Origin of the sequence: Corynebacterium sp. HMSC11E11 (genome assembly GCF_001807025.1) — a bacterium.
Classification (GTDB): domain Bacteria; phylum Actinomycetota; class Actinomycetes; order Mycobacteriales; family Mycobacteriaceae; genus Corynebacterium; species Corynebacterium freneyi.
The window spans coordinates 1-44,405 of the sequence record NZ_KV787128.1 but is presented as its reverse complement, the minus strand read 5'-3'; the positions used below and the strand labels follow the sequence as shown (position 1 = coordinate 44,405).

The window sequence follows — 44,405 nt, the reverse complement described above, 5'->3', positions numbered from 1 at the left end:
TGGCGGGGTGTGGGGTGCGGCGTCGGAGGAGCCGGTTGCCGCGCTCGGCGGCTAAACCACGGGGCCCAAACCACGGGTTCGGTGGCGACCCCGTGGTTTAGGGCCAGATTTGGGGCGACCCCGTGTTTTGGACCCCGTGATTTGGGTGTGGGGTGGATGTGGGGTGGACGACCCCGTGTTTTGGCCCCCGTGGTTTGGCAACCGATGCCGCCGTCGCGGGTTCGGGGCGAGGCGGGGCGGGCTCACCCCCGCCGCAGGGCCGTGGGCAGCTCCGACCTGGTGCGGATGCCCAGCTTCCGGTACACGCGGGTGAGGTGGTACTCGACGGTCTTCGGCGACAGGAAGAGCTCGGCGGCGGCCTCGCGGTTGGAGGCCCCGTCGGCGATGAGCGCGGCGATCTCCGCCTCCTGCGGCGTGAGCCCGGCGGCGTCGGTGGTGCGGGCGCCCAGGCCACCGGCGCGTCGCTCCCGGTTGCAGCGTTCGACGAATTCGGTGGCGCCCATCGCGGCGAAAATTTCCCCGGCGCGGGCGAACATCTCGTCGGCCCGGCGTCGCCGCCCGAGTCTGCGCAGTATCTGCCCATACTCGTAGGAGATGCGGCTCTGGTAGGCGGGCATGGGCAGGGATTCGATGGCTTCGACGCCGTCGTCAAGCAAACGCAGGCCCTCGTCGACGTCGCCGCGTGCGATGGCCAATCCGCCGGCGGGGACGGACATCTTGGCCTGCAGGGACAGGATGCCGGCGTGGTCGTGTCGGTCGAGGGCGGCTTCGGTGACGGCCTCGGCTTCGTCGATTCGGTCGACGCGCAGCAGCGCCTGGGCGTAGATGTCTTCCCAGGGCCAGAATCCCGGCTGGAGAATGTCGCGGCGGGAGTTGATGTCGGCGAGGAGGTCACCGGCGCGGGCGGCGGCGAAGGAATCGGTGGCGACGGTTGCCGCCTGCATGCGGCACATCGCCGAGGGAATGGATTGGATGAGGAAGGCGTCGGGGCTGATGCTGAGACGGTTGACGTAGGATCGGGCGAGCCCGGTGTCGCCGCGGAACGCTGCGATTTGTGCGCCGGTCCACAGCAGCAGCGGTTCGAGCAGCCGGATTTCGTAGCGTTCGGCTCGAGCGAGGCCGCGTTCGACGACGGTCATGGCGTCGCCCCATTCTCCGAGGATGTAGTGGGATCGTGCGAGCCAGCCGTCCATCCACAGGCTGATGCGTTCGGAGCCTTCGGCCTGGGTGCGGTTTTGCAGGAGTTGGCAGGCGACGACGGGGTCGTCGTGGACTAGTGACAGCCAGCCGAGCGCCATGTCGCGTCGTTGCGCGTGGAGGGGCGAGTCTGCTTGACGACGGTCGATCCCCGGCCGCGTGCCGTCGATCGCGGATTGGCCGATGAGGGCGATCGCCGAGGATTCCGCCGATGCGCCGTCGCCGTGGCCGGACCAGTTGGCGGCGGTTTTGTTCCAGTCGACGACTTCGTGGGGGAGCCATTCGACGAGGCCGAGCAGGGCTTTGCGGGCGGCGACCCGGGCGCGGAGGTCCGCGGGGAGTTCGTCGGCGCCGGGTTCGGCGGCGGCGATGGCGTCGACGGCGCGGTCGATGCGGTAGCGGGCTTCGCCGCGGCGGCCCTCGTGGAGGGCGAGGTAGCCGAGCAGTGAGTCCTGGTGTGGTCCGGCGGCGCCGGCGCCGAGGGAGCGGGCGTGGAGGCGGGCTTCGGGAATGTCGGAGGAGGAAATAATCGCTTCGATGGCGTCGAGGCGCAGGATCTCACGGGTTTCGTCGTCGTCGGCCAGTTCCGAGGCCAGGCGCAGGTTGCGTGCGGCGTCGCGCCAATGGCCCCGGCCTCCGGTCGCGCGGCCGTATGCGGCGAGCTCTTCGGAAAGCGCGGCGTCGGGGCCGTCGGCGGCGTGGGCGCGTTGATGGAGGGCGCCGACCGGGTCGCCGGCCTGCGCCAACCGGTCGGCGGCGCGGCCGTGCAGATCGGCGCGGCGGGCCGGAGGAAGCTCGGCGAGCAGCACCGCGCGGTCCATGGGCACGGTGAAGTCCACGGTGGAATCACCCGGTCGCGACGTCACCCGCAGCAGACCGGCGGCCACGGCGTCGTCGAGGGCCGAGCCGTCCGGATCGTCGGCCAGATCCCGCACCAGCGGAACCGGGGCGTCGTGATCGAAAATGGCGACGGCTTCGACGATGCGGCGGACGCCGTCGGAAAGCGGGGAAAGCCTGCCCCGCAGAGACGTCGCCCACGTCGTCGGCAGCGGGATGGAGGGGTTGGGGTCATGCCAATGATCGGCGGGAGCGGCCTGCAGCACCTCGTGGATGCGGGCGGGCCAACCGCCGGTGATGCGGCGCAGGGCGACGGCCGCCGCGGCGTCGACGGGGACGCCGACTGCCGCGTAGACGAGCTCGCGGACCTCGGACACCTGCAGCGGCGGCACCGACGCGACGACGTCGGCGATGTCCGACAATGACCGGATCTCCGCATCGGCGGCGCCGCCCGCGTCATCGCACGCGAGGATCACCGCGATGCGGCTGTGGAGAAAACGCCGAGTCATGCCGGCCAACTGGCGCAGGGAAGCGGAGTCGGCGTGGTGGGCGTCGTCGACGACGATGGCCGTCGCCGCCGACGGGACGTCCACGTGGCGGGCCAGACGCGTGGCCAGGCCCGCGATCACGGAAGGGGAGGGGACGCCGCCGGGGCCGGATTCCAGGAGCGAAGCCTCGGACAGCGCATCGGCGGGGGCCGCACCGGCGCGGGCGGCGACGTGCTCCAGGACGCTGCCCGGGCGGTCGGCCTCCCACGGGAGGGCGGACACGTTAATCCCCTGGAAGCCGGGCAGGTTCGTCAGAACATCGCGCGCCAGCGACGACTTCCCCGACCCCGTCGGTCCGGTGAGGACGGCCAAGACGCCCTCGCCCGGGCCCACGGCCTGGACCCGGTCGATCAACGCGCGCGCGGGGGCGCGGCTGATCGGGTTTTGCATCGGGGCACGGGGTGACGACATCGTGCCCCGATGGTACGTCAGGCCGATCAGCCCTGGTCGCCGCCCGCGACGGGGAGGACGGACCCGGTGATGTACGACGCCTCCTCGGAGGCGAGGAAACAAATCGGCCCGGCCTGCTCCTCCAGCGTGCCGTAGCGGCCCATCACGGTGGAGTCGACGGTCTGGTCGACGATGCGCCGGTACCAGGCCTCCTCGCGCTCACCGTCCGGGGAGGGACCGCGGGCGATGCGGCGCTGCGGCGCCAGGGTGCCGCCCGGGGCCGTGGCCACGACGCGAATGTTGTGTTCGGCGGCCTCGAGCGCCAACGCCGAGGTCAGGGCGTTCACCCCGCCCTTCGACGCGGCGTAGGGGGCGCGGTTGACGCCGCGGGTGGCCACGGACGACACGTTGACGATGGTCCCGCCGCCGCCCGCGATGAGAACGGGCATCGCGGCCCGGCACATCCACAGGGTGGGGAAGAGGCTGCGGCGGATCTCCTTTTCGATCTCGTCCGGGGCGTAGTGCTCGTACGGCTTGGCCCAGATCGTCCCGCCGACGTTGTTGATGACGATGTCGACGCTCTTGAGCTGCTCGTCCGCCGCGGCCATCGCGGCTTCCGCGCCCTCGAACGTCTCCAGGTCGGCGGTGACGGAGAAGACGGACCCCGCGCCGACGTCGGCAAGCGACTCGGCGACCTCGTGGACCAGCTCGGACCGGTCGACCAGCATCACGGAGCCGTCCTCGTGGGCGATGCGGTGGGCGACGGCCCGGCCGATGCCCTGGGCGGCGCCGGTGACGACGACGCCCTGGCCGAAGAACCGCTCCGGGCAGATCAGGCGGGGGCGCTCGCCGATGTCGGCGCCGACGGGCGCGCCCGCTCCCGTCCCGTCGCCGGATCGGCCGTCGCCGACGGACTTCGTGGCCTTCGTCAGACCGATGACGGGGCCGCTCATGCCGGGACCTCCTCGTCCTCGATGGCGCGGTGCATGGTCGTGATGGCATGGGAGTTGTGCGAACGGATCAGCTCGGCGGCGCGCTCCTTGTCGCCTGCGGCGACGGCGTCGACGATGGCCAGGTGCTCGGCTGCGATGTCGCCCTGGATCCACGTGGCGTCGGCCAGCGCCCGGTTCATGACCTCGACGATCGCCAGGTTGCGGTACGCGGCCAGCAGCGCCGGGTTGCCGGTGCGGGTGAACAGGAACTCGTGGAACTCGTTGTTCGCCGCAGTGAACGCCTCCGAGTCGATGATCTTCTCCCCATCGATGTGCTCGTTGACGGCGACGGCGAGGCGGCGGTACTCCTCGAGGTCGATCTTCTTCAGACGATGAAGGCTCAGTTCCAGTGCACCGAGCTCGAGGGCCATCCGGGCCTCGAACTGCGAGGTGGAGTCGGCCTTGGCGGAGTGGACCTCACCGGTGACGACGCCGGGGCTGGCCACGGAGATCTCGTCGCGGGCGGAGTCGCCCTCGCCGGAGGACGACGACGTGACCTCGACCTCGGCGGAACCGGCGCCGGCCGGACCGGCGGCGGACGAGAACTTCTCGTAGTAGAAGTTGGCCGGCGGGTTCGGCCGCTCGGACAGGAAGACGCGGACGGCCTCGACCATCGGTGGCGGGCCGCACAGGTAGACGTCGGCCTCGCCGTCGTGGAGATGCTCGTCGGTCATGTGATCGGTGACGTAGCCCTTGCGCTCGTGGTCCGTCTCCGGATCCGAGACGACGGTGAAGTAGTCGAAGTCCGGCAGACGGTCCCGGAACGAGTCCAGGACGTCGAGCTTGACCAGGTCCATGTCGAAGGTGGCGCCGTAGACCAGGCGCACCGGGACGTCGAGAAGCTCGTCTTCGGTGAGCTTTTCCAGGATGGACAGCACCGGCGCCAGGCCCGTGCCGCCGGCCAGCAGCAGGATGGGGGCGAGCGGCTCGCGCAGGAAGAACGACCCCATCGGGCCGGTCATGGCGAGCTTGTCGCCGACCTTGGCGCGCTCCTCGAGGTAGCCGGTCATCAGTCCGCCGCGGGTGAGCTTGACCAGGAAGGACACGGTGTCCTCGGACGGGCCGGAGGAGAAGGAGTACGAGCGGGTCTGGTCGGTGCCCGGCACGGTGATGTTCATGTACTGGCCGGGCAGGTACGCCAGCTGGGAGCGGTCCTCGAGCTCCACGGAGAAGCCCACGGTCGAGTCCGAATGACGGGTGATTTCGGTGATCGTGCCTGTGACTGTCGACGCACCGGTTTTCGCCTGCTCGGAGGTGGTGGCGACCTGCAGCACGAGATCGGTCAGCGGGGTCATCTGGCAGGGCAGACAGTACCCCTCGGCGGCCTCGGCGTCGGACAGTGCGTCTTCGATGTACTCGCCGTCCTCGTAGTCGCCGGCTTCACAGAACGCCTTGCACGTTCCGCAGGCGCCGTCGCGGCAGTCGAACGGGATGTTGATCCGGGCCTTGTAGGCGGCGTCGGCCACCGTCTGGTCTTCGTCGCATTCGATGAATCGGGTGATGCCGTCTTCGAAGGCGAGGGCGATCTGGTGCGTCATGGGTTTCTCCTCGTTGTCCGTGTGGGCCGTGGTGCCGGGCGCCGGGGCGGGCCGGCCGTGGCGGCGGGCCCGGGGCGCGGCGGGTTACACGTGGTAGATGTCCACCACGTGGTGGATGTAGTCGTTCTTCAGCACCACGCGCTTCTTGGTGATCAGCGGCTGCTCTCCGGACACGTCGAGGGTGACGTTGGTGGTGCCGAAGTAGGTGTCGGTGGTGTTGTAGCGGAAGTAGAAGGTGATCCAGTTGAAGGTCACGTCCACTTCGCCGTCGCGGCGGGCCAGGATTTCGACGTTGGTGATGTTGTGGCCGGTACGCGGCTCCGGCAGCGACGTCGCCGACGAGCGGTCGGTGCGGATTCGGAAGACGCGGTCCTCGAGGCCGCCGCGGTTGGGGTAGTAGATCAGCGAAATCTCGGACTGCGGGTCCTGGGTCAGTTCGCCGTCGTCGTCCCAGGCGGGCATCCAGAACTCGGCGTCGGCGCGGTAGCAGTCGAGCCACTCTTCGAAGCGGCGGTCGTCGAGCAGGCGGGCTTCGCGGTAGAGGAAGTCCTCGACGTCGCAGCGGGCGATGGTGGCGGCGCGGGTGCCTTCGGGGGCCTGGTTGCCGGCGCCGTTGGCGTGGGCGGTGCCGTCGAGGGTGGTGTCGGTGGGGGTGCTCATGGGTTCTCCCTGTCTGTGTCTGGGGGTGGGCCGTCGTCAAGCGACGCGTTTGCTTGACGACGGGTCGGCGTGGGGCGCTACTTGGCGGCGATGCGGGAACGGCGGCGGCGACGACGCTCGGGGGCCGCGGCGTTGGCGGCTTCGCGGGCGCGGGCGCGGGCCAGGGCGGCTTCCCGGGTGGCGGCCATGGAGGCTGCTTCGTCGGCTTCGTCCTTCAGGCGCTCGGCGTCCTTTTCCACGGCGTCGTTCATCAGCTCCATCCAGTAGCCGTGCTGGATGGGGTAGAGGCCCTCGTCTTCGGTGCGGGCGCCGGAGGACAGCACGCCGTCCATGCCCAGGCCGCGGGCAACGTCGTCGGGTCCGTTGAGCTGGTGGCCCAGGCCGCGGGTCATGTCGTTCCAGGGGAAAGCGCTGGCCAGGTAGGTCTTCTGGCAGGAGCGGAACTCCTCCAGGTCGTCGGGGGTGGCCATGCCGGTGGCGTTGAAGAAGTCCTCGTACTGGCGGATGCGGTTGGCGCGGGCCTCGGCGGATTCACCCTTGGGGGCGATGCAGTAGATGGTCACTTCGGTCTTGTCCACGTCGATCGGCCGGATGTGACGGATCTGCGACGAGAACTGGTCCATGAGGTAGACGTTCGGGTACAGGCACAGGTTGCGGGAGGCACCGACCATGAACTCGCCCTTCTCCTCGCCGAACTTGGCCTTGAGCTCGTCCTTGCGGTCGTACAGCGGGCGGTCGGCGGGGTTGCCCCACCACATCCACAGCAGCATGTGGCCGTGGGGGAAGGAGTAGTAGCCGCCGCCCTGCTTGCCCCAGGTGCCGGCGTCCATGGCGCGGGTTTCGTTGGTGGACTCGCCGGAGGTGCGGCGGGAGGTGGTGGCGGCGTAGTTCCAGTGGGTGGAGGAGACGTGGTAGCCGTCGGCGCCGTTTTCGGTCTGCAGTTTCCAGTTGCCGTCGTAGACGTAGGTCGAGGAGCCGCGGAGGACTTCGAGGCCCTCGGGCGACTGGTCGACGAGCATGTCGATGACGGTGGTGGTGTCGCCGAGGTGCTCCTCCAGGGAGGGTACGTCCGGGTTGAGGGAGCCGAAGAGGAAGCCGCGGTAGCTCTCGAACTTCGGCACGCGGCGCAGGTCGTGGGAGCCGTCCTTGTTGAAGTTCTCCGGGTAGGCGCCGTCCTTTTCGTCCTTGACCTTGAGCAGGGTGCCGTCGTTGCTGAACGTCCAGCCGTGGAAGGGGCAGGTCAGGGTGGTGCGGTTGTCGGTCTTGCGGCGGCAGAGCATGGCGCCGCGGTGGGAGCAGGCGTTGATCAGCGCGTTGAGTTCGCCGTCCTTGGAGCGGGTGATCACGATGGGCTGGCGACCCATGTAGGTGGTGAAGTAGTCGCCGGGGTTGGGGATCTGCGATTCGTGGGCCAGGTAGATCCAGTTGCCCTCGAAGATGTGGCGCATTTCCAGGTCGAAAATTCCCGGGTCGGTGAAGATGCGTCGGTTGACGCGGACAACGCCTTCTTCGGGGTGGTCCTCGAGTGCGCGGTCGAGGGTGGTGCGGATGTCATCGAGGGGGGTGCTCATGGGCTGGCCTCCTGGGTGATGGGGGTTGGGGCGCTTTACGACGGTCGGCGCGGGCGCCGGTTCGTCGTGAAGCTTCGGGGTTATGCGCCGCGCCACCCCGCGGGGGCGATCGCGTGTCCGGTTTCAGGGGCCGAGTCGGTGTTCGTCGGCGCGGTTTCCGTGTGGTGCGACCCAACGACGGTGGTGTCGGATCGCTCCCGGGGTGTGGTGCGGCTCACCGTCCATCATCGGCAAGGGGGCAGTGGAAGGCACTAGGGATATGCCTAGGGTTGACCCAGGGGTGAACATTCGTAGTTTGGTCGACAAATTGTTGTTAGGTGCTGTGATCTGCGCGAATGTCGTCGTCAAAGCGAACAGTGGGTGAACAATATCTACAAATAGGATCATTAGATGGGTTGACTGTCGATGTGTGCTGGCGCACAGTTGGGTCATTCCAGCCGGACGGACCATCGCCCCGAGGCCCCGCCGACACGGTGGTTCGCCGGCCGGAGAAGCACCAGCCCCTTCCCGGGCCGCAAGGCCCACGACCCGAGGAGTGCCCCATGACCCAGACGCTCGACAACACCCAGAACGCCGGCCAGGCCGTGGACCCAACCGCCCACGACTCCGGCAACAAGGCGACCGACAAGTTCAAGGCCGAGCGCGTCACCGCCGACACGTCCCAGGAGCGCGCTTCCGCGATCTACAAGGACCTGCTCGCCGCCATCGCGAAGGTCGCCCACGATCACCAGGTCACCTACGACGAGTACCGCGTGCTCAAGCAGTGGATGATCGACGTCGGCGAGTACGGCGAGTGGCCGTTGTGGCTCGACGTCTTCGTCGAGCACGAGATCGAGGAGATCCACTACAACCGCCTCAACTACACCGGCACCAAGGGTTCCATCGAGGGCCCGTACTACGTCGAGAACGCGCCCGAGCTGCCCGCCGTCTGCGAGATGCCGATGCGCGACAAGGACCGCGAGGCTACCTCCCTGATCTTCAAGGGCCAGGTCACCGACATCGACGGCAACGGCCTCGGCGGCGCCAAGGTCGAGCTGTGGCACGCGGACGAGGAGGGTTACTACTCCCAGTTCGCCCCGGGCATCCCGGAGTGGAACCTGCGCGGCACCATCGTCGCCGACGAGGAGGGCCGCTACGAGATCACCACCCTGCAGCCCGCCCCGTACCAGATCCCGGCTGACGGTCCGACCGGCTGGTTCATCGACTCCTACGGTGGCCACCCGTGGCGTCCGGCCCACCTGCACCTGCGCGTCACGCACCCGGGCCACCGCTCCATCACCACCCAGCTGTACTTCCGGGGCGGCGAGTGGGTCGAGACGGATGTCGCCACCGCCGTGAAGCCGGAGCTCATCCTGGATCCGCAGCCCGACGGCAACGGCAACAACGTCGTCGAGTACGGCTTCGCCCTGGACGCCGACAAGGAGAACTAGGTCGACGACCCCGGGTCGGCCGCCCGGCTTGCTCGGCGGGCATGGCCGACCCGAACGGTTGATCCGGCTCGGTTGACCCCGGCCGGCTAGCTCCGGCTGGGTGGTCTCGGCCGGTGGCGACCGTTTTCCCGTACATTGTGCGCAGTTCCGAAAACCGCACCCCCGAACCGCGCCGGCGGCTCGGGGGTCGCGGCGGTTGTGCGCCATCCCCGCGAAAGGAAACCCATGACCGATCTGACCATTGAGCGGGTGACCAGCCGAATCCTGGACATCCCGCTGATCCGACCGCACGGTTTCGCCACCACCACCGCCACCGCTCAGCCGATCCTACTGGTCGAGGTCGCCACCGCCGACGGCGTCCGCGGTTGGGGAGAAGGCGTCGTGCCCGGCGGGCCGTGGTGGGGCGGCGAGTCCGTCGAAACGATGAAGGCCATCGTCGACCGGTATCTCGCGCCTGTCATGGTCGGTCGCCGCCTCGACGAGCTGGCCGGCATCATGCGCGACCTGGAGAAAGTCGTGGCCAATGCGCGGTTCGCCAAGGCGGCCGTCGACGTCGCCATGCACGACGCATGGGCGCGTGCACTGGGCATCCCGGTGCGCGATTTGCTCGGCGGCGCGGTGCGCGACGGCATCGACGTCACCTGGGCGCTCGGCGTTCTGCCGCTCGACGTCGCGCTGAAGGAAATCGACGAGCGCATGAACGGCGTGGGCCACCGCAGCTTCAAGTTGAAGATGGGCGCCGGCGACCCCGCCGAGGACACGGCCCGCGTCGCCGAACTCACCCGCGCGCTCGCCGACGCGGTGCCCGGCGGCGTGTCCATCCGCATCGACGTCAACGCCCGCTGGGATCGGCTCACCGCGCTGCGTCACCTGCCGACGTTGGCCGACGCCGGCGTGCAGCTGTTCGAGCAGCCGACGCCCGCCCATGACCTGGACACCCTGCGGGAGATCACCCGCCGCACGGGAGTGCCGGTCATGGCCGATGAGTCGGTGTGCTCGCCGGCCGATGCGCTGGCCGTCGTGCGCGCCGAAGCCGCCGACGTCATCGCGGTGAAGACCACCAAGCTGGGTGGTTTGCGCGAGTCGATGAAGACCGTCGCCATCGCCGAAACCGCCGGTCTGGCGTGCCATGGTGCGACGAGCCTGGAGGGGCCGATCGGCACCGCCGCGTCCGTCCACTTCGCGTGCGCCACCGAGGGCATCTCCTACGGTTCGGAGCTGTTCGGTCCGATGCTGCTGAAGGAGACCTACACCCAGACCGACCTCGTCTACGCCGATGGTCGCGTCACGTTGCCGGAGGGTCCGGGCCTGGGTTTGCTTCCCGACGACGACAAGGTCGCGTTCTACACCCGCGACTGACCGCGGCGCCGGTCCGGGCAACGCCCCGCCACCGCCGACCACTCGTCAACCGGCCGGGCAACGTTCGGCCACTCGCCAATCGGCCGGAAAGCGTCCGGCCACTGAAAGACATTGCAAGCCATATAGATAAGGAGAAGATCATGGCGCTGTTCCATGTCCGCATGGACGTCAACATCCCGAAGGACCTTGACCCGCAGGTTCGTGATGCGGTCATCGCCCGCGAGAAGGCCTACAGCCAGGAGCTGCAGCGCGCGGGCAAGTGGGTCGAGATCTGGCGTATTGCCGGCGAGTACTCGAACTACTCGATTTTCGACGTCGCCGACGCCGATGAGCTCCACGACATTCTGTGGAACCTGCCGTTGTTCGAGTACATGAAGTGCACGGTCACCGCCCTCGCCCGCCACGGGTCGAAGGTCGACTGATCTGCGCAGGGAAAGCCGGCTAGTCGACGAGCAGGTGGTCGGCTGATCGGCGCAGGGAAAGTCGACTGATCGACGAGCAGGTGGTCGACTGGTCGGCACTCGGACAGGAGCCGCATTGGGGTGAGTCAACCCCGATGCGGCTCCTTCGTCTAAACCACGGGGTCGAAACCACGGGGTCGGCCGAAAAAGGGAGCTAACCACGGGGTCGGGATCCGATATGGCTCGCAGAAGCCGTGCAGCTCGCCCTTTTCCTTCAAACCACGGGGTCCAAACCACGGGGTCGGCCGAAAAAAGGGGCTAAACCACGGGGTCAGTGGCGACCCCGTGGTTTAGACCCCGTGGTTTGGCTTTGGAGGGTGGTCCGGTGGCTCCTGGCTTCGGGCGCGGCCGACGGTTGGCGCCCGCGTGCCCGCGCGCCGGTTGGGCGAAAACTACGAGAAGAACTCGAGGAGAGCGGCGTTGACCTGCTCGGGTGCCTCGATGGTCGGGACGTGGGCGCCGGGGGACACCTCGACGTACCGGGCGTCGGAGCCCACTCCATCGGCGATGACCTGCAGCGCGGACGGGGGAGTCGACTCGTCCTCCGCGCCGGCGAGAATCAGCACGGGGCAGGTGATCTCGCCGAGCCGATCGCGGAAATCCCACTGAGCCAGCGCGTCCGAGCACGAGGCGTAGCCCACGCCGCGGGTCGACAGGATCATGCGGCGGTGAAACTCGGTGGTCGCGGGGTTGTTCTCGCGAAATTCCGGCGTGAACCACAGGCCGACGACGCCGTCGACCATCGGGGCCATGCCCTCGGTGCGGGTCAGCTCCGCCCGCGGGAGCCACTTGTCGGTGCCGCCGAAGTACGCGGCGGTGCACAGGAACGCCGCCTTCTGCACGCGGTCCGACGTCGCCGCCAGGTACTGCGCCAGGGCGCCGCCAAGCGACAGTCCGACCACCTCGAATGCGTCGACGCCGAGGGAATCGAGGGTGGACAGGACGTCGTCGGCAAGCGAATCGAAGGTGGTTTCGCCGGGTTCGACGTCCGGGTCCGGGGACTGGCCGTGGCCGCGGTGGTCGAGCGCGATGACGCGGCGGGTCGCCGACAGCGCGTCGAGCTGCGGCAGCCACATGTCCGTGGTGGAGGCGATCGAGCCGAGGAAGACGACGGGGGCGCCGCCGTGTTCGGCGCCGAATTCAACGTGGTGCAGGATCATGGTGTTCCTTTACTCCTTCTCCAGGACGGCGGCGAGTCCCTGGCCGCCGCCGATGCACATGGTGGCCAGTCCGTAGCGGGCGCCGTCGCGGCGGCGCAGTTCGTGGCTCAGGGTGACGAGCATGCGGGCGCCGGTCGCGCCGACGGGGTGGCCCAGCGAGATGCCGGAGCCGTGCGGGTTGAGGCGCGGGTCGTCGGCGGACACGCCCCATTCTGCGAGGACGGCGAGCGCTTGGGCGGCGAAGGCCTCGTTGAGTTCGATGACGTCGATGTCGTCGAGCGTCAGCCCGAGTCGCGCGAGCACCTTGGCGGTGGCGGGTGCGGGGCCGATGCCCATGGTTTCGGGTGCGACGCCGGCGACGGCCCATCCGGCGAGCGAGGCGACCGGCTTCAGCCCGAGTTCTTCGGCCTTGGCGCGGGTGGTCACGATCATGCCGGCGGCGCCGTCGTTTTGCCCCGACGCGTTGCCGGCGGTGACGGTTGCGCGGTCGTCTTGGCGGCCCATCACGGGGCGCAGGGAAGAGAGCTTTTCGACGGTCGTGCCGGGTCGCATGTGCTCGTCGGCGTCGATGATGGTCGGCGGGTCGTTGCGACGCTTGCCGGGGACGGCGACTGGGACGATTTCTTCGGCGAAGATGCCGCCGTCGCGGGCTTCGACGGCGCGGCGGTGGGATTCGGCGGACAGTTCGTCCTGGGCCTGGCGGGTGATGGAGTATTCGCGGCGGAGGTTTTCTGCGGTTTCGATCATTCCGCCGGGGATCGGGTGGTCCTTGCCGCCGGCGGTGGCGCGGGCTTCGGAGAGGCGGTCCCGGAAGGTCATGTCGCCGCCCTTGGCGCCCCAGCGGACGGTGGAGTCGACGGTGTACTCGGTGCGGCTCATCGACTCGGCGCCGCCGGCGATGATCAGTTCGGCTGCTCCGGCGGCGATGTGGGCGGCGGCGGTGGCGATGGCCTGCAGGCCGGATCCGCAGCGGCGGTCGAGCTGCATGCCGGGCACGGATTCGCCGAGGCCGGCGTCCAGGGCGACGACGCGGCCCAGCGCGGGGGCGGCGCCGTTCGGGTTGGCCTGTCCGAGGATCAGGTCGTCGACGTCGGCGGGGTCGATTCCGGTGCGTTCGATGATCGCGGAGACGACGGTCGCGGCGAGGTCCTGCACCGGAACGTCGACGAACGTTCCGCCGTATCGGCCGACGGGCGTGCGCAGCGGGCAGCACAGGACGACGTCGTCGGGGTTTTTCGCGGTGGTGGGCGCCGCGTTGTCGGTGGAGGTCATGGGTGCCTTTCGGGGTGGAGTCGGGATGTAAGAGTGGGCGGGGTCGTCGTAAAGCGAAATGGCGGTGGCGCCGGTGTCGGCTCGTGCCCGCTACTGCCGCTGCGCCGCGAGGTCCTCGCTGATGGCGGTCGCGGTGTCGAGCATGGTGGGCAGGAAGGCGCGCATCAGGTCGTCGATGTCGTGGGCGGCGGTCTGGGTGGAGACGTTGATCGCCGCCACGGTCCGTCCGTCGGCGCCGCGGATGGGGGCGGCGAGCGAACGCAACCCCGGCTCCAGTTCCTGGTCGACCAGCGCCCAACCCTGGGAGCGGACCTTCTTGAGTTCGCGGCGCAGCTCCTTTTCCGTCCCGAGCGATCGGGGCGCGAGGCGCTCGACGTCGGTGGCGGCGAAGTAGGCGTCGAGTTCCTCGTCCGTCAGGTCGGCGAGCAGCACGCGGCCCATCGACGTGGCGTAGGCGGGGAAGCGGGTGCCCAGGGTGATGGACACGGTCATGATCCGGCGGACGGGCACGCGCGAGACGTACACGATGTCGGATCCGTCGAGCACGGACATGGAGCTGGATTCGCCGACGCGGGCGGACAGCTGCTCCAGGCGCGGCTGCGCGATGTCCGGCAGCGACAGGCTGGACAGGTAGGAGTAGCCGAGTTCGAGGATGCGCGGGGTGAGCCAGAATTCGGAGCCGTCGGTGCCGGCGTAGCCCAGGTCGACCAGCGTGTGCAGGAAGCGGCGGGTGGTGGCGCGGGCGAGTCCGGTGGCGTCGGCGACTTGCGCCAGCGTTTGTCGGGGACGTTCGGCGCCGAATGCGCGGATGACGGACAGGCCGCGGGCCAGCGACTGGACGTGGAGGGCGTCGGGGGCCTTCGGTTCGTTCATGGTTCACCTCTCGGTTGGTGCGGTCGTCGTCGACGGTAGCGGGTTGCTCGTGCGTGACGACGGCTCGTCGTTCGCTGTGCGCTCTGCGAACCGCTGTACAACCTGCGAACACCAGTGTACAGTTTTGGCCATGCTTGACAAGACCCTTCCCTCCGCAGATGCCGCGGTGGCCGACATCCCGGACGGCGCGTCCATCGCCGTCGGCGGGTTCGGCCTCGTCGGCATCCCCTCCGTTCTCATCGCCGCGCTCCGTGAACTGGGCTCCGGAGAGCTGACCATCATCTCCAACAACTGCGGCACCGACGGCTTCGGTCTGGGCACACTCCTGGAGGACCGGCGCATCGCCCGCACCATCGGCTCGTACATCGGGTCGAACAAGGAGTACGCGCGCCAATACTTGGCCGGCGAGCTGTCGGTGGAGTTCACGCCGCAGGGCACGTTGGCCGAGCGCATGCGCGCCGGCGGCGCCGGAATCCCGGCGTTTTACACCACCGCCGGCGTCGGCACGCAGGTCGCCGAGGGTGGCCTGCCGGTGCGCTACAACCCGGATGGCACGGTCGCCGAGACGTCGAAGCCGAAGGAGACCCGCGAGTTCGACGGGCGGCTCTACGTGCTCGAGGAGGGCATCCGCGCCGACTTCGCGCTGGTCCACGCCCACAAGGGCGACCGCTACGGCAATCTCGTCTTCAACAAGACGGCCATGAACTTCAACCCGGACGCCGCGATGAGCGGCAAGACGACGATCGCCCAGGTCGAGCACCTGGTCGATGCGATCGACCCCAACGAGGTCGACCTGCCGGGCATCTACGTCGACCGGGTGGTCGTCGTGGGTCCGCAGGAGACCGGCATCGAGAACAGGACGGTGAGCGAGAAGTGACCTGGACGAAGCAGCAGATGGCCGCGCGCGTGGCCAAGGAGCTGGTCAACGGCCAGTACGTGAATCTGGGCATCGGCATGCCGACGCTCATCCCGGGGTACCTGCCCGACGATCTCGAGGTCGTGCTCCATTCGGAAAACGGCATTCTCGGCGTGGGCCCGTACCCGACCGAAGACGAGATCGATCCGGAGTTGATCAACGCCGGCAAGGAGACCATCACCATCGCCGAGGGCGGGTCCTATTTCTCTTCCTCGGATTCGTTCGCCATGATCCGGTCGCGGGCCGTCGACGTCGCCGTTCTCGGCGCGATGGAGGTGTCGCAGTTCGGGGACCTGGCCAACTGGATGATTCCGGGCAAGATGGTCAAGGGCATGGGTGGCGCGATGGATCTGGTCCATGGCGCGAAGTCGATCATCGTGATGATGGATCACGTCACCAAGAAGGGCACGTCGAAGATCCTGCCGGCGTGCGTGTTGCCGCTGACGGGCGCGAAGTGCGTGGACATGATCGTGACCAATTACGCGGTGTTCGCCGTCGATGCGAATGAGGGGCTGACGCTGCTGGAGTGCGCGGAGGGAGAGACCGTGGAGTCGGTCCGCGCCGTCACCGAGGCGCCGTTCGCGGTGTCGGAGACGTTGGGCGCCTGAGTCCGGCCGTAGACTTCGCCGTCGACTTCATCGTCGCGGCGGGTCTTTCCTCATTCTCTCGGCCGTATTTTGTTCTTTCGGCCGCATTTCAGTCCGCCGCATCTTTTTGCTTTACGACGCCAGCGCCTCCGCGTCCGGTCTTGTGGCCGGGCGAGGAGGCGCTGGTTCGTTCGTGGACGTCCGCGTGGGAGGCGGTTGCGGCTACTTGGTCGCGGCGACCTGGGTTGACGTGGCGGCCTGCTCGGGTTCGGGGAGCAGTTCGATGCGCTGCTCTTGGGCGGGGGAGCGCGGCACCAGTGCGGTGAGCACAGAGCCGACGAGGGCCAGTCCGGCGAAGATGTACAGGGCGGAGCCCGACGACAGTCCGGCGCCGATGATCACGCCGCCGATGACGGGGCCGAGGATGCCGCCGATGCGGCCGAACCCGGCGCACCAGGCGACGCCAGCCGCTCGGGCCTCGGTGCCGAAGTAGTTGGCGGTCAGGCCGTAGACCAGGACCTGCGTGCCGATCGTGCCGAAGCCGGCGATGGCCACCGCCGCGTACAGGACGCCGAGGGGAAGGTTCATGGGCAGTGCGACCAGGCACAGTGCGGCGATGAGGAACGTCGCCGCGACGACTCGTTTTGCGCCGATGCGGTCGGCCAGCCACGATGCGGCGAGGCCGCCGGCGATCGCGCCGCCGTTGAGCACCACGAGGAACAGCAGGGATCCCTTGGCCTGGCCGCCCGCGTTTTCCATGATCTTGGGCAGCCACGTGTTGAGTCCGTAGGTCAGCAGCAGGCCGGTGAAGCTCATGAATCCGATGAGGATGGCGCCGATGGCGTAGGTGCGAGAGAACAGGGCGGCGTAACCGACCTTCGCGGCCGGGGCCGGAGCCGGGGTGGCGTGGGTGGCGTCGTGCTCGGGGGCGGCGTGTGCGGAGGCGGTGTTTGCGGAGGTGGTGTGCGCGGCGGGGGCGGGCATGAAGTCCGCCTGCGGAAGGCCGTGCCGCTCGCAGACGGTCAGCGCCTCTTCGGTGCGTCCCACGGAGACGAGCCACCGCGGGGATTCGGGCAGGGCGACGACGATCATCGGGACGAGGAACAGCAGCGGAGAAGCGCCGATGAGGAACAGTCCGCGCCAACCGATGGCGTCGAGAAGCAGGATCGCCAGCACCGATGCGAGTACGCCGCCTGCGGGGACGCCCGAGTAGACGATGGCGTTGAACAGGTTCTTGCGGCCCCGCGGCGCGAACTCGGCGATGATGGCGCCGCCGGTGGCGACGATCATGCCGACGCCGACGCCGGTGAGGAACCGGAAGAAGCCGAAGGTCGTCGCCGACGTGGTCAGTGCGGTGGCGGCCATGCCCGCCGAGAACCACACGGACGCGGCGAGCATGACGCGCTTGCGGCCGAAGCGATCGCCGACCGCGCCGGCGGTGAGTGCGCCGACGAGAACGCCGATGAGGGCCCAAGCGCCGAGCGTTCCGGCGGTTTCGGGGGTCAGGGCGCCGATCTGCGACGGGTCGGCGAGCAGCGTCGGCAGGACCGCGCCGTAGATGACGAGGTCGTAGCCGTCGAAGAGGATCGCGATGGCCACGATGGCCAGGACGAGCAGGATCGAGCGACGGTGCGTCGGTGATGCCCAAGGGCCGGGGGCCGTGCGGGCGGCGGTCGTGCCGGTGGTGGGTGGGGTCATTGCGAGGGACTCCTTGTGGGTCGGGCCCCGCGGCGGGTCGGGGCTCGGGTGGGGCGAGGCGGACGTCCGAGTTGCCAGGGTTCGCTGTGCGAACGATAATGCGCGATACGAACGTTTTGCCGTGTCAAGGAATCTACATCGAGTGTTCCGTGTCACAAACAGTCAATTTTGTGATGGGGGTCATGTTTTGCCGGGTTCGCGATGCGCACGCGAAATGGGGGATGTAATCGAGGGTTCGCGACACGAACATGGCCCCTGTACTGCTCGAACGCGGTTCGTCGAGAGGCAGGGGCCGTGATGTGTTCGCTGTACGGTCAGGGGCGCTTCGGGGGTGATTTGGGGGTGGGATCGAGCAGCTTTGCGACGATGACGCCGATGACGAGTCCCCAGAACGGCGCCGAAATGCCGAGGAGGCTCAGCTCGGAGAACGTCACCAGGAAGCAGGCCAGTGCACCCGCGGAGGCGCCGCCGGAGAATCCCGCGAGGAACGCGTTCTTCAGCGGCGTGAACATGGCGACGCCCGCGAGGGTGCCGATGAACGCCGCCGGCATCGCCAGGATGAAGCCGGTGAAAGCCGGGGCGATGAGGCCGACGCCGATAGAAAGCACGCCACATGCGATGGCCGCGGCGTAGTGGGTCTCCTTGCGACCTTCGGCGACGAGGAGGGCGTTGGTCGGTCCGGTCAGGCACGTCGGGGTCGATCCGAGAAACGCGAGGGGGACCGTGCCCACGCCGCTGAAGGCGGAGGCGACGTTGACGGGCGGGCGGTGGCCGGCGGCGCGCAACACCGCGACGCCCTGTCCGTTTTGCACGATGACGACGGTGATCGCCAGCGGAATGACGAGTTCGATCGTCGCGGCCAGCGAGAAGGCGGGCATGGTCAGCACGGGTGAGGCGACGATGCCACCATCGAGTGCTCCGGGGCCGAGACGTCCGGCCAGCAGCGTGACGGCGGTGCCGACGCCCGCGGCCAGTGCGACGGGCGGCGCAAACTTTCCGATTTTCGGCATGGCCGTCAAGGCGACGAACAGCAGGATCATCGGCAGCGCGATGAGCGGATCGGTGAGTGAGGCGTCGATGAGTTCGAGGCCGAATCGCAGAAAGATGCCGGCGACCATGGCCATGACGACTTGCGGCGGAAGCGCGTCCATCACGCGCGCGACCAGGCCCGTCCAGCCGAGCAGGAAGATGAGAAGGCCGGTGAGCACGTACGCGCCGAGGACTTCGGCGAAGGGCAGGTGCGAGAGGGCGTCGCCCGCGATGACGGTGCCGGGGATCGTCCAGAAGTACGCCTGCGGGGAGCGGTAGAGCCAGCTCAGGAAGATCGTGAGCAGGCCGTTGCCCAGGAAGACGCCGAAAATCCACGACGACACCAGTGGTCCGTCGAGATTTCCCTGGGCTGCTGCGGCGAGGATGACGGCGACGGGGCCGGACGCTGCGAAGAGCAGGGCCACGAACGCGTTGCCGATGGCCGTCGCCGTCATGTCGGAGAGGATCCCCCGCAGTCTCGGCCGGGTGTTCGTGGGGGGTTCGAGCGCGCCCATTGCGCGTTGCTTCCTCTTGGTGGTCGGGGTCGTGGTCGGTGGGCTCGATGGGGTCGTGGTCTTCATCGCTTCGCCTTGATCGTGGATTTCATGGGTTCTCCGGCGCTGTCGGGACTCTCGTCGGGTTGACGGTCGAGTGTTCGCCGGTGTGGCCGTCGGCGTGACGTTCGTTGTGGCCGGCCGGGTGAGCCTCGGTGTGCCCGTTGGGCTGAATGTGAGGTGAGTCTCACGGTAGCCACGTGTTCGTCTCGTGGCAATGTGTGCGCAATGTGAACATTTTCGGCGTTCGATGGAAGTCGTTCCGGCAACGGTGGCCGGTCGGTCGCGTAAAGTGTGGGCGTCGGTTGCGGGGAGATTCGGACCCGCTTCCCATGACCGATTCGTCGAGGAGAGTCGCCGTGCCCATGCAGATCCCCGAACCCGTGCGCCTGGCCGCAGTGATCGTTCCTCTGGCGGGGGTCGGCGCTTTGCACTTTCCGCCGAAGACGGCTCGCGTCATCGACCGGCTCATCCCGGACTTCCTGCCCGGGCCGAAGCGTGCCTGGACGGTCGGGTCCGGTGTCGTCGAAGTCGGCACGGCTGCGGCGTTGTCGATGCCACGCACCCGCAGTGCCGCCGCGACGTTCGCGGTGGGACTTCTCACCGCCCTTTGGGTGGGCAACATCAAGATGGCGTGGGACTGGCGTGGTAAGAGTCCCGCTATGCGAGCCATCGCCTACGGTCGTCTGCCGCTGCAGATCCCGCTCATCGCTGGGGCCAAGTCGCTGCGCTGAGTCGATTGGGGCGACCATGCTGGGTGAGCGACACGAAGCCGCTAAACCACGGGGTCCAAACCACGGGTTCGGCGGCGAGCCCGTGGTTTGGGGCTAATTTTGAGGCGACCCCGCAGTTTGGACCCCGTGGTTTGGGGCTAATTTTGAGGCGACCCCGTGGTCTGGACCCCGTGGTTTGGGTTGAGGCGTGGGCGACCACGTGGCTGCGTCGGCGGCGGCGAGGGGCGCGGCGCGCCGTGGTCGCCGGGCTGGTGGGCCGAATCCGGGCGGGCGGCTAGGCTGGGTGCGATCGAGCCCTCGACTGCCGACGACCGGTAGGGCGCGGGCCCGGCGGAATGACATCGCCGCATCCGGGGTTGCCACCGGAAAGGCCGCGAAAGCGGGCGCACGGCACGGCGCGGAAACGGACGCGCCGGAGGAACTCCCGCCGACACGACGACCAGGGAAGAGGGGCCGCACGAGTATGGCACGCATGCAGGAAAGCGCCGATCTGCTGAAATGCTCTTTCTGCGGGAAGAGCCAGAAGCAGGTCAAGAAGCTCATCGCCGGGCCGGGCGTCTACATCTGCAACGAGTGCATCGAGCTGTGCAACGAGATCATCGAGGAAGAGCTCAACGTCGGCTCTGCGCCGGAGGAAAGCGGCGATCGTCTGCCGCGCCCGGCGGAGATCCGCGACTTCCTCGATGAGTACGTCATTGGCCAGGACGTCGCCAAGCGCACGCTCGCCGTTGCGGTGTACAACCACTACAAGCGCATCCGCGCCGAAGAGCAGGGCGCCCGCGACGACGTCGAACTGTCGAAGTCGAACATCCTCCTGCTTGGCCCGACCGGCTGCGGCAAGACGCATCTGGCGCAGACGCTGGCCCGGAAGCTCGACGTGCCGTTCGCCATCGCCGACGCAACGAGCCTCACGGAAGCCGGCTATGTCGGCGAGGATGTGGAGAACATCCTGCTCAAGCTGCTGCAGGCCGCCGATTTCGACGTGGCGAAGGCGCAGCGCGGCATCATCTACGTCGACGAAGTGGACAAGATTTCCCGGAAGTCGGAGAACCCCTCCATCACCCGCGACGTGTCGGGTGAGGGCGTGCAGCAGGCGCTGCTGAAGATCCTCGAAGGCACCGTCGCCGCGGTGCCGCCGCAGGGAGGGCGCAAGCACCCGAACCAGGAGTTCATCCAGTTCGACACGTCCAACGTGCTGTTCATCGTGGCGGGCGCGTTCGCCGGCCTGGAGAAGGTCGTCCAGGAACGCGTCGGCAAGAAGGGCCTCGGCTTCGGCGCGGACGTGCACTCGAAGTCGGACGTCGACGAGGTCGACCCGTTCCGCGAGGTGCTGCCGGAGGACCTGATCCGCTTCGGCCTGATCCCGGAGTTCATCGGCCGCCTGCCGGTCATCGCGTCGGTGACCAACCTCGACGAGGACGCGCTGGTCCGCGTGCTCACCGAGCCGCGCAATTCGCTGGTCCGCCAGTACGAGCGCCTCTTCGAGATGGACGGCGTGGAGCTGACCATCGACGACGACGCGCTGCACGCCATCGCGGGCAAGGCCATCGAACGCAAGACCGGCGCCCGCGGCCTGCGCGGCATCATGGAGGAGATCCTCGTGCCGGTGATGTTCGACGTGCCGGACCGCGACGACGTCTCGCAGGTCATCATCCACCGCAACTGCGTCACCGACGGCGCCGCCCCGGAGCTCGTCCTCGCGGAGCCGGGCGAGCGCAGCGCGTAGCTTTCGCTTTACGACGCCGACGCGGCAACGGCCCGGCCCCCGTTAGTTTGGGGCCGAGCCGTTGTCGCGTGTTCGCCGTTTCGGGGACGTCACCGCGGCGGCAGCGTCGCGTCGCCGGCGAACAGTTTCGGCCCGAGCCACAGCATGAGGTAGACGAGGCCGACGAGGACGGGGATCTCGATGAGCGGGCCGATGGTGCCGGCCAGGGCCTGGGCGGAGGTGGCGCCGAAGGTGCCGATGGCCACGGCGATGGCCAGTTCGAAGTTGTTGCCGGCGGCGGTGAAGGACACCGACGCGGACTGGGCGTAGGTCATTCCCGACGCCTTCGAGGCGGCGAGGGCGATGAAGAACATGCCCACGAAGTAGGCCAGCAGCGGCAGTGCGAGGCGGGCGACCGTCCCCGGCTGCGAAGTGATCTGGTCGCCCTGCAGGGAGAACAGCAGCACGATCGTGTACAGCAGGCCGATGAGCGCGAGCGGGGAAATGCGGGGGATGAAAGTCGATTCGTACCAGTCGCGGCCCTTGGCTTTCTCGCCGACGATGCGGGAGACGACGCCGGCGAGCAGCGGGATGCCCAGGAACACGACGACGGAGGTAACGATGGACCGGAAGGAGAATTCGGCGCTGGTGGTTTCCAGGCCGAGCCATGACGGCAGGATCTGCAGGTAGAACCAGCCGAGCACGCCGAACATGAGCACCTGGAAGACGGAGTTGATGGCCACGAGCATGGCGGTGGCTTCGCGGTCGCCGCAGGACAGGTCGCTCCACACGAGGACCATGGCGATGCAGCGGGCGAGGCCGACGATGATCAGCCCGGTGCGCAGGGCGGGCTCGTCGGGGAGGAAGATCCAGGCCAGGGCGAACATGAAGGCGGGGCCAATCACCCAGTTGAGCAGCACCGAGACGGTCATGAGCCGTTTGTCGGCGGCGATTTCGCCGGCCTCGTCGTAGCGGACCTTCGCCAGCGGCGGGTACATCATCACCAGCAGGCCGAGGGCGATGGGCGGTGAGATGCCGCCGACCTCCATCGCGCCGAGCGCGTCGCCGATGCCGGGGAAGAATCGGCCGATCGCGAGGCCAAGGGTCATGGCGAGGATGATCCACACGGGGAGCCACCGATCCAGGAATGACATCCGGGCCTGCGGGGGCGCCGTGGGGGCTGGAGCGGTCACTGCACACCTTCTACCAGTCAGATGAACGTCGAACTAAAGAGTACGTCGCGTCGCGAGGCCGAGCGCAATCGGAAGAGGCTTGACGACGTCCCGGTCCCATCGTCGTCAAGCGAAGAACCGAAGCAGAGGCACGAACCGCAAGTTCGTCGGCGGCGAAAGAGAGAACGGCCCGGCCCCGTTCGTGTGGGGCCGGGCCGTCGTCTCGAAAGCTACTCGTCGCCGTCGTCGTACATGTCCGTGAACGTCGGCGCCACGTCGCCGTCGGCGCGGTCGTCGAGGAGGGCGGGGGACTCGTCGGCGTAGACCTCGTCGACGAGGCGGGGCTCGACGACCTTCCGCCGCGGGGTGGTGGTCACGTAGGAGTTGCCGTGCTGCCAGGTCGTCGAGGCGGTGAGGAACCCGGTGACGGCGTCGCGGGCCATTTCGCGGAGACGGTCGATGAGCGTCTCGGAGGTGAGTTCGAGGCTGTAGAGGTTGCGGAAGGTGCGCTCGTTGAGGGTGGGGAACTGGGCCATCGACGCGACGATGTAATAGATGTCCAGGGCGGAGACGTCGGTGCGGAAGGCACCGTAGTCGCGGCCGAGCAGCAGCACGCGGTCGAACTCGAGGACGATGGGGGACTGTTCGGCCAGGGCGGAGGATTCCTCCAGTGGGAGGATGGGGTGCATGTTCTCCTGGGCGATGAAGCGCACCGCCGACGGGTTGTCGGCGAAGCGGTCGAAGATGACGCCGACGACGTGGCGGAGGACGTCGACGGGGACCTCGGAGTCGATGCGCAGCGCCTCGGGGTCGGGGCGCAGCAAGCTGAGCACGTAGTGCATGGTCGTGCGGTAGAGGCCCATTTTGTCGCCGCAGTGGTAGTGCAGCATGCGCTTGGAGACGCCGGACGACGACGAAATGGCGTCGAGGCGCGCGTCGGCGTACCCCTTGGCGGTGAACTCGCCGAGAGCCGCCTCGAGGACGGCGTGGGGGACTGCGTCGCTGCTCCCTGAGGCCTTCATGTGTTGCCTTTCCGCATTTTCGGGTGGTGCCCCGTCGGTGATCGGGGGTGATATGCCCGTTCTGCACGGCGTTCGGCCGTGAAAAAGTGAAGTGCCGGGCACCATCCGTTTCATGCTATCCAGATTCGTCACGCGCCGACCGTGTCCTCCCCCATCTGCGCATCGGGCGAACCGGCTATATCGTTGAGCGCGTAACAGAATCCAAGGAAAGGACCACCGTGAGCGTTTCCCCCGTGAAGGTCGCCGTCACCGGCGCCGCCGGTCAGATTTCGTACTCTCTGCTGTTTCGTCTGGCCCACGGCGACGTGTTCGGTTATGACGTCCCGGTGGAGCTGAGCCTCCTCGAGATCCCGGCTGCGCTGGGCGCGACCGAGGGTGTGGCGATGGAGCTTCAGGACTCCGCTTTCCCGCTTCTGCGCGGCATCAACATCACCGATGACCCGAACAAGGCGTTCGATGGCGCCAATGCGGCGTTCCTGGTCGGCGCGAAGCCGCGCGGCAAGGGCGAGGAGCGTTCGGCGCTGCTGTCGGCCAACGGCAAGATCTTCGGCCCGCAGGGGCAGGCCCTCAACGATCATGCGGCGGATGACATCCGCGTTCTGGTCGTGGGCAACCCGGCCAACACCAACACGCTCATCGCCAACGAGCACGCGAAGGACATCCCGTCGGACCGTTTCACGGCGATGATGCGCCTGGATCACAGCCGCGCCCTGTCGCAGCTGGCCGGCAAGCTGGACCGTACGGTGAGCGATTTCGAGAAGGTCGTCGTGTGGGGCAACCACTCTGCGACGCAGTTCCCGGACGTGTCCTACGCCACGGTCGGCGGGGAGAAGGTGTCGGATCTGGTCGAGCAGTCCTGGCTGGACGACGATTTCATTCCGCGCGTGGCCAAGCGCGGCGCGGAGATCATCGAGGTCCGCGGTTCGTCGTCGGCGGCGTCGGCTGCGGCGGCGGCCATCGATCACATGCGTGACTGGGTGCAGGGCGTTCCGGGCGACGACTGGGTGTCGGTGGCGCTGCCGTCGGATGGTTCCTACGGCATCGACGAGGGCCTGGTGGCCGGCATGCCGTGTCGTTCCGTCGACGGCAAGTGGGAGATCGTCCAGGGCCTGGAGATTTCCGACTACCAGCGCGCCCGCATCGACGCCAATGTGGCGGAGCTGCGTGCCGAGCGTGATGCGGTGGCCGACCTGCTGCCCTAGGGGGGTTGAGCAGGGCCGCGTCCGGCGGGCTCGGGTAGGGCCCGGGCCGGACTGGTGCCGCGTGGGGCGTCGTAAAGCAATGCTGCTTTGCGACGCCCCGTCTGCTTTTCCAGGTGACCGGGCAGGACGTGGTGGGCGGCGGGATCCGGGCGACCCTCTAGACTGTCCGACGTGACCAACGCCGAGAATCTTCCGAACCGCGCCGACAATCTGCCGAAGTCGTGGAACCCCTCCGAGGTGGAGGCGGATCTCTACCAGGGCTGGGTGGATGCCGGGTACTTCACCGCCGACGCCACCAGCGACAAGCCGGCGTATTCCATCGTGCTGCCGCCGCCGAACGTGACGGGCCAGCTGCACATGGGCCATGCGCTCGACCACACGCTGATGGACGCCCTGGCCCGCCGCAAGCGGATGCAGGGCTACGAGGTGCTGTGGCTGCCGGGCATGGACCATGCGGGCATCGCCACGCAGACCAAGGTCGAGGCGCAGCTGAAGGAGACCGAGGGCAAGGACCGGTTCGACTACGGGCGCGAGGAGTTCATCGAGCGCGTCTGGGAGTGGAAGCGGGAATACGGCGGCAAGATCGGCGGCCAGATGCGCCAGATCGGCGATTCCGTCGACTGGTCGCGCGAGCGGTTCACCCTCGACGAGGGGCTGTCGCGTGCGGTGCAGACCATTTTCAAGGAGCTGTTCGACCAGGGCCTGATTTACCGTGCCAAGCGGATGGTCAACTGGTCGCCGGTGCTGCAGACCGCGATTTCCGACATCGAGGTCAAGTACGAGGATCGCGACGGCGAGCTGGTGTCGTTCCGCTACGGCGACGGCGACCAGTCGATCGTCGTGGCGACGACCCGCGTGGAGACGATGCTCGGCGACGTCGCGGTGGCGGTGCACCCGGATGACGAGCGGTACACCGCCCTGGTGGGCACGACGCTGCCGCACCCGTTCCGCGACGATCTGACGCTGCAGGTCATCGCCGACGATTACGTCGACCCGGAGTTCGGCACCGGTGCGGTGAAGATCACCCCGGCGCACGACCCCAACGACTTCGCCATGGGCCAGCGGCACGACCTGGACATGCCGGAGGTCATCGACAAAACCGGCGCGATCACCGGCACCGGCACGCGTTTCGACGGCATGGATCGTTTCGAGGCGCGCGCCGCGGTGACCGAGGCGCTGCGGGAGCAGGGGCGCATCGTCAAGGAGGTCCGCCCCTACGTCCACTCCGTGGGCCACTCGGAGCGTTCGGGCGAGGTCATCGAGCCGCGCCTGTCGGAGCAGTGGTGGGTCAAGGTCGACAAGCTGGCCGAGATGTCCGGCGATGCGATCCGCCGCGGCGACACCGCCATCCACCCGGCGTCGCAGGAGCCGCGCTGGTTCGATTGGGTCGACGACATGCACGACTGGTGCATCTCCCGTCAGCTGTGGTGGGGCCACCGCATTCCGATTTGGTACGGGCCGGACGGCGAGATCGTCTGCGTCGGGCCGGATGACGAGGCTCCGACGGGCGAGGGCTGGCACCAGGACCCCGACGTGCTGGACACGTGGTTCTCGTCGGCGCTGTGGCCGTTTTCCACGATGGGCTGGCCGGAGGCCACCCCGGAGCTGGCCAAGTTCTACCCGACCTCGGTGCTGGTGACCGGCTACGACATCCTGTTCTTCTGGGTCGCGCGCATGATGATGTTCTCGACCTTCGCGGCCACCCTGCCGAACTCGCCGTTGGGCGAGGGCGTCGACGGTCGCCCGCAGATCCCGTTCACCGACGTGTTCCTGCACGGGCTGGTGCGCGACGAGCAGGGCCGCAAGATGTCCAAGTCGCTGGGCAACGGCATCGACCCGCTGGATTGGGTGCGCGACTACGGCGCCGACGCGCTGCGGTTCACGCTGGCCCGCGGCGCGAATCCGGGCTCGGACCTGCCGGTCGGTGAGGATTCGGCGCAGAGCTCCCGCAATTTCGCCACGAAGCTGTTCAACGCGACGCGCTTTGCGCTGATGAACGGCGCGCACGTCGGCGAGCTGCCGGCCCGCGAGACGCTGACCGACACCGACCGGTGGATCCTGGACCGCCTGGAGCAGGTCCGCGCCGAGGTCGACGAGGCGCTGGACAAGTACGAGTTCGCCAAGGCCAACGAGGCGCTGTACCACTTCGCGTGGGACGAGTTCTGCGACTGGTACCTGGAGATGTCCAAGGTGGACTTCCCGCGTTTGGCGGAGGGCGAGGAGCCGACGGCCGAGCAGGCCGCCCGTTCCGAGTCGACCCGCCAGGTGCTGGGTCACGTGCTCGACGTGCTGCTGCGTCTGCTGCACCCGACGATCCCGTTCGTCACGGAGGTGCTGTGGAAGGCCCTGACCGACGGTGACGAGGGCACGCCCGAGTCGCTGGTCATCGCTTCCTGGCCGACCGCCGGCGAGGCCAACGGTGGCGCCGACGTCGACGCCGATGCCGCCCGCCGCATCAACGACGCGCAGAAGCTGGTCACCGAGGTGCGCCGCTTCCGCTCGGACCAGGGCGTCAAGCCGTCGCAGCGCGTGCCCGCCCGGTTCGACGCGGCCGCCGCGGACCTGTCCGCGCAGGAGGGCATCGTCCGGTCGCTGGCCCGACTGGAGACGCCGGAGGAGGGCTTCACCGCCACCGCGTCCATCGAGGTGCGCCTGTCGACGGCGACGGTCACCGTCGAGCTGGACACGTCCGGCACCGTCGACGTCGCCGCCGAGCGCAAGCGCCTGGAGAAGGACCTTGCCGTGGCGGAGAAGGAGCTGGCGGGCACCGAGAAGAAGCTGGGCAACGAGTCCTTCCTGGCGAAGGCTCCGGAGGCGGTCGTGGACAAGATCCGCACCCGCAACCAGGTCGCGCGCGAGGAGATCGAGCGCATCACCGCCCGGCTGGAGGGGCTGCCGAAGGCATGACGGGCAACAAGGACGACGACCGCCGGGGCGACGACGAGATCCGTCTGATCCTCGATGATCTCGCGCCGGCCGATCCCGGTGCGGGGCAGGTCGGGGCCGGTTCCGGCGAACCGCTGGAGCTTTCCGACGACGACGGGTTCGACCCGGCGACGGCGCAGATCGTGGAGGACACCGAGCCCCGCGAGTTGGCCGCGTCCCTGAGGGGCGAGGCGTCGGGCGAATACTCGGGTCGACCCGACGACGGCTCCGCTGAATCCGGTGACGCGGATGGTGCGGATGACTCTTCGCCGGTGTCCGACGCGGTGATGGCCGCGGAGGCCGCGCGCGACGGTGGTGCGGACGTCGACATGCTGGGCCGGTTCGGCGCGGTGTCGATGGACGAGGGCGGCCTGAGCCTGCCCGTCGACGTCGACCAGCCGGTCAACGCCCCGGAGTCGAGGGAGATCACCCGGGAGGATCTCGCCGAACTGGCGGCCGTGGAGGCCGAGCTGGACACCCGCTGGCCGGAGACGAAGATCGACCCGTCGCTGGAGCGCGTAGAAAAGCTCATGGACCTGCTCGGCCACCCCGAGCGGTCGGCGCCGGTCATCCACGTCGCCGGCACCAACGGCAAGACGTCGACGGTGCGCATGATCGAGTCGCTGGTCCGCGCGTTGGGCCGCCGCACCGGCCGCACCACCAGCCCGCACCTGCAGTTGGTCACCGAGCGCATCGCGGTCGACGGCGTGCCGCTGCACCCGCGCGATTACGTGCGGGTCTGGCGCGAGATCGAGCCCTACGTCGAGATGGTCGACGCGGCGTCGGAGGCCGAGGGAGGCCCGCGCATGTCGAAGTTCGAGGTGCTCACGGCGATGGCCTTCGCCGCGTTCGCCGACGCTCCGGTCGATGTCGCGGTGGTGGAGGTCGGGATGGGCGGCACGTGGGACGCGACCAACGTCGCCGATGCCGACGTCGCCGTGGTGTGTCCGGTCGGGCGCGACCACACCGATTACCTGGGCGACACGTTGACGGAGATCGCGGGGGAGAAGGCGGGCATCATCAAGTCCCGCTGGAACGCCGAGGATTTGCTGGCTCCGCCGGACAACGTTGCGATCATCGCCGAGCAGGAGACGGAGGCCATGGAGGTGCTGCTCACCCGCGCCGTCGAATGCGACGCGGCGGTGGCCCGCGCCGGTTCCGAGTACGGCGTCATCGCCCACACCCTGGCCGTCGGCGGGCAGAACCTGACGCTGCGCGGGTTGGCCGGCGAGTACGAGGACATCCATCTGCCGTTGCACGGCCCGCACCAGGCCCGCAACGCGGCGACCGCGCTCGCGGCCGTCGAGGCGTTCTTCGGTGCGGGGCCGGGCCGGCCGCTGAGCATCGACGCCGTGCGCGAGGGATTCGCCACGGTGGCCTCCCCGGGCCGCCTGGAGCGCGTCCGGTCGGCGCCGACGGTGTTCATCGACGCCGCCCACAACCCCCACGGGACCCGGGCGCTGCGCGAGGCGCTGACGGCGGAGTTCGAGTTCCGCAAGGTCGTCGGCGTCGTCGCGGTGCTCGGCGACAAGGACGCCCGCGGCATCCTCGAGGAGCTCGAACCCTACGTCGAGGAGCTCGTGGTGACGCAGAACGCCTCGCCGCGCGCCCTGCACGTCGACGACCTCGCCGAGCTGGCGGAACAGGTCTTCGGCGAGGAACGCATTCACCGCATCGACACGTTGCCGTCGGCCATCGAGCTGGCCATCGCCCTGGCGGAGGAGACCGACTCCGGCGACGGCATCGTCAGCGGCTCGGGTGTGGTGGTCACCGGTTCGGTGGTCACCGCAGGCGAGGCCCGCACGCTTTTCGGAAAGGACCCCCAATGACCGAGGATCGATCCACCTCCCGCCCGGGCGGCGATGAGGCGGGCCGTCGTCACGCGGACGCGTCCGCGGAGGAATTGCGTGCCTACCGCGAGGGGCGCGACCTGTCCGACGGCGGCAAGTACGGACCGCTCGGCGCCGGCCACGCCCCGGAGAAGGACCCGATGAAGGGTCTGCGCGGCGTCATGGCCGGCACCCTGATCATGCAGGCGATTTCGGTGTTGTTGGGGTTGACCGTCGTGGCGCGCGTCGACGGCGGCGGGCTGTTCGGCACGACCTTCGCCATCTGGTACATCACGCTGCTGGGCCTGGCGATGGTGGCCATGGCGTTTTTGCAGAAGCAGCCGTGGGCGCTGCAGGCGAACATCGTGCTGCAGGTGTTCGGCGTGCTGGCGATCGTGGCGCACTGGTCGATGGGTTTCGTGGGCGTCTTCTTCGCGCTGGTGTGGGCGTACATCCTGCATCTGCGCAAGAACCTCCTCGACCGCATGGAGCGTGGGCTGCTGACCACGCAGCACATGTGACGTGCGCCACGCATCCCCGGTGGCCGTGCGTGGCGCCGGGGAAGTAGGATGCTGCGCATGACCGAACGCACTCTGATTCTGATCAAGCCCGACGGCGTCCGCCGTGGCCTCGTCGGCGAGGTTATCTCCCGCATCGAGCGCAAGGGCCTGAAGCTGGTGGCCATGGACCTGCGCGTCGCCGACAAGGCCGTTGCCGAGGAGCACTACGCCGAGCACAAGGAGCGCCCGTTCTACGGCGAGCTCGTCGACTTCATCACCTCCGCCCCGCTGGTCGCCGGCGTGGTCGAGGGGCCGAACGCGATTGCCGCGTGGCGCCAGCTGGCCGGCGGCACCAACCCGGTCGAGGCCGCCACCCCGGGTTCGATCCGCGGTGACTTCGCCCTCGAGGTGTCGGAGAACATCGTCCACGGTTCCGATTCGCCGGAGTCCGCCGAGCGCGAGATCGGCATCTGGTTCCCGAACCTGTAGGTCCGGTTCCGGAATCGGCCGGGCCTTTCCCGGCGGCTCGTTTTTCCACCGGCTTCCCGCTTTTTTCGTGCGGGGAGCCGGTTTTCGCGTGTCCGGGGCGTGCGTGTGGCGGCGGGGAGGGGGCGTGTGTGAGACAATGGCGGGCGTGTGCCGCGTTCGCTCCGCGATTTACTGTGACGACGTTGACCGCAGAACGCCGTGCACGACGACAGAACTTGGATAAAACGACGATCGCCGTCTTTGGCGGCCCCCGGATCGGCGCTTGCGTGCGCTGGTCGGCGCGTGGGCCGGGCGGCTTGAGGAGAACCGCATATCGTGCTGGATTTCAGCGATAACACCGTGTCGAGTGCCCGTGATTTCGATCGTGGGTCGGCGCCGGAGAGGATGCGCGTGCATGCCTTGGCGAAGGCCGTGGGCGTCACGTCGAAGGAAGTGATCGCCGCCCTGGCGGAGTTGGGCGTCGTGGTGACGTCGGCGTCGTCGTCGGTGGGGGCCGAGGATCGGAATCGTTTCCTGGATGCGGTGGCCGGTTCGGGTTCGCTTGACGACGGCCGGTCGGGGGAGTCGGCCGCCGAGAAGGCCGAGGAGAAGCCCGCCGCGAAGAAGGCCGCCCGGAAGGCTTCGAGGAAGACCGCCAAGAAGACAGCGAAGAAGGCGACCAAGAAGACGGCTGCCAAGGCCGCGGAGAAGGCCGAGCCCGAGGCCGACGCGTCCGCCCCGAACGAGACCGAGCAGAACGCCGCCGCCGAGGAGGCGCCGAAGAAGGCCACCCGTCGTTCGCGTTCCCGCCGCACCGCCAAGCGCGCCGCGTCCAAGCCGGCTGCGCCCGCGAAGAAGGCCGATGAGGTCGAGGTCGAGGAGACCATCGTCGCGGGTGCTCCCGCCGAGTCCGCGCCCGCCGAGTCCGCGACCGTTGAGCCCGTGACTGCGGAGCCGGCTTTCACCGAGCCCGCGGCCGCCGAGCCGTCGACCCCGGAGGACGATCACCTCGTGGAGATCGTCCCGCCGGTGACCCCGCCGCCGGCGGAGCCGGCGTTCGCCGTTCCGGTGTTCATGGCGCCCGAGCCGATCGAGGTCATCTCCGACGATTCGACGGACTCCTCGTCCGGGGCCGACGCCGATGCGACCGGCAACGCCGCCGACGAGTCGGGCGACGCCGATCGCGCCGACTCCACCGACTCCACCGACGCTGATTCCGGCGATGATGCCAACCGTCGCGAGCCCCGCCCTCGCCGCCGTCGCCGTGGCCGTGGCCGTGGCCGCGGTCGGGGCGGCCAGGGTTCGTCCGGCGGCGACTCGTCCGACGGTGATTCGTCGGGCGGCCGGGACTCCTCGGGCGCAGATTCCGAGTCGGCGAAGGGCCGTGACGCGGGCGTCGCCAAGCAGGACAACGCACGCCGCGGCGAGCGGGACGACAATGCGGAGCCGGAGGTGCCGGTCGTCGACGAACCGGTGGCGATCAAGGGCTCGACGCGACTGGAGGCCCAGCGCCGCCGTCGCGCCGATCGCCGCGCCGAATCCCGCAAGCGCCACGTCATCTCGGAGGCCGAATTCCTCGCCCGCCGCGAATCCGTCGAGCGCACGATGGTGGTGCGCGAACGCCGCCGCCACGACGGCGACGGCATGGTCACGCAGGTCGGCGTGCTGGAGGACGATCTGCTCGTCGAGCATTTCGTCACCTCGGACACGCAGACGTCGATCATCGGCGACATTTACCTCGGCCGCGTGCAGAACGTGCTGCCCAGCATGGAGGCGGCGTTCATCGACATCGGCACCGACCGCAACGGCGTGCTGTACTCGGCGGACGTCAATTGGCGTTCGTTCGGCGCCTCCGGCCGGTCGCGGCGCATCGAGCACGCGCTCAAGGCCGGCGACCAGGTGCTGGTGCAGGTGACCAAGGACCCGGTGGGCCACAAGGGCGCCCGCCTGTCCATGCAGATTTCCCTGGCCGGCCGTTTCCTGGTGTACGTGCCGGGCGGCCACAGCGCGGGCATTTCCCGCAAGCTGCCGGAGCCGGAGCGCAAGCGCCTGAAGGAGATTCTCAAGGAGGTCACGCCGCAGGGGTCGGGCACGATCATCCGCACCGCCGCGGAGGGCGTGACCAAGGAGGCCATCGCCGCCGACGTCAATCGTCTCGAGGGGCTGTGGCGGGACATCGACAAGCGCACTGCGGAGGCGAAGAGCCGCAAGGGCGCCAAGCCGGTGACCATGTACGAAGAGCCCGACATGCTGATCAAGGTCGTCCGCGACCTGTTCAACGAGGATTTCTCGCGCCTGGTCGTCGAGGGCGACAAGGCGTGGGGCGTCGTGCGTTCCTACGTCGACGAAGTCGCCCCGGATCTGTCGGATCGTCTGCAGCGCTACCACGCCGAGCAGCACGGCGGCGAGGACGTGTTCGCGCATCACCGCATCGACGAGCAGCTGGCGAAGGCGCTGGACCGGAAGGTGTGGCTGCCGTCGGGCGGCACGCTGATCATCGAGCGCACCGAGGCGATGACCGTCATCGACGTCAACACCGGCAAGTTCACCGGTGCCGGCGGCAACCTCGAGGAGACGGTCACCCGCAACAATCTGGAGGCGGCGGAGGAGATCGTCCGCCAGATGCGGCTGCGCGATCTCGGCGGCATGATCGTCGTCGACTTCATCGACATGGTGTTGCCGGAGAACCAGGACCTGGTGCTGCGTCGTTTGAAGGAGGCGTTGGGCCGGGACCGCACGCGTCATGAGGTGTCGGAGGTGACGTCGCTGGGTCTGGTGCAGATGACCCGCAAGCGCCTGGGCACCGGACTGTTGGAGACGTTTTCCACGACGTGCGAGGCGTGCAATGGCCGTGGCCTGATCATTCATGTCGATCCGGTCGATCATGAACAGGAGCAGCAGCGGGGTCGTCGTCGCGGTCGCCGCAATCAGCCTCCGGGTAAGCATCCGGCGGCGGAGGCGATGCACCGCAAGGACGCCAAGGATGAGCGGGCCGAGGTTTCCGAGAAGGATTCCGACGATGCCGTGCAGGAAGAGCAGCTTGACGACGGCTCGCGTGGTTCGTCGTCCGGCGATCGGGAGCGGGACGGCGGTTCGGGTCGTCGCCGTGGTCGTCGTCGTGGTTCCCGTCGCGGTGGTTCGGGCCAGGGGCCGGAGCAGGGCCGTGACGGTCGGAACGATGACCAGAGCGGTGACCAGCGTGATGGTCGCCGTGACGACCGCCGTGACGACCAGACCGAGGATCGGGCCGAGGAGATGTCCGAGGAGGAGCGGGCCGTCGACGAGTCGGTGACGCGCGCCGAGTCGGAGGAGTCGCGTCCGCCGCGTCGCCGTCGCCGTGGTCGTCGTTCGTCGTCCCGCGGTCGCGGTGCCGCCGAAGAGGGTCGGGGTGCCGACGAGTCGGGGGCGGATGACGCGAAGACGACTCGTCGTGAAGCATCCCGCGACGACCGCGACAAGCGCGACAAGCGTGATGAGCGCACCGACGACGGCGATGCCCTGGCTCGCCTGGCGGCCGACGCCGTCGCCGAGGCGCGGGACAAGGATCCGGATGAGCCGTCGGACGACCGCTACGTGTCCCGGTCGACGCGTCGTCGCCGTCGCCGCCGCGTGGTGCATGCCGCGCAGCAGGCGCAGGGCGATCAGTCGCAGGGCGGTCAGGCCAAGGGTGAGCAGACCAAGGGTGGTCAGCAGGACGGCCGGGCGGAGCGCACCGGGCGGGCGTCGGCGAAGAAGGCGACCACCGACGTCTCCGAGACCCCGGAGCGCACCGTGTCCGTCGACTCCAGGCCGAAGCGCGGTGCGGACGATGCCCCGGCCGAACCGCAGACCTACGAGGAGGCGCTGGAGGCGTTCGAGAAGTCGCCGCGCCGCAACCGCCCGACGCGTGGGCGTTCCCGTTCCGACCATGCGCCCAAGCCGGAAGATTTCGGCGTCGACGCCGGCCGGGACGCGGCCACGGCCGACGCAAAGGGTGCCGGCAAGGGCTCGGACGATGAGGGCTCGAAGGGCAAGGGCTCGAAGACCAAGGGCTCGGACGCCAAGAGCTCGGGCCGCAAGGGCTCGAACCGGAAGTCTTCCGGCAACGAGGATTCGAAGGCCAAGGGCTCGGAGACCAAGAGCTCGAAGGGCAAGGGTTCGAACGACAAGTCCTCGAACGACAAGAAGGGCAAGTCGGCGGACAAGAAGGCCTCGGACAAGAAGGGGTCGGACACCAAGGGGTCGGACAACAAGGGGTCGGGCGCCGGGCGCTCGAGCCAAAAGTCCGCGAACAACGAGGGCGCCAAGGGCAAGGACGAGGCCACCGGTTCGAACCGTCCGGCCCGCCGCCGTGGCCGCCGACGCGTCGTCCGCCGCACCGCCGCCGGCGCCCCGGCCGATGCCGCCGCCGACGCCCCCAAGGCCAAGGCGCCGAAGAGGACCGCCGACAAGAAGGCGACCTCTTCCGGCAACGAGGCCGCGGGGGAGAAGGCCGGCGTCGCAAAGCAGGACGGCACCGGCAACAAGGCCCGCCGCGGTCGCCGACGCGTCGTCCGCCGCACCGCACGCGGCTGACCCGCCCGGCCACCCGGCCACCTCCCGACGCCGACCCCACCCCGCGACCACCACCGCGGGGCGGGGGCGGCGGAAGGCGGTTTGTCATTTACCGGGGCGATTCGCTACTCTTGACCAGTCGCTGTTCAGAGGCGTATCGGGCGTGCCCGAATCGAGCCCGTGCCGGGAGCGAGCGGAAACCCGCGACGACGAGCCATGAGGCCGCCTCCGAACGCAGAAGAAACTGTCCATGTCGAGGGGCGTTCGTCTCTCGAGTCGAGTAAACGAAAAAGGGGTAGCCCTCCTATGTACGCGATCGTCAAGACCGGCGGCAAGCAGTACAAGGTTGCCGAAGGTGACCTCGTCAAGGTCGAGAAGATCGAGGGTGAGCCGGGTTCCACCGTGGCTCTCACCCCGGTTCTGCTCGTCGACGGCGCCGACGTCACCTCCGACGCCGAGAAGCTTGCCAAGATCACCGTCAACGCCGAGATCGTCGAGGCCGCCAAGGGCCCGAAGATCCGCGGCATGCACTACAAGAACAAGACCGGCTACAAGCGTCGCTTCGGCCACCGTCAGCAGCTGACGGTCCTGAAGATCACCGGCGTTTCCAAGTAAGCCACCGAAACAAGCTTTTCCTGAAGGAGGAATCATGGCTTCCAAGAAGGGTGCATCCAGCACCAGCAACGGCCGCGACTCCGAGGCCAAGCGCCTCGGCGTGAAGCGTTTCGGCGGCCAGCAGGTCAAGGCCGGCGAGATCCTGGTCCGTCAGCGCGGCACCTCGTTCCACCCCGGTGAGAACGTTGGCCGTGGCGGCGATGACACGCTCTTCGCCCTGAAGGCCGGCGCCGTCCAGTTCGGCACCAAGCGCAACAAGCGCACCGTCAGCATCGTCGAGGCCGAGGCCGCCGAGGCGTAAGTCTCCCGGTTCGCCCCTCCCGTTCCGCGCGGGTGGCATCGACGTCGAAGGCGCCGCACTTTCCGTTGGAAGGTGCGGCGCTTTTGCGCGTCCTGGGGTTCCGGGGAGGGCTGCACATTTGACGAGTGTGCGTGGGAGGGCAGGTGGCGCACATTCGTCGGTGTGGTGGGGGCTTTGCGACGGCCGCCCCTGAGCCCAATGGCGAAAGCGCCCGGCGCCGCCTATCCGCGGGAGGCCAGGGCCAGCGGGAGGACGTCGCGGCCGGTGGCGGAAGCGAGCGCGGCGGCGGTGAGGGTGATCGACCATCCGGTGTCGATGCAGTCGGTGACCAGCAGGATCGGCCCGTTGCCCAGCTCGAGATCGGAGATGGCGGTCCAGTCCCACCGGTCGGCGAGGCCGGCGACTCGGTACGCGGAGTTCTGGGCCTCCACGGGGCGGGATCCGTCGCGCACCGGCAGGACGCCTCCGAAGCGCATGCGACCGATGTCGGAGATGGCGATCGCGCAGGCCACGGCAATCTCGTCGAGCGCCGACCCATGCAGCGCGGCACCATCGGGGCCCGACCCATGCACCGCGGCACCATCGGAGTCCGACCCGTCCAGGGCAGCATCGTCCGCGCCCGCGGCTCCAGGGGCCGTCGACCCCGGCGCCCTGGATCCCGCCGCATGGGCGTCCAGGTCGACGGTGTCGTGGGTGACGAGCGCGACGACGGCGTCGGGCCGCACCTCCCAGTCCCACCCGGCGAGCACGTCGACGAGGTCGCGCAGCACCCGGTCGCTCCGCCAATCGGGGCCGGGGCGCCACGACGCGTCGGTGAGCAGCGTGGTCAGCGCCGGCCCGCGGGCGATGTCGTTGAGCCGCCCGATGGCGCGCCCTTCGCCGACGCCGGCGATCTTGCCCTTCAGCGGCACGCGCAGCCCGGTCACGCCGAGCGTCGAACCGGCGCGCCCGAGTCCGTCGCCACCGGCCATGAGGCGGTCGAGCCCGGTCGGCCATTGTTTCCGCGCGGGGATGCGCACGCCGGGTTCGGTCAGCCGTGCCCGCACGACGTCGTCGACTTCCGCGTCGATGTCGGGGGACAGGTGCCGCCCGGTGCAGTTGTCGCAGCGTCCGCAGGGCCCGGTGGCGGTGGGGTCGTCGAGTTGCCTGCGCAGGAACAGCATGCGACAGGCGTCCGGGTCGGGGTCGCCGTTGCGTGACGACGACCCATCTCCGCCCTCTCCGTCCGGGGTGCCCTCTTCGTCCGTGACAACCTTGCTGCCCGGAGCATCGCCGAGTCGCTCGTAGGCGAGCATCGCCTCCTGCTCGGCTTTGCGGGCCTCGGCCAAACCGCCGTAGCGGGCGGTGTCGTACTCCCACGGCGCACCGGTGGCGATCCACCCGCCCCGGACTCGCCGCACGGCGCCGTCGACGTCGAGGACCTTCAGCACCTGCTCCAGTCGCGACCTCGACAGGTCCACGGCGGTTTCCAGCCGCGCCGTCGATGCGGGTTGGTCTCCGTAGGAGGCGAGCTCGTCGAGAAGCATGCGCACGACGTCCTCCGACGGAAACGACAGGGAGGCGAAGTACTCCCAGATGTCACGGTCTTCGGCGCCCGGCAGCAACACGACCTCGGCCCGATCGGTGCCGCGGCCGGCACGGCCGATCTGCTGGTAATACGAGATCGGCGACCCCGGCGCACCCATGTGCACCACGAATCCCAGGTCCGGTTTGTCGAAGCCCATGCCCAACGCCGACGTGGCCACCAGCGCCTTGACCTCGTTGTTCAGCAGCGCCGCTTCAAGCCGTTCACGCTCGGCGGCGTCGGTGCGGCCGGTGTACGCGGCGACGTCGTACCCCGCCGCAATCAACGCCTCGGCCAGATCCTCCGCCGCCGCGACGGTGAGGCAGTAGATGATGCCCGACCCCGGCAGCTGCCGCAGATGCGACGCCAACCACGCGGGGCGTTTCGTCGTGTCGGGCAGCCGCACGACGTTGAGCCGCAGCGATTCCCGATCCAGTCCACCGCGCAGCACGCCGGTGCCGTCGCCCAGCTGCGCCCGCACGTCCTCGACGACGCGGTCATTGGCCGTCGCCGTCGTCGCCAACACGGGAACCCCCGGGCCCAGACCGGCGAGCAGATCGCGGATGCGCCGGTAGTCGGGCCGGAAGTCGTGGCCCCAGTCGGAGATGCAGTGCGCCTCATCGACCACGACCATGCCCGCGGTCTGCGCCAGCGACGGCAGGACGTCGTCGCGGAACTGCGGATTGTTCAGCCGCTCCGGCGACACCAGCAGCACGTCGACCTGCCCGGCCGCCACGCGCCGCTGGATGTCGTCCCATTCCGTCATGTTCGCGCTGTTGACGGTCTCGGCGACGATGCCGGCCCGCTGTGCCGCGGCGACCTGGTTGCGCATCAGCGCCAACAGCGGGGAGATGATCACGCTGGCCCCGCGCCCGCGCCGCCGCAGCAGTTTCGCCGCGATGAAGTACACCGCCGACTTGCCCCAACCGGTGCGCTGCACAACCAGCATCCGTTCGCGCCGATTGACCAGGCCGTCGATGGCCACCCACTGGTCGTCGCGCAGCGAGGTCCCCGGCCCGGCCAACCCCTGCAGCAGCTCGTCGGCTTCCCGCCGCGTGGCGGGCGCGTGCCCGGCCTCGTCGGGGGCCATCGGATCGGACTGTGCCGCATCGCCACTTCGCGTCATGCCCCCACTAAAGCACGGCCCCCGGATTTCCGATGTTCGAACGCCTCCCGGCGCCCGCGCGCACTCCTTCGGGCGTGGCTTTGCGACGCGCGACGCGCTTGACGACGAGCGACCCGCTTGCTGTGACGGCTACTTGCGACGACGAAGTGACCCGCATCGCACGGCGGAGGAGACGTTGAACTTCTCACCATCCGCCCCGGAACATACCGGTTGGGGCCGCGATTGTGCGACAATCGAGGGTCATGCGGAGGTCCGATCAGTCGGGCCCGGCTTTTGCGTGCCCGAAATCGGATGCGCTTTGGCCGCCGGAAGCAGTCGGACACGGCACAGGCACCGGCCCAGTTCCCAGCACCCCGAGGAATGAGGACCCCATGTCACGGTTCATCGATCGCGTCGTCCTGCACCTGCAGGCGGGCGACGGCGGCCACGGCTGCAATTCCGTGCTGCGCGAAAAGTTCAAGCCCCTCGGCGGTCCCGACGGCGGCAACGGCGGGCACGGCGGCGACATCATCTTCGAGGTGTCGCCCCAGGTGCACACGCTGATGGACTTCCACTTCCACCCGCACATCAAGGCCGAGAAGGGCCGTCCCGGCGCCGGCGATCACCGCAACGGCGCCCGCGGCCGGGATCTGGTGCTGGAGGTGCCCGAGGGCACGGTCGTCATGACCACCGACGGTGAGGTTCTCGCGGACCTGACCGGCAAGGGCACCCGCTTCATCGCCGCAGAGGGAGGGTACGGCGGACTGGGCAACGCCGCGTTGGCGTCGAGGTCGCGTCGTGCCCCCGGTTTCGCCCTGCTCGGCGAACCGGGCGAACAGAAGGACCTGGTCCTCGAACTGAAGTCGATGGCCGACGTCGGTCTGGTCGGTTTCCCTTCGGCGGGCAAGTCCTCGCTGGTCTCGGCGCTGTCGGCGGCCAAGCCGAAGATCGGCGACTACCCGTTCACCACGCTGCAGCCGAACCTCGGCGTGGTCAACGTCGGCCACGAGTCCTTCACCGTCGCCGACGTGCCGGGCCTCATCCCGGGTGCCTCCGAGGGCCGTGGCCTGGGCCTGGACTTCCTCCGCCACATCGAGCGCTGCGCCGTCCTGGCGCACGTGGTCGACTGCGCGACGTACGAGTCCGACCGCAACCCCGTCGACGACATCAAGGCCCTGGAGCACGAGCTGGCCAACTACCAGTCCGCGCTGGCCGGCGACGTCGGACTGGGCGACCTCGCGGAGCGTCCGCGGGTGATCGTGCTCAACAAGCTCGACGTGCCCGAGGCCCAGGAGATGGCCGACTTCATGCGCGAGGAGCTCGAGGAGTTCGGCTGGCCGATCTACGGCATCTCCACCGCCACCCGCGACGGACTCAAGGAGCTGACCTACGGTCTGGCCGAAGCCGTCGCAAAGTACCGCGCGGAAAACCCGGCGAAGAAGGACGAGAAGCCCGCCGTCATCGTGCCCAAGGCCGTCGGTCGCCGCGGTCGCACCCAGGACTTCGAGATCGAGCGGGATCCGGAGGTGCAGGACGGTTTCATCGTGCTGGGCCGCAAGCCGCAGCGTTGGATCCACCAAACCGATTTCGAAAACGACGAAGCCGTCGGCTTCCTCGGCGACCGGCTGGCCAAACTGGGCGTGGAGGACGCCCTGGCCAAGGCCGGCGCCGTCCCCGGCTGCCCGGTGACCATCGGCGACATCACCTTCGAGTGGCACCCGCAGACCGCCGCCGGCCACGACGACTTCGTCCCCTCCGGGCGCGGCACCGACCAGCGCCTGGAGATCAACGACCGCGTGTCCGCCGAAGAACGCAAGCGTGCCTCGCAGGTGCGCCGCGGCCTCATCGACGAGTTCGACTACGGCGACGGCGAACAGGCCGACCGCGAGCGCTACCAGTAATCACCGACGATCCCGCTGCTCCCGTCCCCGGCTTCATCGTCGGCAAGCGGGACAGCCCCCGGATCTCAGACCCCAGTTCCAGTCCACATACATCCCCCGTTCCGACGACGAAACGAAAGGGCCCATGAACCCGCCTTACTCCAGCTCCACCCGCGACAGCATCCGCGACGCGAAGAGGATTGTGGTGAAGATCGGCTCGTCCTCACTGACCGGTCCCGACGGGCGCACCGACCCGGCGAAGATCGACGAGATCGCCGAAGCCCTGGAAAAGCGCATGGTCACCGGAAGTGACCTGATCCTGGTGTCCTCCGGTGCGGTGGCGTCGGGCATGGGGCCGCTGGGACTGTCGTCGCGCCCGACGGACCTGGCGACCAAACAGGCCGCCGCGGCGGTCGGTCAGGTGCGTCTGGCACAGGAATGGTCCCGTTCGTTCGCCCGGTTCGGCCGCACCACCGCGCAGGTTCTGCTGACGTCGGCCGATGCCGGCAACCGCCCCCGCGCCCGCAACGCGCAGCGCACCATCGATCGTCTGCGCCAGCTGCACGCCATTCCGATCGTCAACGAAAACGACACGGTGGCCACCTCGGAGATGCGCTTCGGCGACAACGACCGTCTGGCTGCGCTGGTGTCGCACCTGGCGTTCTGCGATGCGCTCGTGTTGCTTTCCGACGTCGACGGCCTCTACGACCGCAACCCCTCCGAGCCGGGTGCGCAGTTCGTGCCCGAGGTGTGGAGCGGCAATGACCTCAAGGGCGTCGTCGCCGGCGATGGCGGCAAGCTGGGCACCGGCGGCATGGCGTCGAAGGTGTCGGCGGCGCGTCTGGCGTCCCGTGGCGGTGTGCCGGTGCTGTTGACGTCGACGGAGAACATCGACGCGGCGCTGGATCAGGCCGACGTGGGCACCGCCTTCGCGCCGAAGGAGGACCGCCTGTCGGCGTGGCAGTTCTGGGTTCTCTACGCGGCGGATTCGTCGGGCGTGCTGCGCCTGGACGCCGGTGCGGTCACCGCCGTCACCGAGCACCGCCGCTCCCTGCTGCCGGTGGGCCTGACCAGCATCGACGGGGAGTTCTCGGCGGGCGACATCGTGGACATCGTCGGGCCCAACGGCGAGATCGTCGGCCGCGGCGAGGTGGCCTACGACTCCGACGAGCTCTCCGAAATGATCGGCCGCACCACCGCCGAGCTGCCGGATGGCATGCAGAAGCCGGTGATCCACGCCGATTACCTGTCGGGCTACGCCTCGCGGGCGTAGCCGCCCCGAGCGTCCGCCTCGACGGCTCCGGCCTCCGGGCCGACACCTCCGACGTCGGGGTCGACGCCCTTCCGCCCCGGACCCCGGTTTTGCGTCGGGGTCCGGGTTTCTTCGTTGGTGCGCTCGGGGTGCATAATCGGACGCATGGTGTCCCGCATCGCAGGTGTTCTGGGCGAATTGTTGATCACGTTCGCCGTGATCATCGCGCTTTTCGTCTTCTACCAGCTGTATTGGACGGGCCTGGCCACGGGGCGTGCGCAGTCCCAGGCAACCGATGACCTCCGCTCGCAGTGGGGTGAGGTCGGCGTCGCCGCGGAAGGGGAGGGAGCCGCGCCGGGGGAGCCGGATGCGCCGCTCGACCCGGCGATGGCCGGTTACGGCGAGGGCTGGGGCACGCACGGTGCGCCGGTGGCGTTTTTGACGGCGCAGAAGGCGGGCATCGACGAGTTCGTGGCCTTCGAGGGAGTCGACCTGGCCACCATCGCCAACGGTCCGGGCCATTACCCGGGCACTGCGCTGCCGGGTCAGGTGGGCAATGCCGCGTTCGCCGCGCACCGCGACGGCAACGGCGCCCCGTTCGACGATATCGACCGGTTGGGCACGTGCGACGACATCATCGTGGAGACCCAGTCGGCGGTGTACCGCTACAAGGTTCTGCCGGTCGACGGCCTGGCCGGGCGAGGAGAGTCGTTCGATTGCGTGCCGGAGGGCACCGTCGTGCCGGACGTGCCGGGCCGCCACATCGTCGATCCGAACCAGACGGAGGTCATCGCCCCGTACGGTGAGGCGAGCATGGTGACGTTCACCACGTGTCATCCGCAGTGGTCGAACACGCACCGCCTGATCGTCCACGGTGTGTTGGCCGGCGTCGAGCAGAAGGGAGCCGCGTAAATGTATCGGGCTTTGTGGCGTGCGCTTCCCGGCCCCGCGTGGCTGAAGCTGCTCTTCCTTCTCGCGGTTCTGGCGTTCGTGTTCCTGCTGCTCATGGAGGTGGTGTTTCCGTGGGTGGAGTCGGTCGCCCCGTGGACCGACGTCGCCGTGGCACGCGCCCGGGTCGCCGTGGCCTGACTGCGGGGGGGCATCCGGATGCACGCGCCCGGATTGCAGTGCCCCGACCGCGGCGTCCGGGGATTCCCTACACTGGTTCGCATGACTGACGCGACCACTGACCAGACCATGACCGACGCCCGCGCCGCCGAGCGCGACGAAGTGCTGGACAAGGCCCGCCGCGCCAAGGCCGTTTCCCACGAGCTGGCGGGTTACACCTCCGAGCGGAAGAACCGGATTCTGCTGGCCGCCGCCGATGCGCTGGTGGAGCAGGCCGAGAAGATCCTCGAGGCCAACGAGCGTGACATCGAGGCCGGTCGCGAGCGGGGCCTGGCGGAGTCCCTCATCGACCGTCTGAAGCTTGACGACGACCGCATCCGGGGAATCGCCGGCGGTTTGCGCCAGGTCGCCGCTTTGCAGGATCCGGTGGGCGAGGTGCTGCGCGGGTCGACGTTGCCCAACGGCATCAAGATGTCGCAGGTCCGCGTGCCGCTGGGCGTGATGGGCATGGTGTACGAGGCCCGTCCGAACGTCACCGTCGACGCCTTCGGCCTGGCCCTGAAGTCCGGCAACGTCGCCCTGCTGCGCGGGTCGAAGTCGGCCGTGAACTCCAACACCGCCCTGGTGGAGGTGCTGCGCGGCGTGCTCGCCGCCGATGGAGCTCCCGAGGATCTGGTGCAGCTGCTGCCGTGCGAGACCCACGATTCGGTCCAGGACCTGATCACCGCCCGCGGCTTGGTCGACGTGGTCATTCCGCGTGGCGGCGCCGGTCTCATCGAGGCCGTGGTCACCCGCGCCACGGTGCCGGCCATCGAGACCGGTACGGGCAACTGCCACCTTTACATCGACGGTTCCGCCGACGTCGACGAGGCCATCGCGTTGCTGATCAACGGCAAGACCCGCCGCTGCTCGGTGTGCAACGCCACCGAGGTCGTGCTGCTGGACTCCGCCCTTGGGGAGGAGAAGATCGGCAAGGTCCTCGACGCTCTGGTCGACGCCGACGTGAAGGTCCACGGCGACGCCGACAATCTGCCGTGGGCGGGCGAGATCATCCCCGCCACCGACGCAGACTGGAACGACGAGTACCTGTCCTTCGACATCGCGGCGAAGGTCGTCGACGGCGTGGAGGCCGCCGCCGACCACATCAACGCACACGGCTCCGGCCACACCGAGGCGATTTCCGCGAAGGACTGGAACGCCTGCGAGACGTTCGTCGAGCGCGTCGACGCCTCCACCGTCAACGTCAACGCGTCGACCGCCTTCACCGACGGCGAGCAGTTCGGCATGGGCGCGGAGATCGGCATCTCCACCCAGAAACTCCACGCCCGCGGCCCGATGGCCCTGCCGGAGCTGACATCGACCAAGTGGATCCTGCGCGGCACCGGCCACACGCGCCCGTAGTTCGCCGGTAACGCTTCACCCGTTGACGACGCCGGGCCCCGCACCAATGGCGGGGCC

32 protein-coding genes and 1 pseudogene are annotated in these 44,405 nt (G+C 68.8%); 20 read left to right on the top strand and 13 right to left on the bottom strand.

The window, feature by feature from the left end:
- Positions 1-242: 242 nt before the first annotated feature.
- From HMPREF3121_RS03925 to benA, 5 genes are all read right to left on the bottom strand, one after another.
- Complete coding sequence (locus HMPREF3121_RS03925; RefSeq protein WP_141742961.1) at positions 243-2,993, bottom strand: helix-turn-helix transcriptional regulator; 2,751 nt, start codon at positions 2,991-2,993, stop codon at positions 243-245.
- A 26-nt stretch (positions 2,994-3,019) separates the two neighbouring features.
- The gene (locus tag HMPREF3121_RS03920) at positions 3,020-3,925 is read right to left on the bottom strand and encodes a 1,6-dihydroxycyclohexa-2,4-diene-1-carboxylate dehydrogenase (RefSeq protein WP_083291254.1); all 906 of its coding nucleotides are present in this window, start codon (positions 3,923-3,925) and stop codon (positions 3,020-3,022) included.
- Positions 3,922-5,502 carry a benzoate 1,2-dioxygenase electron transfer component BenC gene (benC, locus tag HMPREF3121_RS03915; RefSeq protein WP_070520046.1) on the bottom strand — a complete coding sequence of 527 codons (1,581 nt, stop codon included), beginning with the start codon at positions 5,500-5,502 and terminating at the stop codon, positions 3,922-3,924. The genes HMPREF3121_RS03920 and benC overlap by 4 nt, the downstream gene beginning before the upstream one ends.
- Before the next feature lie 84 nt (positions 5,503-5,586).
- Positions 5,587-6,162, bottom strand: a complete 576-nt coding sequence (benB, locus tag HMPREF3121_RS03910) for a benzoate 1,2-dioxygenase small subunit (RefSeq protein WP_083291253.1) — start codon at positions 6,160-6,162, stop codon at positions 5,587-5,589.
- 77 nt (positions 6,163-6,239) lie between these two features.
- Positions 6,240-7,733, bottom strand: a complete 1,494-nt coding sequence (gene benA, locus HMPREF3121_RS03905) for a benzoate 1,2-dioxygenase large subunit (protein ID WP_070520043.1) — start codon at positions 7,731-7,733, stop codon at positions 6,240-6,242.
- A 542-nt stretch (positions 7,734-8,275) separates the two neighbouring features.
- On the opposite strand from benA, the gene catA reads away from it, so the two are divergent.
- The 3 genes from catA (at position 8,276) to catC (ending at position 10,944) form a co-directional block, all read left to right on the top strand.
- Complete coding sequence (gene catA, locus HMPREF3121_RS03900) at positions 8,276-9,163, top strand: catechol 1,2-dioxygenase (RefSeq protein WP_070520041.1); 888 nt, start codon at positions 8,276-8,278, stop codon at positions 9,161-9,163.
- Positions 9,164-9,388: 225 nt separating this feature from the next.
- Entirely contained in the window at positions 9,389-10,522 is a 1,134-nt protein-coding gene (locus HMPREF3121_RS03895) for a muconate/chloromuconate family cycloisomerase (RefSeq protein WP_070520039.1), read from the top strand.
- A gap of 140 nt (positions 10,523-10,662) precedes the next feature.
- Entirely contained in the window at positions 10,663-10,944 is a 282-nt protein-coding gene (catC, locus tag HMPREF3121_RS03890) for a muconolactone Delta-isomerase (RefSeq protein ID WP_035120512.1), read from the top strand.
- Between the two features lie 431 nt (positions 10,945-11,375).
- Here the strand turns inward: catC and HMPREF3121_RS03885 are convergent, their stop codons facing one another.
- The 3 genes from HMPREF3121_RS03885 to HMPREF3121_RS03875 form a co-directional block, all read right to left on the bottom strand.
- Positions 11,376-12,143: an alpha/beta fold hydrolase gene (locus HMPREF3121_RS03885; protein ID WP_070520037.1), complete on the bottom strand. Its 768-nt coding sequence runs from the start codon at positions 12,141-12,143 to the stop codon at positions 11,376-11,378.
- Positions 12,144-12,152: 9 nt separating this feature from the next.
- The gene (locus HMPREF3121_RS03880; RefSeq protein WP_070520035.1) at positions 12,153-13,415 is read right to left on the bottom strand and encodes an acetyl-CoA C-acetyltransferase; all 1,263 of its coding nucleotides are present in this window, start codon (positions 13,413-13,415) and stop codon (positions 12,153-12,155) included.
- 90 nt (positions 13,416-13,505) lie between these two features.
- Entirely contained in the window at positions 13,506-14,288 is a 783-nt protein-coding gene (locus HMPREF3121_RS03875) for an IclR family transcriptional regulator domain-containing protein (protein WP_070520033.1), read from the bottom strand.
- 130 nt (positions 14,289-14,418) lie between these two features.
- Between HMPREF3121_RS03875 and HMPREF3121_RS03870 the strand changes: the two genes are divergently transcribed.
- The gene (locus HMPREF3121_RS03870) at positions 14,419-15,165 is read left to right on the top strand and encodes a CoA transferase subunit A (protein WP_035120504.1); all 747 of its coding nucleotides are present in this window, start codon (positions 14,419-14,421) and stop codon (positions 15,163-15,165) included.
- A complete protein-coding gene (locus HMPREF3121_RS03865) occupies positions 15,162-15,812 on the top strand; it encodes a 3-oxoacid CoA-transferase subunit B (RefSeq protein ID WP_070520031.1) in 651 nt (216 codons plus the stop codon). Before HMPREF3121_RS03870 ends, HMPREF3121_RS03865 begins: the two co-directional genes overlap by 4 nt.
- A gap of 201 nt (positions 15,813-16,013) precedes the next feature.
- Here the strand turns inward: HMPREF3121_RS03865 and HMPREF3121_RS03860 are convergent, their stop codons facing one another.
- A complete protein-coding gene (locus tag HMPREF3121_RS03860) occupies positions 16,014-17,489 on the bottom strand; it encodes an MFS transporter (RefSeq protein WP_070520029.1) in 1,476 nt (491 codons plus the stop codon).
- A gap of 314 nt (positions 17,490-17,803) precedes the next feature.
- On the bottom strand, positions 17,804-18,973 hold the full coding sequence (locus HMPREF3121_RS03855; protein WP_246816062.1) for a benzoate/H(+) symporter BenE family transporter: 1,170 nt from the start codon (positions 18,971-18,973) through the stop codon (positions 17,804-17,806).
- Between the two features lie 431 nt (positions 18,974-19,404).
- On the opposite strand from HMPREF3121_RS03855, the gene HMPREF3121_RS03850 reads away from it, so the two are divergent.
- Both HMPREF3121_RS03850 and clpX read left to right on the top strand, forming a co-directional pair.
- On the top strand, positions 19,405-19,806 hold the full coding sequence (locus HMPREF3121_RS03850; protein ID WP_246816061.1) for a DoxX family protein: 402 nt from the start codon (positions 19,405-19,407) through the stop codon (positions 19,804-19,806).
- 463 nt (positions 19,807-20,269) lie between these two features.
- A complete protein-coding gene (gene clpX / locus HMPREF3121_RS03845) occupies positions 20,270-21,532 on the top strand; it encodes an ATP-dependent Clp protease ATP-binding subunit ClpX (protein WP_070520024.1) in 1,263 nt (420 codons plus the stop codon).
- A gap of 89 nt (positions 21,533-21,621) precedes the next feature.
- Here the strand turns inward: clpX and arsB are convergent, their stop codons facing one another.
- Both arsB and HMPREF3121_RS03835 read right to left on the bottom strand, forming a co-directional pair.
- On the bottom strand, positions 21,622-22,665 hold the full coding sequence (arsB, locus tag HMPREF3121_RS03840; RefSeq protein ID WP_070520022.1) for an ACR3 family arsenite efflux transporter: 1,044 nt from the start codon (positions 22,663-22,665) through the stop codon (positions 21,622-21,624).
- A 248-nt stretch (positions 22,666-22,913) separates the two neighbouring features.
- Entirely contained in the window at positions 22,914-23,705 is a 792-nt protein-coding gene (locus tag HMPREF3121_RS03835; RefSeq protein WP_070520020.1) for a TetR/AcrR family transcriptional regulator, read from the bottom strand.
- Positions 23,706-23,923: 218 nt separating this feature from the next.
- Between HMPREF3121_RS03835 and HMPREF3121_RS03830 the strand changes: the two genes are divergently transcribed.
- The 8 genes from HMPREF3121_RS03830 (at position 23,924) to rpmA (ending at position 36,078) form a co-directional block, all read left to right on the top strand.
- Positions 23,924-24,907, top strand: coding sequence for a malate dehydrogenase (locus HMPREF3121_RS03830; RefSeq protein ID WP_070520018.1), 984 nt, complete (start codon positions 23,924-23,926; stop codon positions 24,905-24,907).
- Between the two features lie 162 nt (positions 24,908-25,069).
- Positions 25,070-27,814 carry a valine--tRNA ligase gene (locus tag HMPREF3121_RS03825; protein ID WP_070520016.1) on the top strand — a complete coding sequence of 915 codons (2,745 nt, stop codon included), beginning with the start codon at positions 25,070-25,072 and terminating at the stop codon, positions 27,812-27,814.
- 347 nt (positions 27,815-28,161) lie between these two features.
- Entirely contained in the window at positions 28,162-29,661 is a 1,500-nt protein-coding gene (locus HMPREF3121_RS03820) for a bifunctional tetrahydrofolate synthase/dihydrofolate synthase (protein ID WP_210387247.1), read from the top strand.
- A gap of 101 nt (positions 29,662-29,762) precedes the next feature.
- On the top strand, positions 29,763-30,182 hold the full coding sequence (locus HMPREF3121_RS03815) for a DUF4233 domain-containing protein (RefSeq protein WP_070520050.1): 420 nt from the start codon (positions 29,763-29,765) through the stop codon (positions 30,180-30,182).
- Positions 30,183-30,239: 57 nt separating this feature from the next.
- Positions 30,240-30,650, top strand: coding sequence for a nucleoside-diphosphate kinase (ndk, locus tag HMPREF3121_RS03810; RefSeq protein ID WP_035120523.1), 411 nt, complete (start codon positions 30,240-30,242; stop codon positions 30,648-30,650).
- A gap of 384 nt (positions 30,651-31,034) precedes the next feature.
- Positions 31,035-35,183: a translation initiation factor IF-2 N-terminal domain-containing protein gene (locus HMPREF3121_RS12335; RefSeq protein ID WP_141742959.1), complete on the top strand. Its 4,149-nt coding sequence runs from the start codon at positions 31,035-31,037 to the stop codon at positions 35,181-35,183.
- A 285-nt stretch (positions 35,184-35,468) separates the two neighbouring features.
- Entirely contained in the window at positions 35,469-35,777 is a 309-nt protein-coding gene (gene rplU, locus HMPREF3121_RS03800; protein ID WP_035120585.1) for a 50S ribosomal protein L21, read from the top strand.
- 34 nt (positions 35,778-35,811) lie between these two features.
- Positions 35,812-36,078, top strand: a complete 267-nt coding sequence (gene rpmA / locus HMPREF3121_RS03795) for a 50S ribosomal protein L27 (protein ID WP_070520012.1) — start codon at positions 35,812-35,814, stop codon at positions 36,076-36,078.
- Positions 36,079-36,893: 815 nt separating this feature from the next.
- Here the strand turns inward: rpmA and HMPREF3121_RS03790 are convergent.
- Positions 36,894-38,732 (bottom strand): annotated as a pseudogene (locus HMPREF3121_RS03790) (ATP-dependent DNA helicase RecQ); the annotation flags it as partial.
- A gap of 407 nt (positions 38,733-39,139) precedes the next feature.
- Between HMPREF3121_RS03790 and obgE the strand changes: the two are divergent.
- The 5 genes from obgE to HMPREF3121_RS03770 all read left to right on the top strand — a co-directional run bounded on the left by obgE (position 39,140) and on the right by HMPREF3121_RS03770 (position 44,348).
- Positions 39,140-40,648, top strand: coding sequence for a GTPase ObgE (gene obgE / locus HMPREF3121_RS03785; RefSeq protein WP_070520010.1), 1,509 nt, complete (start codon positions 39,140-39,142; stop codon positions 40,646-40,648).
- A 124-nt stretch (positions 40,649-40,772) separates the two neighbouring features.
- Positions 40,773-41,900 carry a glutamate 5-kinase gene (proB, locus tag HMPREF3121_RS03780; RefSeq protein ID WP_070520008.1) on the top strand — a complete coding sequence of 376 codons (1,128 nt, stop codon included), beginning with the start codon at positions 40,773-40,775 and terminating at the stop codon, positions 41,898-41,900.
- 144 nt (positions 41,901-42,044) lie between these two features.
- Positions 42,045-42,791: a class E sortase gene (locus tag HMPREF3121_RS03775; protein WP_070520006.1), complete on the top strand. Its 747-nt coding sequence runs from the start codon at positions 42,045-42,047 to the stop codon at positions 42,789-42,791.
- Positions 42,792-42,968: a hypothetical protein gene (locus HMPREF3121_RS12575; protein ID WP_168161364.1), complete on the top strand. Its 177-nt coding sequence runs from the start codon at positions 42,792-42,794 to the stop codon at positions 42,966-42,968. It begins immediately after the preceding gene.
- A gap of 81 nt (positions 42,969-43,049) precedes the next feature.
- Positions 43,050-44,348, top strand: coding sequence for a glutamate-5-semialdehyde dehydrogenase (locus HMPREF3121_RS03770; RefSeq protein ID WP_070520004.1), 1,299 nt, complete (start codon positions 43,050-43,052; stop codon positions 44,346-44,348).
- Positions 44,349-44,405: the final 57 nt, after the last annotated feature.

Coding starts and splice junctions, on each gene's coding strand:
- HMPREF3121_RS03835 (WP_070520020.1), bottom strand. CDS start 23,705: ATGAAGGCCTCAGGGAGCAGCGACGCAGTCCCCCACGCCGTCCTCGAG.
- HMPREF3121_RS03885 (WP_070520037.1), bottom strand. CDS start 12,143: ATGATCCTGCACCACGTTGAATTCGGCGCCGAACACGGCGGCGCCCCC.
- rplU (WP_035120585.1), top strand. CDS start 35,469: ATGTACGCGATCGTCAAGACCGGCGGCAAGCAGTACAAGGTTGCCGAA.
- catC (WP_035120512.1), top strand. CDS start 10,663: ATGGCGCTGTTCCATGTCCGCATGGACGTCAACATCCCGAAGGACCTT.
- HMPREF3121_RS03770 (WP_070520004.1), top strand. CDS start 43,050: ATGACTGACGCGACCACTGACCAGACCATGACCGACGCCCGCGCCGCC.
- HMPREF3121_RS12575 (WP_168161364.1), top strand. CDS start 42,792: ATGTATCGGGCTTTGTGGCGTGCGCTTCCCGGCCCCGCGTGGCTGAAG.
- HMPREF3121_RS03820 (WP_210387247.1), top strand. CDS start 28,162: ATGCTGGGCCGGTTCGGCGCGGTGTCGATGGACGAGGGCGGCCTGAGC.
- HMPREF3121_RS03875 (WP_070520033.1), bottom strand. CDS start 14,288: ATGAACGAACCGAAGGCCCCCGACGCCCTCCACGTCCAGTCGCTGGCC.
- arsB (WP_070520022.1), bottom strand. CDS start 22,665: ATGTCATTCCTGGATCGGTGGCTCCCCGTGTGGATCATCCTCGCCATG.
- obgE (WP_070520010.1), top strand. CDS start 39,140: ATGTCACGGTTCATCGATCGCGTCGTCCTGCACCTGCAGGCGGGCGAC.
- HMPREF3121_RS03920 (WP_083291254.1), bottom strand. CDS start 3,925: ATGAGCGGCCCCGTCATCGGTCTGACGAAGGCCACGAAGTCCGTCGGC.
- HMPREF3121_RS03860 (WP_070520029.1), bottom strand. CDS start 17,489: ATGACCCCACCCACCACCGGCACGACCGCCGCCCGCACGGCCCCCGGC.
- rpmA (WP_070520012.1), top strand. CDS start 35,812: ATGGCTTCCAAGAAGGGTGCATCCAGCACCAGCAACGGCCGCGACTCC.
- benB (WP_083291253.1), bottom strand. CDS start 6,162: ATGAGCACCCCCACCGACACCACCCTCGACGGCACCGCCCACGCCAAC.
- HMPREF3121_RS03895 (WP_070520039.1), top strand. CDS start 9,389: ATGACCGATCTGACCATTGAGCGGGTGACCAGCCGAATCCTGGACATC.
- benC (WP_070520046.1), bottom strand. CDS start 5,502: ATGACGCACCAGATCGCCCTCGCCTTCGAAGACGGCATCACCCGATTC.
- proB (WP_070520008.1), top strand. CDS start 40,773: ATGAACCCGCCTTACTCCAGCTCCACCCGCGACAGCATCCGCGACGCG.
- HMPREF3121_RS03775 (WP_070520006.1), top strand. CDS start 42,045: ATGGTGTCCCGCATCGCAGGTGTTCTGGGCGAATTGTTGATCACGTTC.
- HMPREF3121_RS03850 (WP_246816061.1), top strand. CDS start 19,405: ATGACCGATTCGTCGAGGAGAGTCGCCGTGCCCATGCAGATCCCCGAA.
- ndk (WP_035120523.1), top strand. CDS start 30,240: ATGACCGAACGCACTCTGATTCTGATCAAGCCCGACGGCGTCCGCCGT.
- benA (WP_070520043.1), bottom strand. CDS start 7,733: ATGAGCACCCCCCTCGATGACATCCGCACCACCCTCGACCGCGCACTC.
- HMPREF3121_RS03855 (WP_246816062.1), bottom strand. CDS start 18,973: ATGACGGCGACGGCCATCGGCAACGCGTTCGTGGCCCTGCTCTTCGCA.
- clpX (WP_070520024.1), top strand. CDS start 20,270: ATGGCACGCATGCAGGAAAGCGCCGATCTGCTGAAATGCTCTTTCTGC.
- HMPREF3121_RS12335 (WP_141742959.1), top strand. CDS start 31,035: ATGCGCGTGCATGCCTTGGCGAAGGCCGTGGGCGTCACGTCGAAGGAA.
- catA (WP_070520041.1), top strand. CDS start 8,276: ATGACCCAGACGCTCGACAACACCCAGAACGCCGGCCAGGCCGTGGAC.
- HMPREF3121_RS03880 (WP_070520035.1), bottom strand. CDS start 13,415: ATGACCTCCACCGACAACGCGGCGCCCACCACCGCGAAAAACCCCGAC.
- HMPREF3121_RS03925 (WP_141742961.1), bottom strand. CDS start 2,993: ATGTCGTCACCCCGTGCCCCGATGCAAAACCCGATCAGCCGCGCCCCC.
- HMPREF3121_RS03870 (WP_035120504.1), top strand. CDS start 14,419: ATGCTTGACAAGACCCTTCCCTCCGCAGATGCCGCGGTGGCCGACATC.